Below are 57671 nucleotides of genomic sequence, written 5' to 3'. Positions count from 1 at the left end.
GCCATCATCTCCGACCTCCTGCGTGACAAGGCGTCGCCGGTCACCGTGGAGGTCCTCAGTTTCGTGACGTCGCACCTGCGGGGACGGCGCCTGGACCAGGCCGTGGACCAGATGGCCGACCTCGCCGCCGAACGGCGCGGAAAACTGGTCGCTGTCGTGCGCTGCGCGCGTCCCCTGGCCGACGACCAGGCCACTCGCCTTGCAGCCGTGCTGGAACGGATCTACAACCAGCAGGTGGCCATCAATTTCGAAATCGACCCCGCCCTTGTGGGGGGGATCACCGTGCAGATCGGCGATGAAGTCATCGATGGCAGCATCTCCGGACGTATCGAGACAGCCCGTCGCCGGGTCACCGGCTGAGGCAGCAGCAGAAGGAGCAGAATGACCGAGCTGACAATCCAGCCGGATGAGATCCGCAATGCGATCGAGCGCAATGTCTCGGCGTACGAGGCCGGCACCTCGCGCGACGAAGTCGGCCGCGTGCTGGAGACCGGCGACGGCATCGCCCGAGTCGAGGGTCTTCACTCCGCCATGACCAACGAGTTGCTCGAGTTCAAGGGCGGGCTTCTGGGTCTCGCACTGAACCTCGACGTCCGCGAGATCGGCACCGTGCTGCTCGGGGATGGCTCAGCGATCGAAGAGGGTCAAGAGGTGCGGCGCACCGGCGAGGTTCTCTCCGTGCCTGTCGGCGACAACTTCCTCGGCCGCGTCGTGAACCCGCTGGGGGAGCCGATCGACGGGCTCGGCGAGATCCAGACGGATCACAGGCGCGCCCTCGAACTCCAGGCGCCCACCGTCGTCCAACGGCAGCCGGTGAAGGAGCCGATGCTCACGGGCATCAAAGCCGTCGACGCCATGACAGCGATCGGGCGTGGACAGCGGCAGCTGATCATCGGCGACCGCCAGACCGGCAAGACCGCCTTGGCGATCGACACCATCATCAACCAGAAGTTGAACTGGGCCAGCGGCGACCCCACGAAGCAGGTTCGATGCATCTACGTCGCCATCGGCCAGAAGGGGTCCACCATCGCCGGCGTACGCGGTGCTCTCGAGGAGCAGGGGGCGATGGAGTACACGACCATCGTTGCCGCCCCCGCATCGGACCCTGCCGGCTTCAAGTACCTCGCTCCCTACACCGGTTCAGCGATCGGCCAGCATTGGATGTACGAGGGCAAGCATGTCCTCATCGTCTTCGACGACTTGTCCAAGCAGGCCGAGGCCTACCGGGCCGTGTCCCTGCTTCTGCGTCGTCCCCCGGGCCGCGAGGCCTACCCGGGTGACGTCTTCTACCTGCACTCGCGGCTGCTCGAACGCTGTGCGAAGCTCAGCGACGACCTCGGGGGCGGGTCGATGACCGGGCTGCCGATCATCGAGACCAAGGCCAACGACGTCTCGGCGTACATCCCGACCAACGTCATCTCCATCACCGACGGACAGTGCTTCTTGGAGTCCGACCTGTTCAACTCCGGTGTCCGTCCGGCTATCAACGTGGGCATCTCGGTGTCCCGCGTGGGTGGCGCTGCACAGCCCAAGGCCATGAAGAAGGTCGCGGGCAGCCTGCGTCTGAACCTCGCCCAATTCCGTGAACTGGAGGCGTTCGCGGCCTTCGGCTCGGACTTGGATGCAGCGTCGAAGGCGCAGTTGGAGCGTGGTTCGCGTCTGGTGGAGTTGCTCAAGCAGCCGCAATACCAGCCGTACCCCATGGAAGAGGCGGTGGTCTCGGTGTGGTCCGGCACGTCCGGTCAGTTGGACGAGGTTCCGCTGGGCGACATCCGTCGCTTCGACAAGGAGTTCCTGGACTATCTGCGTCGGGACAAGGCCGATCTGCTGGCTGCGATCCGTGATTCGGGCGACCTGTCCGACGACAGCATCGCCGCCCTTGACGGCGCCATCGGCGACTTCAAATCGCAGTTCCGCACCAGCGAGGGCACTCTGCTCGGCCATGAACCGGAAGTCGAGGCCATGGCCGAAGGCGACATCGAACACGCCAAGATCACCAAGAAGGTCCGAAAGGCCTGATCCACGATGGGTGCACAGCAGCGGGTCTACCGACGCAAGATCAGGTCGGTGCAGTCGACCAAGAAGATCACGAAGGCGATGGAGATGATCGCCTCATCTCGCATCGTGAAAGCCCAGAAGCAACTGCATGCGGCCATCCCCTACACGCGCGCGCTCTTCGACGCCATCAGTGCGGCCGCCACCCATGCCTCAGGTGTCGAAAAGCACCCGCTGACAGCCAAGGCTCGGCTCGAGCAACGGGCCATCTACCTGGTCATCACCGCAGACCGAGGGTTGGCCGGGGCCTACTCGGTGAATGCGATCCGCGAAGGCGAAGCGCTGACCAGACTGCTGAAGGACGAACGAGGATTCGAAGAGGTCATCCCCTTCGTCGTCGGGCGCAAGGGTGCGGGGTACTACAAGTTCCGCGAGCGCGAAGTGGGCGGAGAGTGGGTCGGCTTCAGCGACCAACCCGAATACGCACACGCCAAGGAAATCGCCGGTGCGCTGCTGGAGCGATTCCTGATGCGCACCGAAGATGGCGGCGCCGACGAGATCCACGTCGTATACACCCACTTCGTGAACATGGTCACCCAGGAACCGCGAGTGCGCCGCATGCTGCCCCTCGAGGTGGTCGAAGAGGAAGTCGACATCTCGGAGCAGCATCTGGGCCGCCCCACCAACGAGCCCGGTCAGGACAAGCCGGTCTTCCCGCTGTACGACTTCGAGCCGGGTGCAGACGCCGTGCTGGACGAACTGCTGCCTCGGTACGTCGAGGATGCCGTCTACGCGGCGCTCTTGATGTCCGCTGCCTCCGAGCACGCAGCTCGGCGCCGGGCCTGCAAGTCCGCCACGGACAACGCCGAGGAACTCATCAAGACCTACACCAGGCTGGCCAACCAGGCCCGTCAGTCCGAGATCACCCAGGAGATCAGCGAGATCGTCGGCGGAGCCGACGCGCTGGCCTCTGCAAATGCAGGAAGCTGAGGAGGGCATATGACCGCCACCGCCGAGGAGACCACCGCGACGACGCCCGGGGGCGTGGGCCGAGTGGCCCGCGTGACTGGTCCTGTCGTCGACGTGGAGTTCCCCGTCGAGGCCATGCCCGAGTTGTACAACGCACTCGAGGTCACCATCTCGTTCGGGGACGATGACGTGAAGATCGAGGGCGAGGAAACCCACACGCTCACGCTCGAAGTGGCGCAGCATCTGGGTGACAACCTGGTCCGGGCCATCTCGATGCAGCCCACCGACGGTCTGGTCCGTGGCTCGGAGGTCCGCGATACCGGCGGACCGATCACCGTCCCCGTCGGGGACGTGACCAAGGGGCACGTGTGGAATGCGTTGGGAGTCCCTCTCGACGTGCCGGCCTCTTCACTCGACATCAAGGACCGCTGGGGGATCCACCGCCAGGCGCCTCCGTTCGACCAGCTCGAGGCCAAGACCGAGGTGTTCGAGACTGGCATCAAGGTCATCGATCTGCTCACGCCGTACGTCAAGGGCGGCAAGATCGGACTGTTCGGCGGCGCCGGTGTCGGCAAGACGGTCCTGATCCAGGAAATGATCTACCGCGTCGCCGAGAACTTCGGTGGTGTCTCGGTGTTCGCAGGGGTCGGCGAACGCACTCGCGAGGGTAACGACCTGTTCCTCGAGATGACAGAGTCCGGAGTGATCTCCAAGACCGCTCTCGTCTTCGGTCAGATGGACGAACCGCCCGGTACGCGTCTGCGGGTCGCGCTGTCGGCGTTGACCATGGCCGAATACTTCCGCGACGTCCAGAAGCAGGACGTGCTGCTGTTCATCGACAACATCTTCCGCTTCACCCAGGCGGGGTCCGAGGTGTCCACCCTGCTCGGCCGGATGCCGTCGGCCGTCGGCTATCAGCCGACGCTCGCCGACGAGATGGGTCAGTTGCAGGAGCGAATCACCTCGACTCGGGGACACTCGATCACGTCACTGCAGGCCATCTATGTCCCGGCGGACGACTTGACCGACCCCGCCCCGGCGACCACGTTCGCCCACCTCGACGCCACCACCGTGCTGTCGCGGCCGATTTCCGAGCTCGGCATCTACCCCGCGGTGGATCCGCTCGACTCAAGCTCCCGCATCCTGGATGCGCGGTACATCGGGGATGAGCACTATGCCGTTGCGGCCCGCGTTCAGGAGATCCTGCAGCGTTACAAGGACCTGCAGGACATCATTGCCATTCTGGGTATCGATGAGTTGTCGGAAGAGGACAAGATCCTGGTCAACCGGGCCCGGCGGATCCAGCGGTTCCTCTCCCAGAACATGTTCGTCGCCGAAGCGTTCACCGGACAGCCCGGATCCTTCGTCCCGGTCACCGAGACCATCGCGTCGTTCAAGGCCCTGTGCGACGGCGACTACGACCACATCCCCGAGCAGGCGTTCTTCATGTGCGGCGGCATCGAGGACGTCGAGCGCAAGGCCGCCGAACTGAAGAAGTCCTGATCATGGGCGAGCTCAACGTCGAGATCGTCTCGGTGGGCCGCTTGGTGTGGCAGGGCACGGCGAAGTCCGTCGTGCTCAAGACCGTCGAGGGCACGATGGGTATCCTGCCGGGGCACGAACCGGTGCTCGCCCTGCTGGCCGACAGTGCCGTACGGGTCGAGTTGCCCGACGACGGGGAGCAGCTCTACGCGGTCCATGGGGGTTTCTTCTCACTGGACAGCGACACCATCAAGATCCTCGCCGAGACCGCCGAACTGGCCGAGGAGATCGACGTTGAGCGCGCCAAGGCGGCCAAAGCCCGGGCGGAAGCCGCCGGTGCCGACGATCCGGACGAGATCGCCGCGCTCAAGAGGGCCGAGACCCGCATCGACGTTGCCTTGCGCGGTCAGGCCGGCGGCCTGTCGCATTGATCCGGGCCGCTGGCGCCGGGGCTCTTGGCCCGTGCTCTTAGATCCGGCGTTACACCATCGCTTGGGATGACACGTCCGGGTGCGCGCGCACGAAGTCGATCATGTTGGGCGCGTAGTCCAGGAACGCCGGGCATCTCAGCCCGACGGTCTCCAAGTCCGTTGTGGCGTGAGTGGTGTCGTAGATGGTGGGGTGCGCGAAGTAGGCGAGTGCCTCCTCGGGGAATCCCAGCAACTGTTCCACGAATGGCATTCCCACCACGGTGCGCGACAGCCGGAGCGGAACACGCACCCAGTGGGGATCCCGGTCCAGGAGCCGGCAGAACTCGTCGACCATCCGGCGAACGGTCGGGGCCTGGGGATCGGTGAGCGCATATGTCTTGCCGACGGCCTCTGGCATGACGCTGAGCGCGTCGATCGCGGACACCACGAAGTCGCGCGGAACGATACTCATCTGGATCTTGTCCGGATCGGCGACCCGGGGGACGAGCGCATGTCCCGGGGGCTGCATCATCAGGAATTGGATGACGAAATAGGGGCCGTCGTACTTCTGGGTCTCGCCGGTCACTGAGTCGCCGACGACGATGCCCGGTCGGTAGATGGTCGCGGGCATGCCGTCATTCATGGCATCGCGCACCAGCATCTCCGCTTCGAACTTGGTCTGCTCGTAGTGGTTCTGGAAAGACTGCCCGGTGTCGAGGTCATCCTCGGTGTAGACCCCATGGTGCGAGCCACTCACGTAGCACGTGCTCACGTACTGCAGGCGGCGCAGGCCCGGCATCTCCCGGCACAGTGCGATCACATTGTTCGTGCCCTCGACGTTGACCCGATGGGCCAGATCCTCGGCGACTGCGAGGTCGTACACGGCTGCCAGGTGGAACACCTCGACGAAGTCCGTCACTCTGTCCGGATCGAGGCCCAACCCCGGTTCGGTGATGTCACCCACGACAAGTTCGACCCGGTCCTCCAAGACCGGATGCTCCTCGGTGAGAGCATCCAGCCTTTCCTGGGCCTGATCCCGAAAGTGCTCTTGCACGAGGCACACTGCCCCGTCGCCTGCGCGGCGTTCGAGGATGAGGGGGAGTAGGGCGGAACCCAGGAATCCCGGGAACCCGGTCATGAGAATGTCTGCCATGATCCCACCGAACCTCACTGAGGGGTGATGCGGCAAGTCGAGCGCGGGATTCAGTTTGTGGCGCCGGGCTCCCACAACACGTCGTCGCCGTTGTTGGCAGCCCGGGCGAGGATGAACAGCAGGTCAGACAGGCGGTTCAGATAGGTCGCAGTCAGAGGATTCATGGTGTCGCCGAATTCGCCAAGAGCTTGCCAGGCAGACCGTTCGGCTCGGCGGGCAACGGTGCGGGCGACATGGAGGAGTGCCGCGGCGGGCGTGCCTCCCGGCAGTACGAACGAACGAAGCGGCTCCAGCGGCGCGTTGAACGTGTCACAGTCAGTCTCGAGGCGATCCACGTAGGACTGGTTGATGCGAAGGCGGGAGTCATCGGGACCGATGGGGCTGCAGAGATCGGCACCGACATCGAACAACTCGTTTTGGATCCGGCGCACGACGGCTGCCATGGTGGCGTCCGGGGAACCCAGCGCCGCGAACACCCCGAGTGCAGCGTTGAGTTCGTCGACGTCGGCGTAGGCGATCAATCGGGAGTCGTTCTTGCCGGTCCGGCTGAAGTCGCCCAGCGCCGTGGTCCCATGATCGCCCGTGCGCGTGTAGATCTTGGTGAGATTGACCATCCCTCATCCTACGATCCTGACTCCCTCATCCCGCGACCCCGACGGCTCAGCGCATGTTCGTCAAGCCCACGTCGCACAGTGGCGGGAGGGTGCCCTGTGGTGGTGAGGGCCACGCCTGGCCACGGTGTGGGAGGCAGGTCACGACTGGCGGCAACTCTTGGTGTTTTCGGAAATGTCGCGGTTTGGGATCGGATGTCGGGGCGCGCCGAATCACTGATGCGTGATGGTCGGCCAGCAGGGCCTAGCATGCCTGCGTGGGTGCATTCCGGATTAGTGGCGGTCATCACCTGACCGGCGAAGTGTCCGTGCGGGGTGCGAAGAACTCCGTCCTGAAACTGATGGCGGTGGCGCTGCTCGCCGAGGGGCGGACGACTATCACCAATGTGCCCGACATCATGGATGTCACCATCATGGGGCAGTTGATCTCCCGACTCGGAGCGACCGTCGACTTCGACTCCGAACAGCGCCAGCTCATCATCGATGTTCCGGCCGAGTTGGAGCAGCGCGCCGACTACGACCTGGTGCGGCAGATGCGAGCGTCCATCTCAGTGCTCGGGCCCCTGATCGCCCGACTGGGAGTGGCGGACATTGCGCTGCCCGGTGGCGATGCCATCGGGTCGCGAGGGCTCGACATGCACATGGCGGGGCTGGAGCGGATGGGCGTCAAAGTGACGAGCGAGCATGGCTACCTGCTCGCATCCGCACCCGAACGGCTGCGGGCGGCGTCCATCTGGCTCGACTTCCCCAGCGTCGGTGCCACTGAGACCCTGCTGATGGCCTCGGTGACGGCTGACGGCACCACCGTCATCGACAACGCAGCCCGCGAGCCGGAGATCGTCGACATCTGCGAGATGCTCGCGGGAATGGGTGCGCGGATCGGTGGGGTCGGTACCTCCACCTTGGTCATCGACGGCGTCGATGCGCTGCATCCGACCACCCACGCGACTGTCCCTGATCGGATTGTGGCAGGTACATGGGCTGCCGCCGCGGCCATCGCGGGCGGTGATGTCACCGTCCACGGCGCCGATTACCACCACCTCGAGATCGCCTTGGACAAGCTGACATCCGCTGGAGCCGACGTCACCACGGCTTCGGACATGTTCCGCGTTCGGATGGAAGATCGGGCGACCGCGGTGGATATCGTCACATTGCCGTATCCCGGGTTCCCCACCGATCTCCAGCCGCAATTCATCACTTTGAATGCCGTGTCCCAGGGTGTGGCCATGGTGACGGAGAACCTCTTCGAGAGCCGGTTCAAGTTCGTCAACGAACTTGTCCGACTGGGTGCCGATGTGCGCATCGAGGGTCATCACGCATTGGTCCGTGGCCGAGAGCGGCTCTCGGGAGCCCCTGTCGTGGCGACCGACATTCGGGCGGGGGCCAGTCTCGTACTCGCGGGCTTGGTCGCCAACGGTGAGACGCTCGTGACCGAGGTGCACCACATCGATCGCGGCTACGACTCCTTCGTCACCGATCTGCAGTCTCTGGGGGCCGACATCGAACGGGTTCCCCTGCCCCTGGCCGCGTCGCTCTGAACTCGCCGGGCACCGAGCGGGATCCGGCCCCAACGATTCGGGAGCGACAGTCGGGCGGCCCGGCGGAAGTCCGAGGAGTCTGGAAGTCTGACGCGATGGTCAAATCATCGACAAGTGGTGGATAAGCGATCCCAGATCATTCGGTCCGCAGGCCTCGCCATGCGACGGTCGAGAGCAGGCGGCGCGCCCGGCGCTGCTCCGATCGAAAGGTGACCAACATGGACCAGGTCGAACCGCGACTACGCGGGACGTATTGGAAGGCGTCCGCTCTGGCACTCGCTGTCGCCACACTTCCTGTGATGACCGGAGGTTCCGCACTCGCGGCACCTCAGGGCATACCGGCGTTCGCCGGTGCGAAGAAGATTCAAGCCGCCAAAGGGCCCGGTGTGAAGTACGCGCGGTACCGCACGTCCGCCTTGCCCGCCGAGGTTGCCCAGTACTACGCGGGAAAGCTGACCGCGGCCGGGTACCGGGTCACCGGCCCTCGCAGCACCGGCTCGGAGTCGGTTGTCTTCGGGCGCAAAGGCAGATCCCATGCCGCGGTCCAAGCGGGGGGATCGAGTCCCACCTACTTCGAGGTCTGCACCGGTACTAACCGCTCGCAGGTCACCAGCTGTGACTCGCCGTCCGGAGCCAGTTGATTCGCTGCCGACCGGAAGCGGGCTCTGCGGTGCGCCTTCCACTTGGACCGGCCAGGACACTCATCATCCGCAGCCCAACCGATCCGAGCGTGGGGCCCCACCCGAGGTTGGGCCCCACCGAGAGGTCCTTCCGACCGAGAGGCAGGTGTTCAAGGACGTCCTACTAGGCTGATGTCACGAAGACACGAAGAGTCGCCCCGCGAGTGGGGATTCGGCGAGCAGGAGGTCCCCGTGAGCAAAGTTGCCGTGGTCGGAGCTGGTTTGATGGGTTCCGGAATCGCGCAGGTATCGGCCGTTGCCGGTCATGATGTGGTGATCCGAGATATCGACGATGCGTCCCTACAGCGCGGCGTTGCGGGGATCGAGAAGTCGCTCACGCGATTCGTGTCCAAGGGGAACCTGAGTCAGTCGGATGCTGAGGCTGCATTGGCCCGGATCCACACCACCACTTCGCTGGAGGAAGCGGTCGCGGGCTGCGACATCGTGGTGGAGGCGGTCTTCGAGAATCTGGACGTCAAGACCGAGCTGTTCGCGTCGATCGACAAGTTGGCGCCTGCTGACTGCGTTCTGGCAACCAACACATCGGCCATTCCCATCACTCGCATCGCCGCCGCCACCGGGCGACCCGAGAGCGTCGTGGGTACGCACTTCTTCTCGCCGGTGCCCATGATGCAGTTGTGTGAACTCGTGCGCGGCTACAAGACAAGTGACGAGACCCTGGAACGCGCCCGTGCCTTCGCCGAGAGCGTCGGCAAGACCTGCGTGGTGGTGAACCGCGATGTGGCCGGTTTCGTGACCACTCGGCTGATCTCGGCCTTGGCCATGGAGGCGGCCCGTCTGGTCGAAAGCGGGGTCGCCACCGCCGAGGACGTCGACGTGGCCTGCCGACTCGGCTTCGGTCATGCGATGGGGCCGCTTCAGACGGCCGACCTCACGGGGATCGATATTTTGACCAACGCGTCGACCAACATCTACATCGACACGCAGGACGAGAAGTTCGCTCCGCCGGAACTGCTGCAGCGGATGGTTGTGGCGGGAGACCTCGGACGCAAGACCGGCAAAGGGTTCTACGACTACCCCGCCTGAACACCTGCGACGACCGCGTCCTGTGCCAGCGCGAGAGCTCCCACGACACCCGCGTTGTCACCTAGCCCGGGTGGCACCACGTAGGAGTCGATGTGCTCGACGATCGTCGGGCTGGAAAGGTATCCGGCCAGGGATTCCACCAACAATGGCCGCACACGATCCTGCAGCGTTGGCGAGGAACCCACACCGCCGCCGAGGATGACACGCTCCGGCGAGAGCACACACACCAATGCGTGCAGCCCGACCGCGATGTAGGCGGCTTCCAGTTCCCACGCCGGGTGATCGGGGGCAAGGGTCTCGCCCGGCGCACCCCAGCGCGCAGAGATCGCCGGACCCGCAGCGACACCCTCCCAGCAGTCCCCGTGATAGGGGCAAACGCCGGCGAAACTCTCTACTTCTGACGCCGGACGGGGGATCCGGATGTGACCCATCTCCGGATGGACCAGACCGTGCAGCAGTCGGCCGTCAACCATCGCACCACCGCCGATGCCTGTGCCGACTGTCACGTACACGACACTCGATAACCCCTGCGCGGCGCCGAAGCGCTGCTCACCCAGGGCCGCGGCATTGACGTCGGTATCGAAACCGAATGGCACGCCTCCCATGCCTCGGTCGTGCAGCAGGGCGGCGAGGATGCCGATCACGTTGGTGTTCTGCCAGCCCGGTTTGGGGGTCGACGTGACGTATCCGTACGTGGCGCTGGTGGGATCGGGGTCGCAGGGTCCGAAGCTCCCTATACCGACCGCAGCGAGCGGTCCTCGCTCAGCCGACTGGGTGGCGATGAAGTCGGCAACCGCTGCCAGAGTCTCTCGTGGGTCCGCGGAGGTCGGTACCCGCACCCGAGCCATGATGGTGCTCGGATCGGTAGCGACGGCGCAGACCGTCTTGGTTCCGCCTGATTCGATGCCAGCCAGTAGCGCCATCGGTCACCTCCGCGCAGATTCCCGGGGCAGTCTGCGCCCCGGGCGAGTGTGTCGTCGCTGTCGATTCGCGAACAAGGGTCGATTCGCGAACAAGGGTCGATTCGCGAACAAGAACCGGCAGCATCGCCTTCCCGTGCATCGTCGCACTATTCGCTCGGCATCGCGCTCGGTCGTTCGGCATCCCACTCAGTCGTACGGCATTCACCTGGCATCGCGCCGACTGCGGCGTACGCCCACGGGTCCCAGGTCGTCCACTCCGGCGCCGACGGCCGCCTGGCGGGATCACCAGCCGCCTCTGGCCGATATTCTGGGGTGATTCGGCCACGGGAGGCAGTTGTGAACGAAGCGGCTCGAGCCAAGGACAAGCCCTGGATGATGCGCACCTACGCGGGGCACTCATCGGCCAAGGAGTCCAACGAGTTGTACCGGCGCAATCTGGCCAAGGGGCAGACCGGTCTGTCTGTTGCCTTCGACTTGCCCACCCAGACGGGCTACGACCCCGACAGCGAGTTGGCGCGTGGCGAGGTCGGCAAGGTCGGAGTCCCGGTGTCCCACATCGGTGACATGAGGGCGCTCTTCACGGACATCCCGCTCGGCGAGATGAACACGTCCATGACCATCAACGCAACCGCCATGTGGCTGTTGGCCTTGTACCAGGCAGTGGCGGAGGAGCAAGGGGCCGATCCTGCGGTCCTGCAGGGCACGACCCAGAACGACATCATCAAGGAGTATCTGTCGCGCGGCACCTACGTGTTCCCGCCCGGGCCCAGCCTGCGGCTGATCACCGACATGATCTCGTACACCGTCAACAACATCCCCAAGTGGAATCCGATCAATATCTGCAGTTACCACCTGCAGGAAGCGGGGGCGACCCCGGTGCAGGAGATCGCCTACGCCATGACCACCGCGATCGCTGTCCTGGACTCTGTCCGTGACTCGGGCCAGGTTCCCGAAGCCGAGTTCGGCAAAGTGGTGGCCCGGATCTCCTTCTTCGTCAATGCGGGCGTGCGCTTCGTCGAGGAGATGTGCAAGATGCGCGCATTCGTGCAGTTGTGGGATGAGATCACCGCCGAACGCTACGGCGTGACCGATGCCAAGCAGCGACGCTTCCGCTACGGGGTTCAGGTCAACTCCCTGGGCCTGACGGAGGCGCAGCCCGAAAACAACATCCAGCGGATCGTCCTCGAGATGTTGGCCGTGACCTTGAGCAAGGATGCTCGTGCCCGGGCAGTCCAACTACCCGCCTGGAACGAGGCGCTGGGGCTGCCTCGACCGTGGGATCAGCAATGGAGTCTGCGCATCCAGCAGGTGCTGGCCTTCGAGTCGGACTTGCTGGAGTACGACGACATCTTCAGCGGCAGTGCGGTCATCGAGGGCAAGGTGGCCGAGTTGGTCACAGCCGCCCGCGAGGAGATCGAGCGGGTCCAGGCGATGGGTGGAGCCGTCGCCGCCGTCGAATCCGGCTACATGAAACAGCAACTGGTCGCCTCGCACGCGGCCCGTAGAGCCCGGATCGAGGCTGGAGACGACATCGTCGTCGGAGTGAACCGGTTCGACACCACTGAGGAGAATCCGCTGCTCACCGACCTCGACTCGGCGATCCAGACCGTCGATGCTGAGGTCGAGAGTGCGGCTGTGGCCGCCATTCGACAGTGGCGCGCGCAGCGAGACCAGGAGGCCGTTTCGGCAGCGCTGGAGGAGTTGCAGCAGGTGGCCGGCACCGACCAAAATTTGATGGCGGCGACGCTGGCCTGTGCTCGCGTGGGAGTCACCACAGGGGAGTGGGCAGGTGCGCTGCGCGAGGTCTTCGGCGAGTACCGGGCTCCCACGGGGGTCAGCGGGGTGGTGGGAGTGGCCGAGGCCGGGCAGGCACTCACAGCGGTCCGCCACAGCGTCCGAACCACAGGCGAGGAACTGGGCGGCAGACTGCGGATGCTCGTCGGCAAGCCCGGACTGGACGGGCACAGCAACGGTGCCGAACAGATCGCTGTCCGCGCTCGGGACGCAGGGTTCGAGGTCATCTACCAAGGCATCCGTCTGACCCCGGCTCAGATCGTGGCAGCCGCGGTGGCGGAGGACGTCCACGTCGTCGGGCTGTCGATCCTGTCCGGATCACACATGGAACTGGTGCCCGATGTGGTCCGAGGTCTCGCGGAGGCAGGTCTCGACGACGTTCCCGTCGTCGTGGGGGGAATCATCCCCGATGCCGACGCGGACACCTTGCGCTCCGCCGGAGTCGCTGCGGTCTTCACTCCCAAGGACTACGACGCCACCGCGATCATGCAGCAGGTGGTTGCCACGATCCGGACCGCCCACGGACTGGACCCACAAGCAGCCTGATATGGAGGACGTCGCCGGGGATCTGCGCGTCTCCCGGACTGTCACCATCCCTGCCGCCGAACTGCAGTGGCAGTTCAGCCGCTCATCGGGGCCCGGAGGCCAGTCAGTCAACACTACGGACTCCCGCGTTCACTTGTCCTGGGCCCCCGACGGCACTCGGGCGATCCCCGAGGCCTTGCGCCACCGGGTTCGCGCCCGACTGTCAGAGCGACTCGTTGACGGTGTCGTCACGGTCACGGCGGCAGAACACCGCAGCCAATGGCAGAACCGGCGCACCGCGCGCAGGCGACTGGCCGATGTCGTGGCACAGGCACTCGCGCCGCCGCGCCGTCCCCGGCGTCGAACCCGGCCGAGCCGCGGGTCGGTCGAGCGACGCCTGGCCACGAAGCGCCGTCGCGGGGAGGTCAAGCGGGCTCGGGTTCGCCCCGCTGCGGACGACTGACCTGGATTGGTGTTCAGTCGAGTAGTCCGACCGGAGGGGTTTCCACGGATTCCGCATAGTCCGATCGTCGTTACCAGCCAGTAGGTGCCACGTTACTCGCGGGTAGGCCGTGACATCGTCCGCGGACTCGCACAAAGTGGTCAACGTCCCCCAGCGGAGGTATCCGAATGTCAGTCCCCATCCACCAGCCAGTCCACTTCGATCTCGGAGTTGACTCCCTCGTGTCCCGGGCCGATATCGCGGCCCTCTCCGGCTCCGGGCTCGTCGGCGGTCAACCTGCTCAACGTGCGCGGGCCTTCGAAGCGATCCCGGCCCTGCCCAATCTCGGCCCCTGGGCAGCAGCCCTTGAATTGCCCGGCCTCGACTGCAGCGCGCTACGTCACTGAGGCGGTCGGGGTCACCGCGGCGGTCGGAGTCACCGAGGCGGTCGGAGTCACCGCGGCAGTCGGCTTTCAGAACAGTTTCATGCCGTCGTCGATGCCGCGCATCGCGTCGTAGTCGAGCACGACACACCTGATTCCGCGGTCCTGTGCCAGTGTGCGGGCTTGTGGCTTGATCTCCTGGGCGGCGAACACGCCGCTTACGGGCGCCAGTAGTGGGTCCCGGTTGAGCAGGTCGAGATAGCGGGTCAGTTGTTCCACTCCGTCGATCTCGCCACGTCGCTTGATCTCCACGGCCACCGTTCTTCCTGAGGCATCGCGGCAGAGCAGGTCCACCGGTCCGATCGCGGTGGCGAACTCACGGCGGATCAGTGAGTAGCCCTCGCCGAGGGGGGCGAGTTGCCCGGCGAGCAGGGTCTGCAAGTGGGCCTCGACGCCATCCTTGACCAGCCCCGGGTCGATGCCCAGGTCGTGGGATGAATCGTGGTGCAGCTTTGTGACCGTGATGACCAACTTCTCGTCGCCCTTCTTGTTGGTCACGACCCATGCGCCGTTGCCCCCCGGTGGCTCGTTGATCGTGCACGGCGCCGTCATCCAGTTCAGCGGCTTGTAGGAGCCTCCGTCGCTGTGAATCAGCACAGACCCATCGCCCTTGAGCATGATCAGACGTGTGGCCGGCGGCAGATGCGCGGCCAGCCGACCGGCGTAGTCGACCGAGCAGTCGGCGATGAGCAGCCGCATCCCTACAACCGGCCGTGCACGAGCTTGAACGTCCGGCGCACCAGGTCCGCAGCCTGGGGGTGGCGCTGGAAGTTCGTCAAAGTGAGCGCTACCGGAAGCGGGAACCGCTCCCGGGTCGTCGACTTGGTCCGCGCGAACTCGCGCAGTCCCTCGTCACCGTGGATCCGGCCGAAGCCCGACTCCCCGTTACCCCCCAGGGCAGTGCGGGAACCCCGGCATTGATCACCCAGGCATTCATGGTGACCGAACCGGTCCGAAGTCGCTGGGCGGCCTCCTCCATCGCACGGCGGTCCTTGCCGAAGATCGCGGCGCTGAGCCCGTAGGAGGACGCGTTGGATCGATCCACTCCCTCGTTGAGATCACGAACGGGGTTGACCACGATGACTGGGCCGAAAGTCTCTTCGGTGACCGCTGACGAGTCCTCGGGGACGTTGGTGAGCAGCACAGGCCCGATCACGGCATCTCCGATGGACTCGGGCCCACCGACCACGGCCTCGCCACCGCGGGCCATCGCGTCCAGTACGTGGCGCCGTACGACGTCGATCTGCTTGGCCATGGTCATGGGGCCGTAGGTGGATGTCCGACTGGTGCCGGGAGTCAGTGCCCGGACCCGGCTCGCCACCCGATCGACGAACTCGTGGTACACGGCCTCGTGCACATACACGCGCTCGACGCCGGCACAGGTCTGACCGGCGTTGTGGTACGCGCCGAACGTGACGGCGTCCGCGGCACGGTCGAGATCTGCGCTGGCGTCGACAAGTACGGCATCCTTGCCGCCCAGTTCCAGGCTGACGGGCGTGAGCGTCTCGGCGCACTCGCGGAACACCTTGCGCCCAGTCGCACCGGAACCGGTGAACGCGATCTTGTCGACACCGCTGCGACACAGGTAGGCGCCAGTCTCGCCGGCGCCGGTGATCAACTGCGCCACCGGCTGTTCCGGGATTGCCTCGGCGAGCGCATCGACCACCCACTTGCCGACCGCCGGGGTGTGCTCCGAGGGCTTGTAGACAATCGCGTTGCCCGCCGCCAGTGCGTAGACGATCGACCCCATGGGAGTGAACACGGGGTAGTTCCATGGGCCGATGATTCCGACGACGCCCAAGGGCTGATAACTCAGACGGGCATCCTGGTTGGCCGACAACAGTCCGGTGCGGACTCGGCGCTGTCGCAGGACACGCTCGGCGTTCTTGGCAGCCCAGTTGATGTGCTCGATCGACAACAGGATCTCGAGCAGCGCGTCGTCGGTCGGCTTGCCGTTCTCTTGGTGCACCAGTTCCGCCAACTCGTCGGCCCGGCGCGCCATGATGCCCTTGAAGCGCATCAGGTAGCGGCGCCGTTCTGCGAACGACAATCCCCCCCACCAATGCGCTGCGATCCGGGCCCGGTCGACAGTTTCCGCCACCGCATCCGCGTCCATGACGGGGAACGTGGCGACCACGCGGCCGTCGGCCGGAGAGCGGGATTCGAAGGTCTGCTGTGTGCTGGGCATGGTGGAACTCCTCCGGCGACTGGTGGTGGGGACAGACTACGTCGGGATCGCGGCCAAGTGGGCGCTCGCGGCGGGGAAGACGCTGGGGCAGCGACGCCGCATGACATCGACCCACAGTTCGGCCACATCCGGGTCGTTGCCGGAACTGCCGAGCAACAGGCGATACCACGCGAGGTGGTCAGCGAGGATGGATTGTTGGTCCAGAAGCACTGTGGAGACGAGTGCGCGGACCAGCAGAGCGATATCGTCACGGGCCTGAGCCCTGCTGAGATCGCTCGCCAACAGCCCTGGGCGGAGGGCATCGCCGAGGTCCACGCAGTCAGCGACGAAACGAGTCGATGAAGCACTGAGCGCGCTGGCCTCGGCGGCATCACCGCTCGGAGTTGCCGCCGGCCGCTTGCCGGGTGAGCCGTGGGCAAGGAGCTGACGCAGGCGCTCGTCGGCAATCTGAGCATCCGCGCAGTGTGAATCCGCGCCCAGTGCGCGTGCGATCGACGATGTGGGGCCGGCGAAACCGCGACCTCCCACCACCACCCAGCAGCCCTGAGCTCGCAGTGCCGAGATCATGCGCCAGGCGCCGAACAGGTTGGCGGACATGGCGCACGACACTCCCGCCAGGAAGGCATCGGAGCCGCCCAGTAGTTCAGCGACATCCTGAGCGGGCGCCGACGGGATGATCAAGCGCACATCCCAGCCGAGATGACTCCAGGTGACCGCAACCATGCGGGTGGCGATGGAGTGCCACTCGTTCTCGGCTCCGCACAAGACCACTTTGCCTACGGTTTGGACCGACTCGGGAACCTGCGCGGATAGCAGGGCAGCCAGAGCGGATTCGGCGATCGCGGTGGCCTGGTGCTCCTCGGCGATGGACACCGCAGCCGTTTGCCAGCCGGTCCCGATGTCCTCCTGAGCCGGCGCGATGAGATCCGCGATGACCTCGTCGACGGAGAATCCGAGGTCATTCAGCGAGAGCACCGCACGGATAGCGCGCCGCGAGTCACCCGCGCGCAGTGCCGACATGTAGTCGGCGAACACAGAGCGGGGAACAAGGCGGGGGACGTGCCCCATCACGCGTCCTGAGTGGCTGCGAGGGTCGACGGCAGTGGTGATGTCCACCCTGTCAGGGCAGAGGGAGGCATGGGCCGGCCGATCAGGTATCCCTGGATCAGGTTGATCCCGGAGTCGAGCACAACCTCGAGGTGTCGCTCGTCCTCGACGCCCTCTGCCAGCACGCGGCACCCTAGTGACTCGCCGAGAGCACGCGCTGACTCGAGGAAGGCTAGACCGCGGGAATCGCCACCCGCGGCCTGCGAGATGAAGGACCTGTCGATCTTCAAGACCTCGGGTTCGAGTTGGCCCAGCGAACTCATATTCGAGAATCCGGTGCCATAGTCGTCCAGCCAGATTCGCGCACCCATGCTGCGCAGGAGACCGAGTGTCTGCATGCCGACGCTGCGGGGTTCCAATAGCAGATGCTCGGTGACCTCGATGATGAGATCTGGCACAAGGCCCAGCAACTCGGTCTGCCGCAGGAAAGTGGGAAGCGAAGGGTCGTTCAGTTCCGCGGGTGACATGTTCACGGCCAAAGGCGCAGGCGGTCGGTCGAAGCCGACCAGGTCGTTCCCCACGAGTTTGAGAACGAGTCTGCCGAGCTGCCGGATCTGTCCACTGTGCTCAGCGGTCTCGATGAACGCTCCAGCTTCCTGCAGTTGCCCATCGCTCAAACGGCGCCGCACCAGAGCCTCGGCGGCGAAGAGACGATTGTCGGCAAGGTCGAGGATCGGCTGGTAGCGCATCGTGAACGCCTCCGAGCGGATCGCTTCGGCGAGGTCGTGACGTTGGCGGGCCCGTTCCTCCGTCTGTGCCTGCATCCCCACAAGATGGAACTTGAATCGATCGCCGCCTTCGGCCTTGGCGGCGTACATCGCGGTGTCCGCGGCCAGGAGCAGATCCTCGACATTCGCTGCGTCACTCGGGTATAGCGCGATACCGATCGAGCCCGTGACGTGGCATGTGGCGGAACCGACGTCCAGCGGGCTGCGCAAGGAGTGCAGGAGTCGTTCGGCGACGAAGTCGAGCTGATCCAGTTGCCGGACATCATCGACCAAGAGGCAGAACTCGTCGCCTCCTACCCGTGCCAAGGTGTCGAAGCCGCGTACCGCATTGCGAAGTCGGGCCGACACCTCCGCGAGAGCCTCGTCACCGGCTGCATGGCCATAACGATCGTTGATGTCCTTGAATCCGTCGAGGTCGAGCCACAGGAGCGCCAGCCCGGTACTGTCACGTTTCGCCTGGTTGACCTTGGAGTTGAGGAGAGTGGTGAATGTCGACCGACTCGTCAGCCCCGTCAGGTTGTCGACGCTGTTGCGGCGACGTAGCACCTCGCGTTCGGCTCGTTCGGCGGTGACGTTGCGCATCGTCACGAGCAACTCGGTGCCATGGGACAGCGCCACTGGCGCCCCGTGCAGCGCCAACTTCCGAATCCGGCCGTCGCGGTCGACGCTTCCGATCTCGATGCTGTCTTCCGACTTCTCGGTGAGCCCCGCCAACCACCGTGACAGCGCTGATCGATCGCTGCTCACACACAGTTCCGTCAGACGGCGCCCGACGAGCAGTTCAGGCGGTACCCCGAGATACTCCTCGCACTCGGCACCGGTGCGCAGAACCTCGCCCGTGCGATCGACGAACACCGTCAGTTGGCCCGGAATGGCGAACGTGGCGGTGACCATGGCGTCCGAGTCAGTGGAGTGGCGCAGCATCCGGGCGGCCTCGGTGACATCCCTGATCGTCCCCACGAGTTCCGCCGTGACATCACCAGGGCTGTCGTGGAGGATGTCGACGATCGTTCGCATCTGCCCGTTGAACAGCGTGCGGTACTGCAACCTGATCGGGCGGTCCGGATCTGCGCATCGGCGCGCCGTGTCGAGGTCCTCGGCGAGTACATTGCGCACCCATGACTGGGGGTCCTTCACCAGTTCCGCGGGAGGCACCCCCAGGAGATTGGCGGCTTCGGAGCCGATCGAGACCAGCGCGCCATCCCCCCGACGTCGGGTCCATGCCGCCACCCCCAACTGGCTCGAGATCAGCACCAAGTCATCATCGGTCTGCTCCGCAGCCCGACGGCTCGCTCGGGTGCTGGTGATGTCGTTGATCGACAGGACCGCCCCACCGATCTCACCGGATTCGTTGCGCCAGGCGGAGATCACGATCTGGTAGTCGGTGTCCTCGCCGCTGGCGGTGATGATCTCGGTAGTGCCCGCGGTGATGACGTGACGCAACGTGTCACGCAGTTGGGGCAGGGGAACCGTCGTCCCGATGTGATCGAGTCGGGTCCCGATGTCGTCTTCGATGAGAGCGAACAGGCGGACCGCCAGCGGTGAGTAGCGGGTGACGCAGGCGTCCTTGTCGACCAGGATCAGGGCCTGGCTGATGGCCTCTTGGATGTTGCGCAAGTCGAGGTTGGCGTCAGCCAACTCACGGGTCCGGACCTGCAGTTCCTCGTTCAGGGTCCCGAGTTCCTCGTTGGACGCCTGCAGCTCCTCGTTGATGGTCTCCAGTTCCTCGTTGGACGCCTGGAGTTCCTCTGTCGAGGCCATCATCTCCTCGTTCATCGCCTGCAGCTCTTCGTTCGAGGTCTCCAGTTCCTCGATCGTGGACTGCAATGCCTCGCGGGTGCTGTCCAGTTCAGCCTGAAGGCCCACAGGGTCGGCGCCCGATCCCGGCGTGAGCGACGCCGCCGAATCATCGGGTTCCGCGGCGTCGGTGAAACTGACCAGGAGGAACGCACCGAGGCTGCTGGCGGCGGGTCGCACGACCACCTGGACGTCAGGACCACCGTCGTCGAACTTGATGGGGACACCGTGGGTGGACACGCCGGACGCCCGGACCTGTGCCATGAGCCTGCGCACTTCGGGGAGTAGTCCTCGCCGCACGAGAGAGGTCACCGACATATCGATGTCGCCTTCGGGGAACTGGCAGTAACGCGACACGTCCCCGAGTACCTGAACGAGGTTGCCGTTCTCGTTGACGACGAGCGACGGCGGTGCGAGCGCTCGAAGCAGGGAGTCGCGCAGTACTTGGTTCTCGTCGCTGCGTGCCGAGTGGTTGAGGGGCACCTGGGATCTGGGGCGCGGTGTGGACAATCCGCTGAGTCGTGGGGGATCCACGGGAGTTCGGCCCCGGCGATACAGGCGTTGCTTGGGATTGACGGCGGGGAACTCATCGCTGAGGTACCCGACCCCCTCGGACGTGCCGAGTTGCAGCAGACCACCCGGCTTGAGAGAGAAGTGCAAAGTGCGCAGCACTGAGTCCTGCAACTCCTGTTCGAAATAGATCAGGAGATTGCGGCACGACACGATGTCGACGCGGAGGAACGGGGGATCGACCGCGAGGTTGTGCCGGGCGAAGACGACACATTCCTTCAGTTGTGGCTTCATCACCATGTTGCTGCCGAGAACCTCGGTGTAGTGATCCCGTAGGTCTCGTGGCAGCCGATCGGCGGCCGAGGCCGGGTAGATGCCGCGGCGGGCGATCTCCAGTGCTGTGTCGTCGAGGTCGGTGGCGAAGACCTTCAATCGACCCGTGAGATCAGCGGGGAAGCCCAGGGCCCGTGCGGCGATCATCGCCAGCGTGTACGCCTCCTCACCTGTGGCACAACCCGGGACCCAGAGCCGCAGTGGTTCGGCTTCGGCGGCGCGGGTCAGATCGTTGCCCAGCACCTTGGACAGGTTGTCCCACGCGGCGGGGTCCCGGTAGAAAGACGTGACGGACACCAGCATGTTCTGGCCCAGCACGCGTGCCTCGGCTCGTTCGGACAGCAGATACGTCAGGTAGTCACTCTGGTCCGCGATCTGCAACACCGCCATCCGGCGCGCGATCTGGCGTCGGATGGTCGAATCCTTGTACGAGGAGTAGTCGACACCGGTCTGGGAGTGCAGCGACGACAAGATCCGCTTCACGAGGGATTCGGGGACAGCCGACTCGTCGGGAAGTTGGTCGAGGTCGCCCGCGATCAGTTGGGTGAGGAGTTCCCCGATCTCCGCAGGCGCGGCGATCCGGTCCACAATTCCCGCGTCGATGGCCGCTCGGGGCATGGATGCGTACTTCGCCGTGCTGGGGTCCTGGGCGATGGTCAGCCCTCCAGCCGCCTGGATGGCGCGCATCCCGTAAGCGCCGTCGGAACCTGTCCCGGACAAGATCACTCCGACCGACTGTTCCCCAAAGCCGGCGGCCAGTGACGCGAGCAGGGCATCCACGGACGGCCGGGGTCCGGGAGCATCAGCCGGCGGATGGAGTCGGATGACGCCGTCTTGAATCACGAGGTCGGCGTTGGGGGGACACACGTAGACAGTGCCGGCGCGGGGCTCTGCGCCGTCCTCGGCAACGTGAACGTTGAGCGCAGTCTGGCGCCCGAGAAGCTCAGCCAGAAGACTCTTGTGCTGGGGGGCCAGGTGTTGCGCGACCAAGATGGCCAAAGGAAGACCCACCGGGACATTGCGGACGAGTTCTTGGAGCGCCTCCAGCCCACCCGCACTCGATCCGACACCGACGATGTGGAAGGTGCCCGCGTGAGTCGATTCGGGCCGGGTGCCGAGTCGGACGTTGCCTTGCGATTCGCTGCTCACTCCCCGTCCTTGTCGGTCTGCTGCCCCAGTGGAGAGTCCGAAAACCAGGGTCACCTCGAGTCTATTGGTCGGCCGCCAGTCCGCGACTTGGAGCAGCGAATCAGTCGCCCCGAGTCGCAAGAAGGGGACCTTGGTCCTGTCGAGGACACCGGCGGCGTGGGGTAGTTTGGGCCGGGTTCGAGGGGCTGACCGGTCGAAGGACAGATCGGGGCGGACCGGGGATGGACCGGATGGCCGGGCGGCGGACCGAGAGCGGAGAGGACCAGTCATGCGGATCACGGGGACCGGCCACGCGAGCATGTTCATCGAAACCGAAAGGTCGGGGTCGATCCTGTGCGATCCGTGGGTGAATCCCGCGTATTTTGCATCGTGGTTCCCGTTCCCGGACAACTCAGGGCTGGATTGGGGTCGCCTCGGCGACTGTGACTACTTGTACGTGTCACATCTGCATCGCGATCACTTCGACGCCAAGAACCTCGCCGAGAATGTTCGTAAGGACACGGTGGTGCTCTACCCGGACTTTCCCACCGGCGACATGGAAACCGAGTTGCGCGATCTGGGCTTCACCGACCTGCGCAGGATGCCCAACGAGGAGGTCGTCGAGCTCGACGGCGGCGCCAAGGTGATGATCCAGGCGATGACGGCACCCACCGACGGGCCGCTCGGCGACTCCTCGATCTGGATCGAGGACACCGACGGCGTACGCCTGCTGAACCAGAACGACTCACGCCCGCATGAACTGTCGGCGTTCGCCCGCCTGGGTCATGTCCACGCGCATTTGCTGCAGTTCTCGGGCGCGATTTGGTACCCGATGGTCTACGACTTGCCCCCGGCCGCCAAGTCGGCGTTCGGCAAGCAGAAGCGGGAACGCCAGTTGGATCGATCCCTGCGCTACATCGAAGACATCAAAGCCAGTTGGGTGTTCCCGATCGCGGGACCGCCGTGTTTCCTCGATGACGACTTGTGGGGCCTGAACGACATCTTCGGCGACGAGGGCAACATCTTCCCCGATCAGCAGGTGTTCGTGGACTTCATGGCCGAACAGGGCTACGACAACGGAGTGATCCTGCTTCCCGGGACCCGGGCGGACGTCGCAGCCGAAACGATCGAGGTCAGCCACCCGGTCGATAATGTGCGGGAGTTCTTCAGCACGGAGAACAAGCGGCAGTACCTCGAGGCGTTCAAGGAACGGCAACGAATCGTGTTGGCAGAGGAGCGAGCCTCGTGGGCCCATCCCGAGATCGACGTACTCGCGGCGCTTCAGGCCAAGGTCGAGCCGATCATGGAGCAAGCCGACCAGATGTCACACGGCATCGGTGGTCCGGTGCTGTTCGAGTTGACCGCGGCCACACCCGAGGAGGGGGTTGACCCGCCAGTCGTCGAGGAGATTATCTTCGACTTCGTCAGCAGCAAGGTCAGGCGACCCCTGCCGGACGACAAGCCCCGGTACAAGTTCAAGACCCAGCGCCGTCTGATCGAGTACTTGATCGCCACCGATGAACCGGACTGGGTGAACAGTCTGTTCTTGTCCGCCCGGTTCCAGGCGAAACGGATCGGCCAGTACAACGAGTTCGTCTACACCTTCTTCAAGACCCTGACCGATGAGCGCGTCAACTACGTCGAGGGTTGGTACGCGGAGCAGCAACCCGACGCCGAGGACATCGAACTCGACGGCTGGGTGCTGCAGCGGCGCTGCCCCCACCTCAAGGCTGATCTCACCAGGTTCGGTCACATCGAGGACGACACTTTGCAGTGCATGCTCCACGGATGGAAGTTCGACCTCAAGACCGGCAAGTGCCTCACGAGCGCGGGTCACGAAATCCGCGCGTCCAAGGTTGCCGACGCCTGACTCTGGGCGTGTGCCCTCAGCCGAAGCCCCCTTCGGTCCTCACCCGAAGGAACTCCGATCGCAAGGCCTCCTCGAGGTTCTCAGTAGAGCTGGTAGCTCTCGCGGGACAGGAACCAGCCATGGCCGCCTTCGTTCCAGCAGCGCAGACCCTTGGACCGGCTACGGCACATGAACGGGCCGTATGTGATCGAGGAGCCGTACGGCACGACGACGCCCGGATCGATCGCGTCACTCACGCAGATGAAGCGGGCCTTCTTCTTGCGCTTCATCCCGACTGAGCTGCCGTAGTCGCCCTCGGTGCAACTCGGCTGAGGTGGCGCCGTCCAATAGTGGTCGTAGATGTCGCAGCGCATGCCCCAGCCGCCGGACTTGTACATCACGCAGCGGATGTTGCCCGAAGGGGTTTGGAAGAACTTGAGCTGCATGCTCGGAGCATCCGGGGCTGCGGGTGCGGCGGGCGCCTGGGCGACCGCCAATGGGGCGGTGAGTCCGGTCAGGGACAGGGCTGCGGCAGCAGCCAGGATTGACGTTCGGCGAGTACGCATTGTTCCTCCCTCGTCCGTTACTACTGACGCTACTCCTCGGTGGCGATGACTCGGCCGAGGTTCCACCCGATGGCCGACTGCGGCGAACCCCCGCCATCGCCGCCGTGAGTCGGGTGGGAAACTGGAAGATCACCCCGTGAGAAGAACCAGTGAGAAGGATCGGTATGTCCGAAGAGATCACCCGTGTCGCCATCGTCGGCGAAGGAACCGTCGGCACTGCGCTCGCCGCAATGGCCGCTGAAGCCGGCATCGAGGTCGTGACCGGCGCGCACAACCAGTTCCCCGATCTGTCCGGATGCCAGTTGGTCATCGAAGCTGCACCCGAAATCCGTGACGTCAAAGAGTCGGTGATCTCGGCTCTGGTGCAGGCAGCCCCCGCCGACGCGGTGATCGTGACGACCACGTCGACGCTCGGCCTCACCGATCTGGCGCTGGCCACCGGCGCCACCAGCCGATTGGTCGGATGGGCCCCGCCCCTGTCCGATGGATCCGCACTCGTCGAGATCGGGGAAACGGTGCTGGTCGCGGATTCGGCCGTGGCCGCTGTCGCCGCGTTCGCCGAAGCGACCGGTCGCACCGTGATCAACGTCGCGGATCGGTCCGGTTTCATCAACGCCCGCTTGCTGCTCGGGTACCTGAATCACGCCATCGGCATGGTGCAGAACGGCTACGCCAGCAAGGAAGATGTCGATGCTGCCATGAGGTTCGGCTGCGGCTACCCGGTGGGTCCCATCGCCATGGCCGACATGGTCGGACTCGACGTACTGCGCGACTCACTGACTGCGCTGTACGTCATCACGGGCGAACGAGTTCATGCCCCGGCCCCGATCCTCAAGCAGTACGTCGCCGCGGGCAGGTTGGGCCGAAAGAGCGGGTCCGGCTTCTACACGTATGCTGCGCCCGGATCGGCGGAGGTCGTGGCCGACGTCTCCGACAGCGGTGGCACCTCCCCTGCGGCTCCGCGTTCGGTTCAGTCGGTCGGAGTCATCGGCTCCGGCACCATGGCCACCGGAATCATCGAGGTGTTCGCCAAGTCCGGGTTCGATGTCACCTTTGTGGCTCGCGGCGACGAGAAGGTGGCACGGGTGACCGGCGCCTTGACCAAGTCGCTCGACAAGCAGGTCGACAAGGGTCGGCTGACCGGGGACGACCGGGACGCGGTGCTCGCCCGGGTGTCCGGGGTCACCTCCGTGGATGGGCTCGACCAGGTCGATCTTGTCGTGGAGGCGGTCGTCGAGGACTTGGCGGTCAAGCTCGACCTGTTTCGTAACCTGGATCGCGTGTGCAAGCCCGGAGCGATCCTGGCCACGACCACGTCGAGCCTGCCTGTCATCGAAATGGCCGCGGTCACCTCACGCCCCGGCGATGTCGTGGGACTGCACTTCTTCAACCCGGCCACGATCATGAAGCTGGTGGAGATCGTGCGCACGACGGAAACCGCGGCCGACGTCGTGGCGACGTCGTGGGACATCTGTGCCCGTACCAAGAAGGTGGGGGTCGAGTGCGGCGATCGCGGCGGTTTCATCGTGAACGCTTTGCTGTTCCCGTATCTGAATGACGCGGTTCGCCTCATGGATGCCCACTATGCGTCCAAGGCGCAGATCGACACGGCCATCAAGGCGGGGACAGGCTTCCCGATGGGGCCTTTCGCGCTCCTCGACGTTGTGGGCAACGACGTCTCCCTGGCCATTCAGGAGGTGTTGCTGGCGGAGTTCAACGATCCGGGATTCGAGCCTGCACAATCACTGCGTGATGTTGTGGCAGCGGGCTTCCTCGGGCGCAAGACCGGCCGCGGCTTCTACGACTACGCCCAGTGATGTCCGGTCCGGGCCGATGAGTCACGGCACCCCTGCGTTGGCGAGCGAATCCGCCCGTTCATTGCCGGGGTGACCGTCGTGACCCTTGACCCACTCCCACTCGACGTGATGGGCGGTTAATTCGGCGTCGAGCAGTTCCCACAGGTCGCGGTTCTTGACGGGCTTCTTGGCCTTGGTCATCCATCCGTTGCGTTTCCAGTTCGCCATCCACGACGTGACGCCGTCCTTGACGTACACGGAGTCGGTCACGATCCGGACATGGCAACTGCGGTTCAATGCCCGTAAGCCTTCGATCACCGCGGTCAGCTCCATACGGTTGTTCGTCGTGTTCGGTTCGCCCCCGAACAACTCGCGAGTGTGATCCCCCCACTCCAACAGAACGCCCCACCCACCTCGGCCCGGGTTGCCCTTGCAGGCTCCATCGGTGTACATCACCACGTTCTCGCCGCTCACCGACCCACTCGCATCCACCGTCCAGCTCCCATCCACCGCGCGCGACACCGACGATCGTTAGGGTCGCATGACCACGCTGCGGTATCCAGGACGCCGTGGTTGGATCGGGGGGTGGCACGTGGGCGAGCGCAGCGGCGAGGGACGCCCCGACCCCTCGGTGGGGTATCGCCTGACGCGACTCGACAGGACTGGGCCGGGCGGGATTTCTGGGTGCGGGTGGTGCCTGGAGCGATGGCGGCAAAGGTGTACATCTGTCCGCTGTGCGACGACCGGATCGCCAAAGCCGAGCCACATGTGGTCGTGTGGCCGACGGACGAACGCCAGGGACTTCAGCGTCGGCGACACTGGCACACCCGTTGTTGGCGACGCCGTGGGTGAGTTCCGCTCGGGGCATGGGACGATGAGCCCATGAACAGGTGGTCGGGGGCTGTGTTGGCTGCCGTCATGGCGACGACCACTGGGGTTGCCCACGCGGCTCCCGAGACCGACTACATCCCACCCACGAGCCAGGCCGATGTGCTCTCGCTACCGGGCACAGGGATCTCGGGTCAGGCCCGCAAGTCCACCCGCTACGCGTTGTCCTATGTGGTCATCCCGGTCAAGGGGCGACCGCAAGGGTTCGCCCGCAGCGGTGTGAAGAAGATGACGCGGCGCATAGCTGACCGTATGGAGTCCCAGACTGATGAGAGGTACGGGTACGGTTTCGCCGGCTGGAGCAAGGCGCCCAAAGCCAAGGACTCGGACCTGAGTTGCGACCTGGAGGTCATCCACCGCAAGTACCAGAAATACGTGAAGAACTGGTCCGATCCGCCGGACGGATACCGGGACACTGTTGCCGTCTATCTGACGCCCTTGCGGCGGGTCTGCTCCTACGCCGGAGTGGCCATGCTGCGGGGCCGGGCCGTGTACCTCAACGGTGTGGACCTGTCCGACCCCACCCGGCTGCAGGACTGGATCACAGCACACGAACTCGGTCACACCCTGGGGTTGGAACACGCGGCCTCCTTCTGGCCCCGCGACGCTGGGTGGACGTACGCGGACCCGGTACCGCGGGTGCCACGGCTGCAGGACTGGGCAGACTACGGTGACTACCTCGACTTGATGGGCCAACCAGCGCAACAGGGTGACCTGGACGGACTGGAGCTGTCTCGCTGGTCGTTCAGCGCGCTCAACCTGGAGCAGTTGCGCGTGATCGGTCGCCGCAATCTCACCGTGGTACGAAATTCCGGTCGCTACACCATCGACCTGGTCTCCGCCGACCCCGCCGGTGGTCGCATGATGCTCGCTGTCCCAGTTCTCGCTGATGGTGAGGAAACGGCGTGGACCTTGGAATACCGCCCGTCATGGCAGAACCAGAAGGGCCTGCGGTACCCGGAGCCCTATGTGACCCGGGGGTACGGCGTTCGGCTGACCTTGGCGGGAGCGGGCATGCAGTACCCCAACTACATGAACCGCACATTCCACGTCGATGGGCGCCAGACGGCTCAGGCGTCCTTGCCGGTCGGTCAAGTAGTACGGCTCGGCGGTGGGGGAACGGTCACCGTGGTGGAGCTCAGCCGTGAGACGGCGATCATCGACGTCATGGTGCCGTGACGGCGCTCAGCGCCAACAGCGTCCTGCCGGCGCAGCGGATTCCGCTGCAACTGCACGCGTCCGACGGTGTGACCCTGCGCGGGGAACTCGCGTTACCGGACTGGACCGCGCCAATCGCGACCCTCGTCTGCATCCATCCCCTCACCACCCATGGGGGTTCGATGGAGTCTCATTTGTTCCGCAAGATGTCGTGGCGGTTACCCGCTTTGACCGGTCTGGCCGTGCTGCGTTTCAACATGCGTGGAGCTGGTACGGGAGCACTTCGCAGCGAGGGAGAATTCGCTGAGAGTCGACTCGAGGGGCTGGATCTCGGTGCAGCACTGACAGAGGTCATGGCCCGGGATCTTCCCGACCCGTGGCTCGTTGGTTGGTCGTTCGGCACGGATATCGCTGTGAAGTTCGGTGACCGTGATCCGGTGGCCGGGGCCATTCTGTTGTCACCACCCCTTCGGTTCTGCGACGACACTGATCTGCGGCGCTGGGGCCAGTCCGGTCGTCCCCTGGTGGCGCTGGTGCCCGAACACGATGATTATCTGCAGCCGGCTGAGGCCGAGCGCCGGTTCGCGATCGTCCCGCAGGCGGATGTTCGTGGAATCGCCGAAGCCGGTCATCTGTGGGTGGGCGAACGTTTCGTCAGGATCGTGTTGAATGAGATCGTTCGAGTGGTCGCCCCGGCGGCCTACCCCTTGCCGACAGACTGGGTCGGCCCGATGCAGCGTTGGAGTGACTTGTGAGTTCGGCACTAAGTGGTCGCAAGGCGATTATCACCGGAGCGTCCCGCGGGATCGGCCGCGCGATCGCGGAACGGTTCGCGGTCGAAGGGGCCTCCGTCGCCATCATGTCCCGCAAGCAGGAGGCACTCGATGTCGTCGCCGCGGGAATTCCCGGATGTGTCGTCCGTGCCGTGGATGTCGGCGACAGCGAAGCCTTCCGAGCCGCGCTCGATTCCGCCGTGGATGAGTTGGGCGGTGCCGACATCCTCGTGAACAACGCGGGTGGCAACTCCTTCTCGATGCCGCTCGTGGCGACCCGCTTCTCCGGTTGGGAGAAGACCATGAGGCTCAACCTTGACTCGATCGTGCATGCGTGCCAGGTCGTGCTGCCGGGAATGCTGGCGCAGAAATCCGGCAGCATCATCAACATGTCCAGTGTGGTGGCGTTGCGCGGCGGACCCCTGATGGCTCATTACGCGGCCGCCAAGGCGGGTGTGGTCTCGTTGAGCCAGAGCCTGGCGATCGAGTGTGCATCAAGTGGCGTGCGGGTCAACGCCTTGTTGCCGGGATGGATCGACACCGACCTCACCGACTTCCTGCGCGCCGAGCAATCGACCGAGGAGGCAGTCTTGTCACGGGTCCCGATGCAGCGTTGGGGACGCAGCGAGGAGATCGCGTCGGCTGCGCTCTTCCTCGCCGGGGACGATTCCTCGTTCATGACCGGTCAGATGCTGATCGTCGACGGTGGACTGTCCGCGATGCCATGAGTGTGATCGACGAGGGCAGCGGCCCGATGGTGGTGCTGCTCCATGCTTTCCCCGTCAATCGTCACCTGTGGGACGGCGTCGTCCCGGGGCTCGTCGCGGCTGGTTTCCGAGTCATTGCCCCGGACTATGCCGGGCTGGGGGACTCGCCGCTTCCTGCTGAGCCCCCGTCGGTGGCGGCCATGGCGGCCCAGATTCGTCAGGTTCTGACAGAGCGGGGAGTTGATCGGTTCCGGCTGGCGGGCCTGTCCATGGGTGGCTACGCGGCGATGCAGTTGGTGCGGGAGATCGGTCCGCGGATTGAGGGTCTCGCTCTGATCGATACCAAGATGGCTGCGGACACGCCGCCGGCTCGCGACAACCGACTGGCCGTGGCGACGCGTGCCGAGGTCGAGGGATCGGCGGAGTTCTTGGTCGCTGCCATGCTGGACAACCTGCTGGGTCCGATCACGCGGGCCGAACGGCTGGATGTCGTCGTGCAGGTCGAACGCTGGATCGCGGACGCCCCACCGGCGGCGGTCGCCTGGGCCCAACGGGCGATGGCCTCGCGGCCCGACTCCACCGTGGACCTGGCCGGTTTCGAAGGCCCGGCGCTGGTGTTGGCCGGGGCCGACGACACAATCAGCCCCCCGGACGAGCAACGGCAGATCGCGGCGACGATCCCGCAGGCTCAACTGACTCTCATCCCCGGGGTCGGGCACCTGAGTGCTGTGGAGGATTCCGCCGCTGTGACGGACGCGCTGTTGTCCTGGCTCCGCTGACCGCTGACCGAAGCGTCGGCACCGTCAGATCAGGGCTCGGGTGCCGGAACGGGTTCCCCCGCGGGGGGTGCGGCCGCTTGCTGGGCCGTCGTCAATTGCAGCAGTGCCTGGTTGATGGTGTCGCTGTAGGCCGCCACTCCGCTTTCGGTGAGATGGATGCCGTCCTTGACGTGCACATCACCTTCGAGGTCAGCGCGGGCATGCCAGTCGGCGAGGACAGCGTTCGGCGTCTCAGCCACCAGCTCAGCGATCAGTTCGTTGTTCGGGTCTTGCCACTCGCGAGGTACGTCGACATTGACGACTACGATGCGCTGAGCGGGAGCCAGGGTCTGCAGGATCTGCTTGAGCTGGCCACGTTCCACGTAGCCGTTGCTGCCGGTGTGCAGAATGACGGTTTCCCGCAGAGCTCCGGCGTCGGCGAGTTGCTGTGTTCGGGTCACGATGTCGGCAGCCTGGCGGCCGACAGCGGCATCGATCGCGACCTTCTTGAACGTCTCGCGCAGTCCTGTCTGGGCGCCGAGCATGACCGATTCCCCAACGGCCAGGACACCCGGCTTCACAGTGGTGACACCCGGGGCGACGATCGTGTCCGACAGTTGTGGCTCGCCCACAGGGGCAGGTGCGGGTGCTGTGTCGGAGGCGCCGGGCTGGGCGTCCAGCGCCGACATGGAGGTCAGCCCATTGAGGTAGTCGGGCTGTTCCTCGGGGATGGTGACGACCCGGTAGGTCACGAACGTCAGGAACAGCGCTGACACGGCACCGATGATGGCGCCCTTCTTGAGCAGGGGAGCCTGCTGTTCGCGACTCAGTGCCCGGAACCGGCGCCAGGACGCGACCAGCGTTCCCCGGCGGATCGGCATCTCGATGTAGCGGTAGGACAACTCGGCGAGTGCGAATGTGACCGCGAAACGTAGCACGAGATTGGCGAATCCGGTCAGTGGTACGTCCAACTCGGGGCGCAGGACCAGGAACACGGGCCAATGCCACAGGTACAGGCCGTAGGACCGCTGGCCGATGTACTTCAGCGGTTGCGCCCCCAATGCCCGACCCAGCAGGGACGCCGGGTGCGCCGTGGCGGCGATGAGGACGGCCACGATGGCGGCGAAGATCAAGAAGCCGCCCCAGTACAGCCAAGAGGCGTTGGAGTGGCTGGTCATCATGATGACGATGGTCAGACCCAGTGCCGCGAAGCCGGCCGCATCGATCAGAACGCGGGCGCCGGCGGTGAGTCGGGTGGTGAGGTGCTGGGGGATCCACACGGTGGCCAGCGCGGCCCCGAGGAGCAGGCCCATGGCGTGGGCATCGGTGCCGAAGTACACCCGGCTGCCGTCATTGGGATCGGGGTAGCCGCCCAGCAGGGACAGCACGACCATGATCAGGGTTGACGCCAGCGCGCCGATGATGGCCCATTCGCGAACTCGGCCGCGACCCCCGCGGCGGAACGCGAACACGGCGATCGCGGGCCACAGCAGGTAGAACTGCTCCTCGACTGCCAGCGACCACAAGTGCTGCAGCAGGGGAGCACGACCGGTGAGCTCGAAGTACGACTGATCCGTGACGACGTACACCCAGTTGGTCGCGTAGAAGAACGCGGCCGGGATGTCCCGACGCAGGGCGGCGGCGGCATCCGGGGCGAAGATCGCCGCGAGGATCGCAGCGAACACAAGTACGGCGATGAGTGCCGGGAGCAGTCGTCGCGCGCGATGGATGTAGAAGCGCTTGAAGTCCAGTCGTCCGGTCTTCTCGATCTCGGTGAGCACGATGGACGTGATGAGGAAGCCACTCAGGACGAAGAACATGTCGACGCCGAGGAAACCGCCTGGCATCCACGGCACATCGGCGTGGTAGAGCAGCACCGCGAGCACCGCGATGGCGCGGATCCCATCGAGGCCGGGGATGTACCCGAAGCCGCGGACCCCGGCCCGCGCCGCTGGGGTCGGCTGCGTGTTCTCCGTTTGAGTGGTCGCTCCGGGCCCCGCAGCCCCCGGCCGGGACGCAGCGTCATGCGTCGTCAGGTCGATCGTGGCCACAGCGGCTCCCAGGCGGGCTCGAGTTCCAGGGTCGACGTCAATCTACGGCGGGGGTCCGTCAGGATCGGGACGACACGCTCGGCGGTTGTGTCGGGTTTTCGCAGCAACCCCAGATCTTGGGGTTGACAAACCCGGTAAGAGCCCCCGGCAGGAGCCCACCTCCGACCAGTCAGACGCCGCGGAAGCGGTTGATCTCGTCGAGGTACTTGTCGCGCTTGTCCGTGTCGCGCACACCGAATCCTTCGGCCTCCGCGAGCACGAGCACGCCGACCTTGCCTTGGTGCATGTTGCGATGCACCTGCAGCGCCGCTTCGCCGGTCTGTTCCAGCGGGAACACCTGCGACAGGGTCGGATGGATCATGCCCCTGTCGATCAGTCTGTTGGCCTCATACGCCTCGCGGTAGTTGGCGAAGTGTGAGCCGATGATGCGCTTGAGGTTCATCCACAGGTAGCGGTTGTCGTACTCGTGCATGTAGCCCGACGTCGATGCGCAGGTGACGATGGTGCCGCCTTTGCGGGTGACGAACGTCGAGGCCCCGAAGGTTTCCCGCCCAGGATGCTCGAAGACGATGTCGGGGTCCTCGCCACCGGTCAACTCCCGGATGCGCTTGCCGAACCGCAGCCACTCCTTGGGGTCCTGGGTGTCGTCGTCCTTCCAGAATCGGTAACCCTCGACCTTGCGATCGATGATCAGTTCCGCACCCATCTTCCGGCAGATCTCGGCCTTCTCCTCGCTCGACACGACGCAGACGGGGATGGCGCCGCCGTTGAGTGCGAACTGTGTCGCGTAGGAGCCCAGGCCACCGGAGGCGCCCCAGATCAAAACGATGTCGCCCTGTTTCATCCCGGCGCCGTTGCGTGACACCAACTGCCGGTAGGCCGTGGAGTTGACCAGGCCAGGGGAGGCGGCTTCCTCCCAGGTCAGGTGGCGCGGCTTGGGCAGCAACTGGTTGCTCTTGACCAAGGCGACCTCGGCCAAACCGCCGAAGTTGGTCTCGAATCCCCAGATGCGCTGCTCGGGGTCCAGCATGGTGTCGTTGTGGCCGGCGGCGTCTTCGAGTTCCACTGACAGGCAGTGCGCCACGACCTCGTCGCCGGGCTTCCACAAGTGGACGCCGGGCCCGGTGCGCAGCACGACCCCAGCAAGGTCCGACCCCAGGATGTGGTAGGGCAGATCGTGGCGCTTGGCCAACGGGCTCATCCGTCCGTAACGGCTCAGGAATGAGAAAGTCGACACAGGCTCGAAGATGCTGGACCACACGGTGTTGTAGTTGATCGCGGACGCCATGACCGCGACCAGCGCTTCACCGGGTCCGAGTTCGGGCAACGGGACGTCGTCGAGGTGCAGCGACTGGCGCGGGTCCTTCTCGCGGCTGGGGACACCCTCGAACATCCCCTCGTCTTCTTTGTGCAGCGTGATCGCCCGAATGGTGTCGGGGAGATCGATGGCGGCGAAGTCGGCCGTATCGAGGTCTCCGGCGTTGATGGCGTCGCGAATCTCTCGCACGTCTCCTCCTGAAATTTGCCCAACTGAAACTGCGCAAGCACGAAGTCTACTTCATGCATTGTGCTGTCCTTCTAACCTAACCGGATCGCCGCGCAGCAGGATCACCGGGTGGCGCTGACGGAGCACCCCTCGCTGGGCCACTGGGGTTGCCACTGTGGGTGGCCACGGGGAATCGGCTCCGTCGACCTGTCATGGAGCTGCGGCTGCGTGGCTCCGGCTCCGAGGCTCCGGGTTCGGAGGCTCCGGCTCCGAGGTTCCGGGTTCCGGGTTCCGGGTTCTGGGTTCTGGGTTCTGAAGAGCGTGCTACGAGGGCAGTTCCGTCAGTCGCTCGGCCAGCCACAGGTCGAGCAGCCAGTCCTGGTCGAGGGCCGAGCCGCGGCGATCGATGCGCACGCCCCCCGGCCCGGAGGTCACGGTCACCCCTGCCCACCTTCGGTCGGGGGCCAGCCGCGCGAGGTAGGCGGTGACGGCCGTCGGCACCGCGTCCCCGACCACCTGCAGGCGATCCGCGCGGCCCCGCAGTCGGTACGCGGGCCCCGGCGCTGTGACGAGTACCGCGGTCCTGCCGGAATACGCATCGACGATCACACGGTGACCATGGCGGACGCCGGAGAACGTTGTGGGTCCGACGACGTTGTGGCTGACTCCGTCCGTGCCGACCCGCGGGAGCAGCACCGATTGCCCAGTCCGCGTCACCTGGAGTCCCAAAGGAGCGTGGAAATCGTCACTGATCCGCTTGGCCCGACGCAGGGTCCGCGGCAGCAAGGCGACCAGGATCACCACCACGACCAACCCGGGTAGGGCCGCGACGGGAATGCCTGGCCCAGTGGGCCCCAACGGTTGCCAGATGCTCACCACAGTGCCCGTCACCCAGAGAAATCCTCCGAGGGGAAGCAAGATCGCCACCGCCGCGATGGGCAGCCACTGCGCCCAGGCGAAGCGGTGAGCATCTGCGGCGGCTGTCGCCTGCCGCCGTCCCCACCGGCCTGCGGCGTCGGGGAGAGCCAGAGCTGCCAGGAGATCCGCCGGGGTTTGCGGGGGGCGGGAGGGATCGACGGCGACGGGAGTTGTCGGGGCGGTGGTCGTTGGCCGCGACCGCGCGATCCCGACCGCTTGGAGAATCAGCACCCCCGCCAGCCAGACACCGATGACCACACCGAAGGTCGCGTACGGCGGAGGCTGACCCGGTCGATGGTTCACCCCGACGAACAGCACGACGGCGACGACCACTGCTAGTCCGCCGAACGCCCACAGGCGGTAGATCCAGCTCTTGAAGAAGCCGTACATCGCAGCGGTCCTCACGTCGGTGGGCCCATGCTGGCAGTCAGGATCGGATCAGGTCCATCAACCGGGGATCCTCGTCGAACCCGACCGGGGTCCCGTAGAGGCCCGGTTGTGAGACCGGTCCTGCCCAACCGTGAGCCAGTGCGGCCGAAGCGACCGACCGACCGGCCACCATGGTCTCGTCGGGCTCGGTGAAGTCGAGTTGCCCCCCGGAATCCGTGGACAACGTCACGATCGGGACCCGCTCGGCGACGCGGACCAGAGCATGCCCGAGCTGTCCTCGGATCTGGTGCCCGTAGGCCAGGCCCGCCACCTGCCACCAGCGCATCTGGGCCACGGCCTCGTCGGACACAGCCGAGGCGCCGGTATCGAACAGGACGATGGAGGCTGCTCCTGCGGCCAGTGCCTGGTCCAAGGGAGCAGCGGCAGTGAGACCGCCGTCGAGCAGCAACATTCCGTCGCGCTCGACGGGAGGGAAGATGACCGGGACGGTCGCGGCCGCCAGCAGCGCGTCGATCAGCGGCCCGGTGGTCAGGCAGACGGACGCGCCCGTGCGCAGATCGCTGGCGACCAAGGTCAACCCCGGTGGGATCGGAACATGGGGATCACCGGGCAGCACCCGGCTCAAGAACTCCCGATACTCGCGGACCGACCGTCCCGTGCGCCGAGGTGCGAAGGCGCGGACGGCCGCCGAACCTAGTGAGGCCAGCACGGATTCGGTGCCGATGAGCTGCCAGGCTTGCCGCAGGCCGCTCAGGGGAGGGCGGGGCTCGATCAAAGCCGCGGCGGTGAGCGCTCCGGTCGAGGACCCGACGAGCAGGTCCGGACGCAGCCCTTGCTCCAGGAGAACTTCGGCCATGCCCGTCTGGGCAGCCGCGCGCGCGCCACCGCCGGTGAAGACCCAGGCAACGGGTCCCGGCATTCGGCCCAGTGCGGCGACGCTCGCCGGTGTCATGACATCACCGGCCTGATGATGTCGCGCAGGGCCGAACTCACGCCACGTTGCTCCGGATCGGCGTACAGCCCCGGTTCGAGCGGGGCGTCGTAGTCGGATACGAGCCGTGCCAGGAACCCCCGGGCCATCGCGTAGGCCGCTGCCGCCGATTTCATCGTGTGCCGGAAGTCCAAGTTCCCTGCGAGTCCTCCGGGAGTCGGAAGCAGGATCACCGGCACATCGGCGGCGGCATTGCGCAACTGGTCGATTCGCTGGGCGTTCGCGAGGATCGCGCTCAGGCGGCTCAGTACCCGTCGGGAACTGCCGTTGATCTCACCGGGATCACGCCCCCCGGTGTCCAGGACGACTATGGCACCTGCGCCGCGCCGAACCGCGGGCATGGCCGGCAGATTGGCGCTCGCCAGACCGTCGAACAGCAGTCGATCGTCGATGGGAACCGGTGGCAGGGCACCCGGAATGGCCGACGACGCCAGCAAGGCCGGGATCAACGGGCCCGAATCGATGACGATCGCACGACCGGTGGCCACGTCGGTGGCCACCACCGCGAAAGGCAGCGCGAGATCGGCGAAGGTCTCGGCCGTGAGCAGGTCATCCAAGGTGCCGCGTTCGGTCGCATTGTCGACCAATGCGATCTGACGGGCGTTGGCCAGTCGGGACAGCCAGTTCTCGCTGATGATGAAGTGCGTGTCGAGTTGGCCCCAGATGTACGCGAGGCGGTTCAGGCCGGACACCGGATCCTCGGCGTAGATCACGCCGGAGAGGGCGCCTGCCGATGTCCCGATCAGGGCATCAGGGGTCAGATCGGTCTCTGACAGCGCTTGCAGCAGTCCCCATTGGACCGCGCCATGCGCGCCTCCCCCGGCCAGCGCGTAGTGCACCGGACCCGGCACGAGGTGAGCGAGTGGGAGCACGGGTCCCAGCGCCCGCTGAGCCGCGCTGCGGGCGGGGGGAGCGAATAACTCGGGGCCGGCCACAAGGCCACCGTAGTGGGGCTCTTCGCGCGAGGGACGTGACGAGGCTCAGAACGTCAGCTCGCCGACGCGGCTGCTGACGAACCACAATCCAAGTGCTCCGATGATGCCGACGACGATGACTGTGCGGGCCAGTTTACGCACCAGGGTCACCACTCCGACGACAGCGAGCGCGACGAGGACCAGGAACGAAGGGGTGCTCAGGTTCGAGACGAACCCGCTCACGTCCGAGATGACGTCACTCATCTCCGAGGCCAGGCCGTGAACGCGCACTCCGCCGACCGAAACCATGGGTGACGTCCGAACCATGGGTGACGTCCGAAACCATGGGTGACGTCCGAACCATGGGTCAAGTGTGCGGGGAACGGCGGGTTAAAGTTCGCACAACGCGCGGATCGGAGCCCTGACGTGCAGTTCAGAGCCTGAAGCGCAGTTCGGAGCCTGAAGCGCAGTTCGGAGCCTGACGCGCAGTTCGGAGCCTGAAGCGCAGATCGGAGATTGCCATGGACCCGTCCGACCTCGTCACCGTGGAGCGGGACGGTCACGTGTTGCTCATCGGCGTCAACCGGCCGCAGAAACGCAATGCGTTCAACCTGGCTGTGATCGACCGTTTCGCAGCCGCCTATGAGGAGTTCGCGGATGACCCGGATCTGCGCACGGCAGTCGTGTTCGGGCACGGAGACCATTTCAGTGCCGGACTCGACCTGGCCGAGGTCGGTCCCGTCGTCGCGGAGAAGGGGCCCGGCGCGCTGGGTGGCAACCGTCGCTTCGACCCCTTCGGCCTGTGGGCGCCGCAAGTACCCAAGCCCGTGGTCATGGCAGTCCAGGGCATCGCCTTCACTTTGTCCATCGAGCTCGCCCTAGCCAGCGACATTGTGGTGGCCGCATCGGATGTACGGTTCCGGCAACTCGAGATCGGACGCGGGATCATGCCCTTCGGAGGGGCCACAATCCGGGCGCCTCAGCGATTGGGCTGGGGCAACGCCATGCGTTTCCTGCTGACCGGTCAGGAGTTCGGGGCCGAGGAAGCCCATCACATCGGGCTGGTCCAGGACATCGTGTCGCCCGGGGAGCAACTGATCCGAGCCCGGGAGCTCGCTGAGGTGATCGCCGCGCAGGCCCCTCTGGGAGTGCAGGGGACCTTGGCCAATGCCCGCGTCGCCGAGCAGCACGGGATCGCCGCCGCCAAAGAGCACCTGATCGATCAACTGGGGCTGGTACTGCGCAGTGAGGATGCCCAGGAGGGCGTCATGAGCTTCATCGAGCGCCGCACCGCGAACTTCACAGGGCGCTGACTGCTGGGTGTGACATGCCGTGGCCGCCCGAGCGGAACAGGCGCGGGTCGCCGACCAAGTGGGTGCGATCACCGGCGAGAGCCGCGATGTTGAGGCGGCAGTCGCTGACCTCGTCGGTCCATGAGGAGTCGCGCAGGTCGTCCGGCAGATCGTGATAGCCGGACAGAGTCCTCTCGTACCGAGCGGCGGCAGCATCGAAGGAGCCGAGCCGACCGAGGAGCGCGGCGGCCTCGTGATCGCACCCGGTCGCTCGATCCACGTGATCACGCTCGGCATAGCCTCGGCGGCATTCGTCCAGGACCGCCAGAGCCTCGACCGCGTCGTCGGTACTGCTGTCTCCATTGGCGAGGACAACCGCCAGTCCGTGCTTGGCGTCCAGCGTGAGCAGGTCGTCGGCAGCCGCCTCCGCCGTGGCGACTGCCGCCGTCAGAGTCTGTTGGGCCAGCGCATCGTCGCCCGACTGGTCCTGGATCGACCCGAGGTCGATCAGCAGTTGGACCCGTGTCGCTGGCCCGGCTCTCCCGCCGAGTGCGTCCAGTGCATTGGTGAGCAACTCCACGGCGCTTTGTCGATCGTCGCGGTCGGCCAGTCGCCGGGCGACTGCGATAGCGATCGTCGCCGCTGCAGCGTGGTCCTCGGCGGTCACGTAGTCCGCGTAACTGTCGCGGAGCACGGCCAAGGCGTCGTCGGTCTGATCCATGGCATCCAAGGCCATGCCCAGCACCTGCCGGGCCTGCGCCCGGGTTCGCACCTGGTCCGGGGCGCAGGCCCCGATCGCGGCGAGGGCCACTCGGGCGGCCTCGTGGGGTCGCCCGGTGGCCAAGAGTTCATCGGCGGCCGCGACCTGCTCCGGGGGTTCGGGATCGACATCAGGCGCTTGCGGTCGCAACGGTGCCGGACCGCTGACGTTGTCCATTCGGCCCCGCACCGCTGCCAGCCGTTTGCGCAGAACACCGCGACCGAACCCACGGGTGCCCGGTGCGGCGCGATCCAGTTCGGTACGGGCTTCGTCGCGACGTCCCATCGAGAGCAGTGACTCCGCCAGCATGATGCGCGCGACTGTCTGAATGTTGCGCAGGTCCACGTCCTGTGCTCCCGGCGGCGGTGCCGCCGGGCTGATCATGCGCAGCTGGCGCTGTACCTCGCGCTCTTCATCGCCGGAAGCGAGATCAACGTAGGCGATCAAGGACTGGTACTGCGCGATCGCGCTGGGGTGTTCGCCCAGAGCCGCCAGCGTGGTGGCCAGATTGAGATGGGCGATGGCGATACTGCCCACCTCGCCTGAGCGGCGGGCCAGATCAAGCTGAGCCTGAGCGGTCGCGACCTGATCGGGATCTGGGTCGAGCCCTTCGGGGTCCGGATCGCGGGGTTCGTCGGCCACGGCTCCACTATGCCCGAACCTTTCCGAACACGCCCGAATCCTTCTCCCGAACGCGCCCGAATCCTTCTTCCGAACGCGCCCGCAATCCTTCTCCCGAACACGCCCGAATCCTTCTCCCGAACGCGCCCGCAATCCTTCTCCCGAACGCGCCCGCAATCCTTCTCCCGACCCGCGCGCAGTCCGGCTCCCGAGAGACAGCCGAGCCCGGCGCTGAGGCCGCTGAATCAGGGCATTGCAACGGATGTGTAAGGGCCGTGTCAGAAGGTCCTCAGGTGCGCCCAGGGGGGAAGACAGGCGAGCGTTGGTGTGTCTTCATGGAGGAGAGCCTTCACACAGAAGAGCGATGGAGGGAACACCGCCATGAACGATCGTCCCGCGAACCCGCAACCGCCCCGGGAGGACCCTCGGATGTCGTCGGATTCGGGTACTCGCACGTATGTCTTCGATGAACAGTGGTGGGCGCCCCCCACAGGTCAGCCGATCCACGACGACACGATCGGTTCCGGGCCCAATCAGTCGTCAGGTTCGGGCGTCGGACCTGACGCAGGGAGAGCCGTGGCGCAGGGGCGTCGGCGCGTATGGCCACTCGTGATCGGTGCGACCGCCATCGCACTGGTAGCCGGTGGCGCTGGGGGGCTCATGGGCGCCACCTACGCGCAGGACTCGACCAGCGTGAGTCGCGCCCCGGTGGTCACCGGAGCAGGAACGTCGGCACCGGCTGATGGAAGCATCGCGGCTGTGGCCGAGGCAGTGAGTCCGGCTGTCGTGAACATCGATGCCGGCGGCGGCAGTGGAACCGGATTCGTCATCCGATCGGATGGCTACATCCTCACCAACAACCATGTCGCCGGGGGTGGGGGAGATCTGACCGTGACGTTCGAGGACGGGTCCACCTCCGCTGCTGAACTGGTGGGGGCGAACCCGGGATACGACCTCGCCGTCATCAAGGTCGACCGCTCCGACTTGCCCGTGACCACTCTGGGAACCAGCTCTGACGTCAAGGTCGGGGACACGGTGATCGCGATCGGCTCACCGTTGGGACTGCAGGGCACGGTCACCTCCGGCATCGTGAGCGCACTGGATCGCCCGGTGACCGCTGGTGGGGGCGAAAGCGGAGAGACCTCCTTCATCAACGCGATTCAGACCGACGCTGCCATCAACCCGGGCAACTCGGGTGGCCCGCTGGTCGACGGCAACGGCCGTGTCATCGGAGTGAACTCCGCCATCGCGTCCATGGGCAGTGCCGGCGGTGGTCAGGCGGGATCGATCGGGCTCGGTTTCGCGATCCCTATCGATACCGCTCAGCGCATCGCATCAGAGATCATGGAGACGGGATCGTCTCAGACCCCGGTCGTGGGAATCCAGGTCGACCCGCAGTACACCGGCCCGGGTGCCCGGGTCGCTGAGGTCACTCCCGGGGGCCCTGCTGATCAGGCCGGGCTGCAGGCCGGCGACATGGTCACAGCAATCGACGGGGAACCGGTCGGGGACAGCACTTCTCTCGTGGTCGCGATCCGTGACAACGCGGTAGGCGATTCCGTCACGTTGACCGTTGAGCGCGCCGGGGACACGCAGGACATCCCCGTCACGTTGTCTGCGGCTGAGAACGGCTGACCGACTCGTTCGCCAGTGCGTCGAGCGCTGCACGCGTGAGGGTACGCACCCCGATCGCGATGCAGCGCTCGTCCACGTCGAAGCGGGAGTGGTGCAAATCCAGTCGCGCCGCTGACGCGGGATCGTGTGTGCCGAGCCGGACGAACGCCCCCGGAACCTCGCTGGTCATCCAGCCGAATGAGTCTCCACCCCACGAGTGTTCGGTCTCGATGACCGAGTCCGGGCCCAGGAATGAGCGTCCGGATCGCGCGAGGGTGCGCGCGGCCTCTTCGTTGTTGACCACCGGGGGGACTCCTCGGACATGCCGCAGGGTCCACTCGGCACCGGTGGGCGCAAGTACCTTCTCCAGGGTCTCGCGCAAGATGCCCGGCGCCTGCGCCCAGGCTTCGAGGTCCGGTGTCCGCAGGGATCCCGACACCACGCCCTGCGCGGGGATGACATTCGCAGCTGCTCCCGCGTGAATGGTCCCGAACACGAGACGGCAGTTGTCCGGGCCACCCATTCGCTGAGTCATGATCTGCGGCACTTCGGCCACCAACTGCGCCATCACCGATACCAGGTCCACAGTCAAACCGGGGCGGGCGGTGTGACCGCCGGGACCGGCCAATGTGATCTCCACCAGATCCGAAGCGCTGGTGATCGCACCGATGCGGGTACCCAAGGTGCCAACGTCGATCTTGGGATCACAGTGCACCGCGAACACCGATTCCACTTCCGCGAGCAGTCCTGCCTCAACCATCTCCACCGCCCCACCCGGGACCCGTTCCTCGCCGGGCTCGAACAGCAGTCGCACCCTTCCCGGGAGCAGTTCCTGGCGCGCCAGCTCGCTCAGCACCAGGCCCGACCCGAGCACGACGGTCGTGTGGACGTCGTGTCCGCAGGCGTGCGCGACCCCACTGTTCCGGGACCGATAAGGGACGTCCTTGACATCGTCCATGGCCAACGCGTCGAGTTCGGCGCGCAGCGCCACCACCGGCCCGTCGGCTCCGATCTCGCAGGACAACCCGGTCCCGGACGCCAATCGGTGCGGCCGAAGGCCGTCCACATTGAGACGCTCCATGACGGCATCAGTCGTCGAGACCTCGTCGAAACTCAGTTCGGGCTCGGCGTGCAGCCGGCGTCGGAAGGCGATCAACTCCGCCTGGTGGGTGTCCGTCCAATTGTCGATCACGGCCACTGCTCGGGGGTCGATCGCGGGGCCGCCGTGGTTGGGGCCTACTGACTCACCGTCGTGATCACTGCCTCGAGGTGCTGCCTGCGGATCCTGGTACATCACCGCTGCCCGTCGATCCGGTCATACATGAACTCGTCGACCAGAAGACTCACGACATCGCGCAGTGAGCCGCCGGATTCGATCACGGCACGCTGTCGCTGGTAGCTGGCGCCCTTGTCCAGGATGTCGCGGATCCAGCCCAGTTGGGTGGCGCAGTTCAGGGACACGGCAGTGGCTTGCAGATCGGTCAGTAGCCGCTCGACATCTTGGCGCAGCGGGCGGGTGGTGCCATCGGCTGCCACGAGCACCGCGTCCATGCCGAAGCGAGCGGCTCGCCACTTGTTCTCCCGGACGACCCAGCCCACCGGATCCGGGGGGATACGGCCGGATTCGATGGACGAGTGCAGGTACTCGACGAGGCACTGTGCCAACGCAGCCAGGGCGATCACTTCGCGCAGGGTGGCCATGCCATCGCACATCCGGAACTCCAACGTCCCGTACATGACGTGGGGGCGGATGTCCCACCAGATTTCACGGATGGATCCGATCGAGTTCGTTGCGATCATCGACTCGATGAACTGCTCGAAGGCAGCCCAATCGGCGAAGTAGGACGGCAATCCCGCCGTTGGCATGGCCTCGAAGATCTTGGTGCGCACAGACGCCAGTCCTGTGTCCTCGCCCTCCCAGAACGGAGACGATGCGCTCAGGGCCACGAAATGGGGGAGGTAGTTCAGTAGTTGGTTCATGACCTGGATGGCGACTTCGTGGCCCCCGACACCGACGTGGAAGTGCACGCCGTGGATCTGGAGTCGTCGGGCCGGCCACTGGATACGTTCCACGAGACGGTCGTAGCGTTCGCTCGGACTGCGTTGCAGCGACTTCGGGTCCGCGAACGGGTGGACACCCCCGCCCATCAGCGCCAGGCCCATGCCGTCGAGTTGGGTCCGCACCTCCGCCACAGTGGCGGACAAGTCGTCGTAGGCCTCGGCCGGGTTGTCGCACACGCCGGTGATCAACTCGATGGTCGAGAGGAACAACTCGTGTTTGACCTTGGGGTGTTCCTCCGCATCCGGATGGTTCGCCATCAGGGCCTGAATCACCTGCGACGAGGCGGGGACGAGTTCGCCGGTGACCCGGTTCACGATGCCGAGTTCGACCTCCACTCCCAGTGAGCGACTCGGCGATGGTGTGAACTCGACACCCATTTGGTCCTCCTGCGCCCCATGTCTACTGCCGGACAGCCTAGCGATCCCAGGTCGCCACGGCTGTTCTGATGGAGTGACATCGGTCTGATGGGTGACACCGGACCTGAGCGTTGACTTCATCTCCGGCGGTGGCGCGTAGTCGGCGGTTGATCGTGGCATCGGAACCAAGGAGGAGGGCGACTCAGTAGCCTTGTCGAGTGAGCGAGTCCGCCAGCAGTGCCATCGGGGGGCGTCCGGCTGTCGCGCAGGGGCCGCCCGGATGTGCAGCTGTCGCCGCGGGAAGCCGTGACACCGCACTGGCGGCAGCGGCGGTGCTACGTGCCGGCGGGAACGCAGTCGATGCCGCGCTGGGCGGCATGCTCGCCGCGTGTGTGTCCGAAGTTGTCTTCACATCATTGGGTGGTGGCGGGTTCCTGATGGTCCGCGACCCCGAAGGCGCGACCGAGGTGATGGACTTCTTCGCCAACACCCCGGGATTGGGAGCGTCTGGGCCGGAGCGCGATCCAGAGTTCACACCTGTGACGGTGCGCTACCCGGGAACCGAGCAGGTGTTCCACGTCGGTCCGGGCTCGGTCGCGGTCCCCGGAGCCCTTTCGGGATTCCTCGATGCCCACCGACGCCACGGTCGGGCGCGGTTGTCCGACGTGGTCGCACCTGCCGTGGCGCTGGGTCGTGACGGTGCGGTTCTGGAACCGCTGCAAGCCGTGGTGCTCGATCTCGTGCGGGAGATCATGGCACTGACCGAGGAATGCGCCAGACTCATCAGCACGCCACACGGTCATGCACTCGCGGGCGACATGCTGCACAACACGGACTTCGCCCGATTCCTGCGACGTATGGCCGACGGCGAGGTCACGTCAATGACCTCGTTGCCGTTCGCAGACCCGCTGCTGGACCTCATGCGCCACACCTCGGGACATGTCACCGAGGAGGACCTCGCCACCTATGAGGTGATCGTGCGCGAACCGCTTTTGGTGGAGCGTAACGGCAGCATGATCGCCATGAATCCGCCGCCCGCCTTCGGGGGATTGATCATCGGCGAGGCGCTCGGGGACCTCGAGTTGATCGATGGCAGTCCGCTGTCGTGGGTCGACGTCGTCAATGCCCTGGCCGAAGCGACCCGATCGAATCGGGTGGCGGACCTCGCGGAACAAACGCCCCAGGTCAAGCAGGGCACGACCCACATCAGTGTGGTCGATGCCGACGGTCTCATGGCCAGCATGACGACCTCCAACGGCGCCGGATCCGGGGTCGTACATCCGGGCACCGGCATCCACCTGAACAACATGCTCGGCGAGGAGGATCTGAATCCCGGGGGGTTCCACTCGCTGCCGCCGGGCCTGCGGATGGGTTCGATGATGGCGCCGGTCATCGTGGCGGGCCCGGACGGCTCGGTCACCGGCATGGGGACCGGCGGAAGCGAGCGCATCCGGTCGGCACTGTTGTTGACCCTGCTGCGCCTGGTCGACCTGGGTGTCGGCATCGATGACGCGGTGGCAGGACCGCGACTACATCCCAACGATGCGGAGGTCCAGTTGGAGCCGGGGTGGGACCCCCGCGTGCCCGACCTGCTGCGCAACCGTGGACCCGTCAACATCTGGCCGGCCCAGAACCTCTTCTTCGGTGGTGTCCATGCCGTGCGCCGGGAGGCCGACGGGAGTGTTGTCGCCGTTGGTGATTCCCGCCGTGCGGGTGCTGCCGTGGTCGTGCCGCTCTAAAGCCTGTCGACAAATAGTCGCAGCGCCCTTCTCGGGCGTCCCTGTCACGCTGCTGCGTGGCGGGTTCCCGCGTCGCTGGGGCTGGTTTCACGGGCGCGTGCGCGCCGGCCAGAGCCGTCCCCTCGGCAGGCGTTGGTGTCCGGGCCGGTCGCTTCTCGGTCCCGGGCCGCCTGGGCGTCAGCCCACGCGGCGAGGTTGATCGCTGCGTTGCGGTCGCGGTCCAGTTCCAGTCCGCACGCCGCGCACCGGTAGGTGCGCTGCGCGAGGGTGAGGTCCGGGTCGACCGCGCCGCAGCCGGAGCAGGTCTTCGACGATGGGAACCACCGGTCCACGGTGACCACCTGACCGCCGCGCCAGTCCTGCCGGTAGGTGATCAGCCGGGCCAGTTCGGTCCAGGCGGCGTCGGAGATGGCTGCTGCGAGGCGGTGGTTGGCGAGCATGCCTTTCACGTTGAGGTCTTCGACGGCGACCCTCCCCCGCAAGCGGGGGGACCCCCAGGTATTGGGCCAGCGTGTTGGCGGCGGCGTGCAAGACGTGGTGCCTTCGGTTCCTGGTCTGCTGGTGGTGCCGCCCGAGCCGGGCGGCGGCCTTCCTCCTGTTCCTCGATCCTGTCGGTTTGCGGGTGACGGCTCGGGCCAGCCGCCGCTGCTTGGCTTGGGCGTGTTGCAGGTGCCTCGGCGCGGGGATGCGCGCTGCCTCGGCGCCGTCGGCCGAGGCAGCCACGGCCAGGTCGTGCAGACCACGGTCCACACCCAGGAACCCGGCAGCTTCTACCAACTGCTGGTCGTGCCGCTGGGCCTGGTGCAGGTCGGCGGCTTCCACGTTGAGGCTGACGAACCAGCGGCCCGCGCGCCGGGACACGGTCGCGAACAAGATCCGGCCGCGGCCAGTGGCGATGAGGCGCCGCAGCCGGCGGGTGTCGTCGTGGACCTTCACCGCGCCGGCACCGGGCAGGGTCACCGACCGGGGTCGGTCGCCGTCACCGACGCGGATCGGCGGCTTGCCGCCCTTGGGGTGCTTGTTGCGCAGTCGGAACGACTCGACGGCCCTTCCCTTGCGCTTGAACCTGGGGAACCCGACCCGCCGCCCGGCCCGGTCGCCCTTGCGGGACGCGGTGAACGCCGCCAGCCCCTTGCCGAGATCGACGGCTGCTTCCTCGAAGACCTGCTGGCACACCTGCGTGCGCCACGCCAGGCCGGTCACCTGCACCTCGGCCGTCCCGGCGCCGTCAACCACGAACAACCGTCCCGCGTCCTCGGTCTTCTTCCACGCGTTGAACGCGTTGATCAGGTCGAACCCGGTCCAGGGCACCTTCACGCCGGGATCAGCCTGTTTGGCGGCGAGCGCGTGCTTGACCAGCCGCAGGCACGTGTTGCTCGCGAACCGGGACGCACCGGCATGGCGGGCCAGCGCCGTGTCCTGCTCGACCGTGGGGTCGAGGCAGAACCGGAACGTCGTGTGCCGCACGAGCACAGACAACCACATACCCCCGACAAGCCCGTGGAACGCGCGTGCTGAGGCCGGTATCAGTCCCGGTGTCGGAGGGTCCTGCTATCAACGGCGGTCATGTGACCGAAACCCGTACCCGTCCGACCTGACCGACTCGGCCTGGACCGCATTGGAGCCGCTGCTCACCCGCGACATCACTCTTCCCGGCCGCCGGATCGACCCCGACCGGCTGCGCGAGTACGTCGACGCGATCCTGTACGTACTGCGCACCGGCTGTCCGTGGCGGCACCTGCCCCACGACTTCGCCGTCGAGTGGCCAGCCGCCCATCAGCAGTTCATGCGTTGGACCAGGCGCGGCGTCTGGGACTCGGCATTGGTGAAGCTGCGTGAGCAGACCCGCCTGGCCGACGGCCGCAAAGCGGCTGCGACCGGCGCTGTGGTGGACTCGTCCTCAGTGAAGGCCAGCCCTGTGCCAGGCCAGCGCGGGTTCGACGGGGCCAAGAAGATCGACGGCATCAAGCGGCATATCTTGACCGACACCGCCGGGCTGCTGCTCGCCGTCGAGGTGACGGCCGCCAACGAGCAAGACCGGGCCGTGCTGCCCAGACTGCTCGACGTTGCGAAGTCCTCCTGCCCGGGGATGGCCAAGGTGTGGGCGGACAAGGGCTACACCGGTCCGGCAACGCGAGAGCTCGCCGCCAAGACCGGCATCGACATCGAGATCGTCTCCGGTCCGAAGCCGCCGCCCGGCACCGGGTTCCTCGTGCAACCACGCCGCTGGGTCGTCGAACGCACCCACGCCTGGATCAACCGCAACCGGCGCATGGTCCGACAATGGGAAGCCACCCTCGAAGCCCACACCGGCTTCCTCATCCTCAGCCAGATCGCACTCCTGCTGAACCGGCTCACGTGATTTGTCGACAGGCTTTACGCTTGCTCGCCATGGCCCACCGTATCGCCGGTAGTTATGGCACCGACGCTCCGTACGTTCCGATCATCAGCGCCGTCGCTGGCGCCGCGATGCTTGGTTATGGCCTGTTCGCGGGCGGCGGAGTGTTTGCCGTCGTGGTGGCCGTACTGCTGCTCGCGCAAGCCGCGTTGTACATGTACGTGACCAAGGACGGTAAGTTCACGGTCTGGCGGGAACTCATCGAGGGCCTGAACCTACGTGGTGACGAAACGGCACTGGACATCGGCTGCGGTCGCGGCATGGTGCTCATCACCTTGGCGCAGTACCTGCCGTCCGGTCGGGCCGTGGGGCTGGACCTGTGGCGGTCGAAGGACCAGAGCGGGAACAGCGAAGAGGCGACCATGGCCAACGCCGCCGCGAACGGCGTGGCCGAACGGATCGAACTGGTCACCGGCGACATGTCCGACTTGGGGCAGTTCCCCGACGACACGTTCGACGTCGTGACCGCCAGCGTGGCAATCCAGAACATCAAGGACGCTGCGCTGCGGGAGCGGACCGTTCGCGAGATGCTGCGGGTCACCAAGCCCGGCGGTCAGATCCTGATCGCGGACATCCAGTACTCGCAACAGTACGAGGAGGTGCTGGTTGCGGCGGGCGCCAAGGACGTCGAACGGCACAGCCTCGGCCTTCGCATGATGTACGGCAACCCGTTCTTCCTGTCCCGCATCGTGCGGGCGACGAAACCCTGATCGGTCAGGTGTCGGCGCGCAGCGCCCGCCACCAGCCGTCGACGCAGTCCCACGCGGTACCGAGGATGACCAGTACGGCGACTCCCTGCTGGATCGAGGTGGCGGAGTCGGCCGACACGTCCCACCCCATGGCTGCCGCGAACGCCGGATTGAGGACCGGCTGAGTCACGAGGAGCCACACCAGCGGGATCGCGAAGGCCGCGTTGACGATCGTGTTGCCGATGGCCAGGGGCATGGTCCAATGACCAACCGCGGCCTTGATCAGCTCGAACAGCACGGCGACCGACAGAACCACCACAAAGAACGGCAGCCAGAAGTCGGCGAGCGAGGGATCAAGGAACGGTGTCGCAGCCAAGTCGGATGCGGTGGTGTCCGCCAGTCCCATCTGCCAGGTCAGGAAGCAGATCCCCAACAACTGCACGAAGACCGCCGCAATGGTGTCGCCCATGCCGATGCTGCGATCGGCGGGCTCGGGCAGTTCGGCCACCGTCCATTCCTCGTGAGCCGCGGCCAGGGTCTGCGGCGATCCATACCGTTCCACCAGTGCGAAGGCCACAGTGGTCCAGAACGCGACCTGGATCGCCACCGCGACGAACAACCCCGCCGCGTTGAGTGGCTACCTGTCCGAGTGGGGTTCCGGTGAACGACTGCACCACGCTGACCACCACGGCGACGGTGCCGGGCACCACAGCCGAGCAGCAGTCGCATGAGCCGCCAATACCCGCCATACAACTGGGGGCCGATCAGGTAGGCGGGGCGTCCGCCGTACGTTCGACGGCCACCAGAAGTGGATCACCGAGTTCAGTCAGCGCAGCGGATTCGGCGGTAGTGATTTCGACTCGCCCGCAGCGGCATGCTGGGCCACGCTCGCTGGAAATGGAATCCCGTAGGTCGTGCTCCACGTCGGCTCGGTCAGCGGTAGGGAACCCGGTGGAGAACCTCCGACACATAGCGGTCAGTCAGCTGGGACATGGAGATCTCCTCTCCTACCTCAACTGTATGACCGCGCGGGTGGTTGCGGTTGCCACCCCGGTCGGGCAACGGGAATGATCACGACAACCCCTTCCCCACCTCCAGGAGTAGTCCATGTCAGACCTCGATGAGCGCTTCGAAGCCGCCGTCGCCGCCTCCAAGACACTGACCACAGCGCCCGACCAGGACACGATGCTCAGCATGTACGCCCTGTTCAAGCAGGCCAACGAAGGTGATGTCTCCGGCAAGCGCCCCGGCTTCACGAACCCGGTCGGCCGCGCCAAGTTCGACGCACGCGAGAAGATCTCCGGCATGTCCGCGGATCAGGCCAAGCAGGACTACATCGCACTGGTCGACTCGCTGAGCTGATCGCCGCTCACGGCTCGTGCAACTCGGGCTGGGTCGCCCAGGCGTCGGCGTCGTCCGGCAGCCTGAGCCCCAGCCCTCGCCAGGTCGTGAGGGAGTCGGCCACGAGGTTCTTGGCGCTCGCCAAGGCGTCGTCGTGGGATTTGCCCGACCCGCCCAGACCTGCCTCCAGGTACCACGACCGCACCCGCCCGGTCACGATCACGTCGGCCAGTTGGTGTGCCCGAGCTCCGATCGTCGTCGGCCAAAGCCGCCGTTTCACCGCAGGCGCGTAACCAGCCGTAGTCCATCGTGATGGTGAGCAGCCCGGGGTCGGTCTCGAACGTGCTGATCGCTGTGACGGTCGGGTCGATCATGGTGATCGACACCCCAGTTGGCAGTCGGGCCTGCAACATCACGCTGTTGCTGGGCGTAGAACGCGACCGTGGCCTCAGCTCGCATGCCGACCTCCAGCAGGTTCGCCGTCCGGTAATCGATGCGGGGCGGCGGGCAGTGAAGCGGGTCAGCCAACACCAAGAAGACATTTGTGGCGCCAAGAGCGACAGCTGGCTCCAGGGGAATGTTCTGCACGACGCCGCCATCGACGTAGACGTCAGAGCCGATCGGCCGTGGCGGAAACACCATCGGCACGCTCGATGACGCCAGCAGCCCGCTGATCACCCCTGGTTGGTCGTCACCCGTTCCGGCGGGTGTGACAGCGTCGGATTCGACGGCCGTTCCCGACTCCGTGATGTAGCGGGGACACCCGTCGTTGAGCGCGGTGATCGTCAAGCGCAGCCGCACCCCGTCCCGCGCAACGGCGCCCTCGTCGATCGGCGCGGGCCCCGTCCCGGGGGTGGTGCCGCGGAATGCCGCTTCGAGCGGATCCAGCAGCATGATCGACCGGCTATCCACGCCGAACTGCTTCATCGCCCGGTGCTGAGCGGGGAGATTCGCCACCAAGGACTTGAGGTCCTCCCACCCCTGCCGGAATGTCAGTGGTGCGGGTCCGGCCCCGGCCAGGACGTCGGTCCCCTGTGGTGCGGTCGGGTCCGGTGGGATCGGCGGGCGGGTCTTGCCGCGGATCAGGTGCTCGATGTCCTCGCCCGCGCTGGTGCCGTCCAAGGCGGCGAGCCAGGGTTGCTTGACGAATGCGCTGTCCTTGACACTCATCCGCAGGATGTCGTCGCGCAGAGTGCCGGCCACCGAGTCCCACTCCGCGGGGGTGCGGGCCTGCGCGATGACCGTGGCGCAGATGGCGCCGGCCGACGTGCCCGTGATGATCTGCGGCAGTCACGCTGTCCATGTCGGATCAGGTAGTCCAAGGCGCCTGCGGAGAACGCGCCCTTGGCGCCGCCCCCGGACAAGACGAATGCGGTGACGGGATCCGTTGTGGATGCACTCATGGGAAAGGCCTCACAGGGTGATCCTGCCAGGGTCCGCGCAGCGCTGACGCCGACCGGACCCGAAAGGCCAGTCGGCGCCGAGCGCTGCGGCGGCAGGTCGCTCACTGCTGACGCACCGGTCCAGTGCCGCAGGTCATAACCGACGTGGTCCTCGATCGGCAGGTCCGACTGGACGACGTGGGTGAAGTGCCGACCGGCGCTGTCCTGCACGAGCAGCCCGAGGCGGCTGGGAACGTCGATCCAACCGTCAGCCACCTTCTGGCGAGGTGTCTTGCTGATGGTCCAGTCGCGGTCCAACCCGACGTCCTTGGCGTCGATCGGCAGTCCCTCGACGAAGTCGCGCTGCACGGGGATGTAGCCGATGACTGAGACGCCGATCAGATCGTCGTAGTCGCCGCCGGACTTCCACACGTAGCTCCAGATGTGGTCCAGGTTCAGCAGGATGTCCCAGACGTTGACGGTGACCTTCTGCACCTTGGCGTTGATCGCGGCCATCGCTTGGGGGAGCTTGTCGAGGTCGACGGGAACGGCCGCCGCCTCGAACACCGGGGTGACCTTCTGGATCATCATGGTGCGCAGCGTGTTCATGAATGCCATGAGTGTCTTCTGGCCGCTGAAGTCACCGTCGAACGCGAAGCTCACGACCATGACGACATCGGCGGGCAACGGACTGCCCGTGTCGTAGGCCTTCTCCGCGTCAGCCGCGGACAGGTAGCGCACAGCCATGGTGCCGCCGCCGATGGCATGTTTCGCAGCGGTGAAGTGCGCGTCGCCCTGGTCGTTGGGGACGGGCACCCAGTCCCCGTTATCGACGCCTGAGTCGAGCTCCCGAGGTTGCTCCGACACCCACGCCGTACGGGTCGAGTCCTTGACGCCCAAAGTGGTTCGGATCATCAGGTTGACCACAATCGGTTCGTCACCGTTCTGGTTCCAGTCCTGCTCCTCTCCCTTCCAGACTTTGACGTCGTCGACGGTGATCATCGGTCCCTGTCGAGCGGGAGACCTGACTGGTGGGGGCGGCCGACGCCAACGGTGGCGCCAGCAGGGACAGGCCCAACAGGCTCGCCAGCAGGGCCAGGAGCCAGTGGCGGCCCCGACCGGCCTTGGTGGTGGGGTGAGTGGTGGTCATCGTGATTTCCTCTCGCTTCGGACGGGTTGGTGGTGGTGTCGCGATGCGACTCAGTGCGGTTCATAGGACCGATGTCCCCGCGAGTGCTGACCAGAAACGACGCCACCGTGCCGGAACGTTCCGGCCGACACCACACCCTGCGAGGATCGGGGGATGCGCTTCGGAGTCCTGCTCATCCCGACCGATCCCTGGCCGCAGGCAGTGCGAAGGGCCCGCTACCTGGAGTCGCTCGGCTTCGCTCACCTCTGGACGTACGACCACCTGTCGTGGCAGCGCTATCGCGACGATCCCTGGTTCGGCGCGATCCCCTGGCTCACCGGAATCGCCGCCGCCACCAGCACCATCCGACTGGGCACCATGGTGACGTCGCCCAACTTCCGTCACCCGGTCACGCTGGCCAAGGACGCGATGACTCTGGACCACATCAGTGCCGGCCGGGTGTCGCTGGGAATCGGCGCGGGTGGGATCGGGTTCGACGCCACCGTGTTCGACCAACCGATCCTGACGCCGGGGCAGCGGGCCGCCCGTATGCGCGACTTCGTCGAGGTGCTCGATGAGTTGCTGCGCAACCCCGTCGTTTCTGGTGACAACCCGACGTATCCGGTTCACGAGGCCCGCATGATCCCCGGCTGCGTCCAGCGGCCGCGGGTTCCGCTCGTCATCGCCGCGACCGGACCCAAGACGATCACGCTGGCTGCCGAACGCGGGGACGCCTGGCTGACCGAGGGCGATCCCACCGACCCGGAGCCGACCCGCGACAGTGCGGAGTCGGCGATCCGACGGCAGGTGCAACTCCTCGACGACAAGTGCGCCGAGGTCGGTCGGGATCCGGCATCGATCGACCGGGTACTGCTGGTGAGCAACCGCGCTGAGCGGCCGTTGACCGACATGGCAACGTTCGCGGACTTCGTGGCCCGCTACGAGGCGCTGGGATTCACCGACATCGTGCTGCACGACCCGAGGCCGGCCGACCCCTACTGGAACGACGACCCGGCCATGATCGAAGCGGTGGCCGCCGAATTCGTCAGTTGACCGTCTCGGGGCGAGGGCGAAGTCGAACCTGACGGACCGCTGCGGCGATGGCCAGGAACGCCGGGATCACTCCGACGAGTGCCGTGTACTCGGCGAACAGGCCCGACCCCACCCACAGCGAGCCGAGGACGAACCCGAGGACGAGGATCGCGGCCAGGTACGTGGTCCGGCTCAGCCCCCGCCATGTTCCCGATGCGGAGCGTGGGCCGAACAGGCCGGTCGCCGCACTGAGGAACTGTCCGGTGTTGGCCGTGATCCACATCGACACGCTGGGCAGAAACAGCATCGCGGCCGCCAGGCACGCCAAACTCGTGCTCGCGGTGGGGATCAGCAGAGTCGCCGGAAGGTCGGCGTACTCGATGATCAGGGTGAGGACCAACAGCACGGTGGCCAGCAGCAGCGGCGCCAGGACCCGCATGCGGTCGTGGGCGTCGAAGCGGAGGCCGAGTCGGTTGCCGAGCACGACACCCACGGCCGCCCCCAGCAAGGATTCCGCGGGCAGCAGTGCTGTCGGACGATCGCTGAACAGGCTCGTGGCGACGAGGACCAGGTTGCCCGCCTGATTGGACGTGAACACGCCGAAGCGTTCATACGTCGACGTGTCGACAACTCCGATGGTCCACGCTGACAGGAATGTCGCCGCCAAATCGAACCGGAAGGTCGTGCTGGCAACAGCCTCGCCGACTTGGCTCGGCGGACCGTGGGCTGCCGACTCCGGAGTGCTCATTCCCCCACGGTAGGGACTCGGGGCGGCTGGTGAGTGCGGGTTCCGCGTCGCCGCTGACAGCGCCATTTCGTCTGGTTCGTCCCGGGATGCGACGATGGTGCTGACGGGGGATCTGTGGACATTCGCCTGCGCGTCCTTCGTCAGCGAGTCAAGATGGCCAGACGAACCGACAGTGGATGTAGTGACCGGAGACCTGATGCTTCCCCCATGGCTTCGCCGCCCGACCGCGCTCGCATGCGCCGTCGTGTGCTGCGCGGTCGTGTTGCCCACCGCATCAGCAGGGGCCGCCGCCGAGCCGAGTCCCGCCGCCGCTGACCCCACCGACGACATGACCGCGGGCCTCGCCCCGCTGTTGGCCGAGGTCGACCAGGCCCGCGCGGACCGACTCGCCGCCGACCAGAAGTACACCGAGGCGGTTGCGGCGGTGACCCGGGCCGAGAAGCGCGTGACCAGCGAAAAGGGTGTCGTCGCCGAAGCCCGCGACATCGTGGGTGCCTACGCTCGGGCCGCGTACCAATCCGGCCCGACCGACCTCACCTTCATCGCCGGCCTGCTCGAGGCGGACTCCCCGATCGAACTCATGCGTCGCGCCGATACTGCAGAGCGAGTGGGCACCCGCAAGGACACTGCCTACGACGCGGCGCAACTCGTTCTGGCCAAGGCGCAACAGGCGGCGGTCCGGGCCTCGGAAAGCCGCGACCGCGCCTCCGAGGCAGCCGCACGAGCGGCCGCTGACGAGGCGGAAGCCCTGGCCCAGGTCAGCGAGTACACGAGTCGGATGGGCCGACCAGTTGGCCGCCGATCTGGACGCCGCGAACGATCAGGATGCCGCCAACAGCGCTGCGGCGCAGGCCTGGGCGGACTGGCTGAGCCGCCCCGAGGCGGCTGGCGCCCCCACCGTCACAACCGCCATGGTGCGCACCGGTCAACAACTTCCCGACGGGGTGACGGTCAGGAAGTCGGCCCCCGGGCTGGCCTTCTGGAACCCGGATGCCGGTGCGGGTAAGGCCAACCGGAACGCTCGCGGTGGTTCGGTGATTCTGCTGCCCGACCGTACGGTGCGCATGGCGACCTACGCCGTGTCCCGCATGGGTGCGGGGTACTCCTGGCGACAGAACACTCACGACACGATGGACTGTTCCGCGTTGGTTGACCGGGCCTGGAACATCCCGTCGGCGGGAGCAGATGCGGCCACGGCGGATCGTCCGACCGTGCCCGACGGTGTTCCGGGTCTGGCGCGCGACATGCGGCTGGTTGCGACTGACACGATCGCGCCGGGGGATGTCGTGTTCTACCTGGACGTTGATCACGGCGTGAACCACGCGGGAATCGCCGTGACTCCGGACACCATGATTGCCGCCGAACCACTTACCGGCGGAGTCAATGCCGTTGCCATCGACACCGAGCGGGTCTGGCGGGTGGGGCGCCCGGCCGCGAAGCCCAAGCCGCAGGCCAATCCCTGAGGCGGCGGGGCAGATGTTCCAGTGCGGCGTGGACCCGGACGACCTCGCGCACCTGTCACCCGCGGGCAAGTGGTTCTTCCCGACTGACGACCCTGATTGGCGCGAGGAACGCGTCAACCCCGGCACTGAACCGGGCATGCGTCTCCATCCCGTTCTGGGCTACGCGCGTTGCCATGATGGCTGGGACACCGGCGACGGTGCCGGCGAACCGATCCACGCAGTTGCCGACGGTGTGGTGGTGCTGTCGCCGAACAACGGCGGCGCCGGCAACATGGTCACCATCAGCCACGGCGGCGGCGTCGAATCGATCTACATGCACCTGTCGGAGTTCGCGCCCGGAATCAATGGCACCGTGGTCAAGCGGGGTCAGGTCATCGGCAAGGTCGGCACCACGGGATTGTCCTCCGGGCCCCACCTGCACTTCCAGACGACTGTCGATGGTCAACCAGTCGATCCGCGGCACTTCTTCTACGGCGACCCCCTGAAGCCCGCCTGCGGCTGAGGCGGGACATCCGCTGCCGCTGACCGGGGACGTTGCGTCAGGCGAGTTCCTGCGGTGCCTTGTTCCGGCCCCGGCCGGCGATGATGCCGGCGCCGGCGATCACGATGCCCACGACGATCAGGATGATGAACGCCCACTTCAAGCGGTCCAACAGCGTGGTGTAGAACACGTCCGCCGCCGCCGCGAGCGCCTGGTTGTCGAAGCGGTTCTCGATCGCGCCCTGACCCAGAGCGAGCGCGATGGCCAGCAGGAGACCGTTGATCAGCACCGCCGCCCCGACCAGCACCGTCATCCTGCGGCGCCGCGGCGAGATCAGGATCGCCGCCAGGTACAGCAGGATCGGCACCACGATCAGCCACGCGGACAAGGGGTCGGCGAAGCGGTAGATCGTCTGCGCCTGCTGCAGTTCCTCGCCGTTCATCAGCACGATCTGCCGGTCCGCGGCGGGAACCTCGAGGTTGGCCGCCTGCTCGATGCCTCGATCGACGAGGCCTTGCTTGACCTTGTCGATGATCGGCGCGGTGTCCAGCACCAGTTGGCCATTCTCGACCTGGGTCATGTCGCCTTCGAGCACCTTGATCAGGACGGTCTGAAGCGCCCGGTTGACCGTGACCCACAGTTCCTGGAACTGCTCGGTCTCCATGATCTTCAGCGTGACGTCGTTGATCAGCGCCGGAAGGCTCGACTCCAACGTGGTCTCGATCTTGGTGAGTGCCCGCGGGTTCTGGATGAACTCACCCACGGTTTCCTCGACGATCGCGTCGATGTCGAGGTTCTTGGTCACCGCAGCGCTGACCTGCTGGGCCACGGCCTTCTGGATCTGCGCGTCCGCCGCGAGTGGCCCCACAGTCTCGACGTAGGTGGCGGTGTCGAGGAAGGTCCGGTGACCCCAGAACGCCACCACCGACGGGATGGTCAACAGGAACGCCAAGAGCAGGCAGATCCACGCGATGACCCCACGACCCCGACTCGGTCGCTTCGGCTCGGTCGTGGGCGGAGGCTCGGCCATGATCTGATCCGTCAAACTCATGGTGGGTCGACCCTTCTGTACTGCCCGTGGCTGTCGGGAAGCCTAGCGACCAGGAACGTGTGGGATGTCGGCGATCGAGAGCGTGCCGAAACGATTCGGAGTGAGTCGGGAAGCCAGGGGATTGTCAGTGGTGGGTACGACGACTGTCTGGCGTGACGCCGCGCTGAACCGGCAACGCGGGGCAGTTCACCGGCCCGGGCCGTCGGGGATCGAGTACGGGGCGATCAGTGCGCTGCATGACGCGATGCCAGCCCACGACCATGGCCGCGATGAGGGCCAGCCAGGTCACGCCCACGGCCATCACGATGCTCATGTGAGATCCCGCCCCTCCTTCGGGTGCGCTCCGACGGTAGCCATCGCACCACCCGTGTAGGGGGACATCGACCGAATTTTCCGCAACCTTGAGGAGAAATTCGCCCTTTGGAGCTTCTCGGTGACGGGCTGGCCGCGGTGTGTGACGGATGC

The 57671-nt window shown here is 66.1% G+C and carries 54 protein-coding genes (1 of these 54 running past the window's edge); 28 read left to right on the top strand and 26 right to left on the bottom strand.

The window, feature by feature from the left end:
- The 5 genes in view from V9E98_10035 to V9E98_10015 are tightly spaced (at most 21 nt apart) and all read left to right on the top strand, a layout consistent with a single transcriptional unit that may run on beyond the window.
- Positions 1-360, top strand: partial view of a F0F1 ATP synthase subunit delta gene (locus V9E98_10035; protein MEI2717318.1) — the 3' end only. 450 nt of this gene lie to the left of the window's left edge; only the last 360 of its 810 coding nucleotides appear in the window; the start codon falls outside the window, past its left edge; its stop codon occupies positions 358-360.
- Between the two features lie 21 nt (positions 361-381).
- Positions 382-2019, top strand: a complete 1638-nt coding sequence (atpA, locus tag V9E98_10030) for a F0F1 ATP synthase subunit alpha (protein ID MEI2717317.1) — start codon at positions 382-384, stop codon at positions 2017-2019.
- A gap of 6 nt (positions 2020-2025) precedes the next feature.
- Complete coding sequence (locus tag V9E98_10025; GenBank protein ID MEI2717316.1) at positions 2026-2985, top strand: F0F1 ATP synthase subunit gamma; 960 nt, start codon at positions 2026-2028, stop codon at positions 2983-2985.
- Between the two features lie 9 nt (positions 2986-2994).
- Positions 2995-4467 (top strand): F0F1 ATP synthase subunit beta, encoded by a 1473-nt coding sequence (atpD, locus tag V9E98_10020; GenBank protein MEI2717315.1) that lies wholly within the window; start codon positions 2995-2997, stop codon positions 4465-4467.
- A 2-nt stretch (positions 4468-4469) separates the two neighbouring features.
- Positions 4470-4877, top strand: a complete 408-nt coding sequence (locus V9E98_10015; GenBank protein ID MEI2717314.1) for a F0F1 ATP synthase subunit epsilon — start codon at positions 4470-4472, stop codon at positions 4875-4877.
- 49 nt (positions 4878-4926) lie between these two features.
- Here the strand turns inward: V9E98_10015 and V9E98_10010 are convergent, their stop codons facing one another.
- Positions 4927-6009, bottom strand: coding sequence for an SDR family oxidoreductase (locus V9E98_10010; GenBank protein MEI2717313.1), 1083 nt, complete (start codon positions 6007-6009; stop codon positions 4927-4929).
- Positions 6010-6059: 50 nt separating this feature from the next.
- The gene (locus tag V9E98_10005) at positions 6060-6623 is read right to left on the bottom strand and encodes a cob(I)yrinic acid a,c-diamide adenosyltransferase (GenBank protein ID MEI2717312.1); all 564 of its coding nucleotides are present in this window, start codon (positions 6621-6623) and stop codon (positions 6060-6062) included.
- Positions 6624-6877: 254 nt separating this feature from the next.
- Here V9E98_10005 and murA point away from each other — a divergent pair, with 254 nt between their 5' ends.
- From murA to V9E98_09990, 3 genes are all read left to right on the top strand, one after another.
- Complete coding sequence (gene murA / locus V9E98_10000) at positions 6878-8158, top strand: UDP-N-acetylglucosamine 1-carboxyvinyltransferase (protein MEI2717311.1); 1281 nt, start codon at positions 6878-6880, stop codon at positions 8156-8158.
- A gap of 218 nt (positions 8159-8376) precedes the next feature.
- Positions 8377-8799, top strand: coding sequence for a hypothetical protein (locus tag V9E98_09995; GenBank protein ID MEI2717310.1), 423 nt, complete (start codon positions 8377-8379; stop codon positions 8797-8799).
- Positions 8800-8970: 171 nt separating this feature from the next.
- A complete protein-coding gene (locus V9E98_09990; protein MEI2717309.1) occupies positions 8971-9885 on the top strand; it encodes a 3-hydroxyacyl-CoA dehydrogenase family protein in 915 nt (304 codons plus the stop codon).
- On the opposite strand, the gene V9E98_09985 is transcribed toward V9E98_09990, so the two are convergent.
- Positions 9873-10808 carry an ROK family protein gene (locus V9E98_09985; GenBank protein MEI2717308.1) on the bottom strand — a complete coding sequence of 312 codons (936 nt, stop codon included), beginning with the start codon at positions 10806-10808 and terminating at the stop codon, positions 9873-9875. The two genes, V9E98_09990 and V9E98_09985, sit on opposite strands and share 13 nt — an antisense overlap.
- A gap of 336 nt (positions 10809-11144) precedes the next feature.
- Here V9E98_09985 and V9E98_09980 point away from each other — a divergent pair, with 336 nt between their 5' ends.
- The 3 genes from V9E98_09980 to V9E98_09970 all read left to right on the top strand — a co-directional run bounded on the left by V9E98_09980 (position 11145) and on the right by V9E98_09970 (position 13976).
- The gene (locus V9E98_09980) at positions 11145-13148 is read left to right on the top strand and encodes a protein meaA (protein ID MEI2717307.1); all 2004 of its coding nucleotides are present in this window, start codon (positions 11145-11147) and stop codon (positions 13146-13148) included.
- Positions 13102-13590: an alternative ribosome rescue aminoacyl-tRNA hydrolase ArfB gene (gene arfB / locus V9E98_09975; protein MEI2717306.1), complete on the top strand. Its 489-nt coding sequence runs from the start codon at positions 13102-13104 to the stop codon at positions 13588-13590. Before V9E98_09980 ends, arfB begins: the two co-directional genes overlap by 47 nt.
- A 167-nt stretch (positions 13591-13757) precedes the next feature.
- Positions 13758-13976: a hypothetical protein gene (locus tag V9E98_09970; GenBank protein ID MEI2717305.1), complete on the top strand. Its 219-nt coding sequence runs from the start codon at positions 13758-13760 to the stop codon at positions 13974-13976.
- Positions 13977-14042: 66 nt separating this feature from the next.
- Here the strand turns inward: V9E98_09970 and nucS are convergent, their stop codons facing one another.
- The 4 genes from nucS to V9E98_09950 form a co-directional block, all read right to left on the bottom strand.
- Positions 14043-14711: an endonuclease NucS gene (nucS, locus tag V9E98_09965; protein ID MEI2717304.1), complete on the bottom strand. Its 669-nt coding sequence runs from the start codon at positions 14709-14711 to the stop codon at positions 14043-14045.
- 88 nt (positions 14712-14799) lie between these two features.
- Positions 14800-16200 carry an aldehyde dehydrogenase family protein gene (locus V9E98_09960; GenBank protein MEI2717303.1) on the bottom strand — a complete coding sequence of 467 codons (1401 nt, stop codon included), beginning with the start codon at positions 16198-16200 and terminating at the stop codon, positions 14800-14802.
- Between the two features lie 36 nt (positions 16201-16236).
- Complete coding sequence (locus V9E98_09955; GenBank protein ID MEI2717302.1) at positions 16237-17268, bottom strand: B12-binding domain-containing protein; 1032 nt, start codon at positions 17266-17268, stop codon at positions 16237-16239.
- Entirely contained in the window at positions 17268-21824 is a 4557-nt protein-coding gene (locus V9E98_09950) for a chemotaxis protein CheB (protein ID MEI2717301.1), read from the bottom strand. The genes V9E98_09955 and V9E98_09950 overlap by 1 nt, the downstream gene beginning before the upstream one ends.
- A gap of 268 nt (positions 21825-22092) precedes the next feature.
- Between V9E98_09950 and V9E98_09945 the strand changes: the two genes are divergently transcribed.
- Complete coding sequence (locus V9E98_09945) at positions 22093-23673, top strand: Rieske 2Fe-2S domain-containing protein (GenBank protein MEI2717300.1); 1581 nt, start codon at positions 22093-22095, stop codon at positions 23671-23673.
- Positions 23674-23753: 80 nt separating this feature from the next.
- On the opposite strand, the gene V9E98_09940 is transcribed toward V9E98_09945, so the two are convergent.
- On the bottom strand, positions 23754-24218 hold the full coding sequence (locus V9E98_09940) for a DUF6636 domain-containing protein (protein ID MEI2717299.1): 465 nt from the start codon (positions 24216-24218) through the stop codon (positions 23754-23756).
- A gap of 164 nt (positions 24219-24382) precedes the next feature.
- On the opposite strand from V9E98_09940, the gene V9E98_09935 reads away from it, so the two are divergent.
- Positions 24383-26035 (top strand): 3-hydroxyacyl-CoA dehydrogenase NAD-binding domain-containing protein, encoded by a 1653-nt coding sequence (locus V9E98_09935; GenBank protein ID MEI2717298.1) that lies wholly within the window; start codon positions 24383-24385, stop codon positions 26033-26035.
- 21 nt (positions 26036-26056) lie between these two features.
- On the opposite strand, the gene rnhA is transcribed toward V9E98_09935, so the two are convergent.
- Positions 26057-26488 (bottom strand): ribonuclease HI, encoded by a 432-nt coding sequence (gene rnhA, locus V9E98_09930; protein ID MEI2717297.1) that lies wholly within the window; start codon positions 26486-26488, stop codon positions 26057-26059.
- A 408-nt stretch (positions 26489-26896) separates the two neighbouring features.
- Between rnhA and V9E98_09925 the strand changes: the two genes are divergently transcribed.
- From V9E98_09925 to V9E98_09910, 4 genes are read left to right on the top strand one after another with little or no spacing between them, the layout of a single operon-like run.
- Entirely contained in the window at positions 26897-28081 is a 1185-nt protein-coding gene (locus V9E98_09925) for a hypothetical protein (protein ID MEI2717296.1), read from the top strand.
- A complete protein-coding gene (locus tag V9E98_09920) occupies positions 28078-28815 on the top strand; it encodes a hypothetical protein (protein MEI2717295.1) in 738 nt (245 codons plus the stop codon). The genes V9E98_09925 and V9E98_09920 overlap by 4 nt, the downstream gene beginning before the upstream one ends.
- Positions 28812-29561, top strand: a complete 750-nt coding sequence (locus V9E98_09915) for an SDR family NAD(P)-dependent oxidoreductase (protein MEI2717294.1) — start codon at positions 28812-28814, stop codon at positions 29559-29561. Before V9E98_09920 ends, V9E98_09915 begins: the two co-directional genes overlap by 4 nt.
- Complete coding sequence (locus V9E98_09910; GenBank protein ID MEI2717293.1) at positions 29558-30319, top strand: alpha/beta hydrolase; 762 nt, start codon at positions 29558-29560, stop codon at positions 30317-30319. Before V9E98_09915 ends, V9E98_09910 begins: the two co-directional genes overlap by 4 nt.
- 29 nt (positions 30320-30348) lie before the next feature.
- Here V9E98_09910 and V9E98_09905 read toward each other — a convergent pair whose 3' ends face one another.
- The 6 genes from V9E98_09905 to V9E98_09880 form a co-directional block, all read right to left on the bottom strand.
- On the bottom strand, positions 30349-32349 hold the full coding sequence (locus V9E98_09905; GenBank protein ID MEI2717292.1) for an acyltransferase family protein: 2001 nt from the start codon (positions 32347-32349) through the stop codon (positions 30349-30351).
- A 169-nt stretch (positions 32350-32518) separates the two neighbouring features.
- Positions 32519-33856 (bottom strand): crotonyl-CoA carboxylase/reductase, encoded by a 1338-nt coding sequence (gene ccrA / locus V9E98_09900; protein ID MEI2717291.1) that lies wholly within the window; start codon positions 33854-33856, stop codon positions 32519-32521.
- A 303-nt stretch (positions 33857-34159) separates the two neighbouring features.
- Positions 34160-35158 carry a hypothetical protein gene (locus V9E98_09895; protein MEI2717290.1) on the bottom strand — a complete coding sequence of 333 codons (999 nt, stop codon included), beginning with the start codon at positions 35156-35158 and terminating at the stop codon, positions 34160-34162.
- 22 nt (positions 35159-35180) lie between these two features.
- Complete coding sequence (locus tag V9E98_09890) at positions 35181-36095, bottom strand: patatin-like phospholipase family protein (protein ID MEI2717289.1); 915 nt, start codon at positions 36093-36095, stop codon at positions 35181-35183.
- Complete coding sequence (locus tag V9E98_09885; protein ID MEI2717288.1) at positions 36092-37069, bottom strand: patatin-like phospholipase family protein; 978 nt, start codon at positions 37067-37069, stop codon at positions 36092-36094. The genes V9E98_09890 and V9E98_09885 overlap by 4 nt, the downstream gene beginning before the upstream one ends.
- Positions 37070-37114: 45 nt before the next feature.
- On the bottom strand, positions 37115-37357 hold the full coding sequence (locus V9E98_09880) for a hypothetical protein (GenBank protein MEI2717287.1): 243 nt from the start codon (positions 37355-37357) through the stop codon (positions 37115-37117).
- Between the two features lie 212 nt (positions 37358-37569).
- Between V9E98_09880 and V9E98_09875 the strand changes: the two genes are divergently transcribed.
- The gene (locus tag V9E98_09875) at positions 37570-38361 is read left to right on the top strand and encodes a crotonase/enoyl-CoA hydratase family protein (GenBank protein ID MEI2717286.1); all 792 of its coding nucleotides are present in this window, start codon (positions 37570-37572) and stop codon (positions 38359-38361) included.
- Here V9E98_09875 and V9E98_09870 read toward each other — a convergent pair.
- On the bottom strand, positions 38348-39742 hold the full coding sequence (locus V9E98_09870) for a hypothetical protein (protein ID MEI2717285.1): 1395 nt from the start codon (positions 39740-39742) through the stop codon (positions 38348-38350). The two genes, V9E98_09875 and V9E98_09870, sit on opposite strands and share 14 nt — an antisense overlap.
- 360 nt (positions 39743-40102) lie before the next feature.
- Between V9E98_09870 and V9E98_09865 the strand changes: the two genes are divergently transcribed.
- Positions 40103-41356 carry a trypsin-like peptidase domain-containing protein gene (locus tag V9E98_09865; protein MEI2717284.1) on the top strand — a complete coding sequence of 418 codons (1254 nt, stop codon included), beginning with the start codon at positions 40103-40105 and terminating at the stop codon, positions 41354-41356.
- Here V9E98_09865 and V9E98_09860 read toward each other — a convergent pair.
- A complete protein-coding gene (locus tag V9E98_09860) occupies positions 41328-42527 on the bottom strand; it encodes an amidohydrolase (protein ID MEI2717283.1) in 1200 nt (399 codons plus the stop codon). The genes V9E98_09865 and V9E98_09860 overlap by 29 nt on opposite strands.
- 101 nt (positions 42528-42628) lie before the next feature.
- Complete coding sequence (locus V9E98_09855; protein ID MEI2717282.1) at positions 42629-43774, bottom strand: glutamate--cysteine ligase; 1146 nt, start codon at positions 43772-43774, stop codon at positions 42629-42631.
- A gap of 197 nt (positions 43775-43971) precedes the next feature.
- On the opposite strand from V9E98_09855, the gene V9E98_09850 reads away from it, so the two are divergent.
- Positions 43972-45492, top strand: a complete 1521-nt coding sequence (locus tag V9E98_09850; GenBank protein MEI2717281.1) for a gamma-glutamyltransferase — start codon at positions 43972-43974, stop codon at positions 45490-45492.
- A gap of 177 nt (positions 45493-45669) precedes the next feature.
- Here V9E98_09850 and V9E98_09845 read toward each other — a convergent pair whose 3' ends face one another.
- On the bottom strand, positions 45670-46959 hold the full coding sequence (locus V9E98_09845) for a transposase (protein ID MEI2717280.1): 1290 nt from the start codon (positions 46957-46959) through the stop codon (positions 45670-45672).
- On the opposite strand from V9E98_09845, the gene V9E98_09840 reads away from it, so the two are divergent.
- Together V9E98_09840 and V9E98_09835 are read left to right on the top strand one after the other, a co-directional pair.
- Positions 46862-47854 carry an IS5 family transposase gene (locus V9E98_09840; GenBank protein ID MEI2717279.1) on the top strand — a complete coding sequence of 331 codons (993 nt, stop codon included), beginning with the start codon at positions 46862-46864 and terminating at the stop codon, positions 47852-47854. The genes V9E98_09845 and V9E98_09840 overlap by 98 nt on opposite strands.
- Positions 47855-47883: 29 nt before the next feature.
- Positions 47884-48600 carry a class I SAM-dependent methyltransferase gene (locus V9E98_09835; GenBank protein ID MEI2717278.1) on the top strand — a complete coding sequence of 239 codons (717 nt, stop codon included), beginning with the start codon at positions 47884-47886 and terminating at the stop codon, positions 48598-48600.
- A gap of 4 nt (positions 48601-48604) precedes the next feature.
- On the opposite strand, the gene V9E98_09830 is transcribed toward V9E98_09835, so the two are convergent.
- Positions 48605-49156 carry a hypothetical protein gene (locus V9E98_09830; protein ID MEI2717277.1) on the bottom strand — a complete coding sequence of 184 codons (552 nt, stop codon included), beginning with the start codon at positions 49154-49156 and terminating at the stop codon, positions 48605-48607.
- Between the two features lies 1 nt (position 49157).
- On the opposite strand from V9E98_09830, the gene V9E98_09825 reads away from it, so the two are divergent.
- Positions 49158-49310 (top strand): hypothetical protein, encoded by a 153-nt coding sequence (locus V9E98_09825; GenBank protein MEI2717276.1) that lies wholly within the window; start codon positions 49158-49160, stop codon positions 49308-49310.
- 376 nt (positions 49311-49686) lie between these two features.
- On the top strand, positions 49687-49941 hold the full coding sequence (locus V9E98_09820) for an acyl-CoA-binding protein (GenBank protein ID MEI2717275.1): 255 nt from the start codon (positions 49687-49689) through the stop codon (positions 49939-49941).
- 7 nt (positions 49942-49948) lie between these two features.
- On the opposite strand, the gene V9E98_09815 is transcribed toward V9E98_09820, so the two are convergent.
- From V9E98_09815 to V9E98_09805, 3 genes are read right to left on the bottom strand one after another with little or no spacing between them, the layout of a single operon-like run.
- Entirely contained in the window at positions 49949-50200 is a 252-nt protein-coding gene (locus tag V9E98_09815) for a hypothetical protein (GenBank protein MEI2717274.1), read from the bottom strand.
- Positions 50197-51159 carry a patatin-like phospholipase family protein gene (locus tag V9E98_09810; protein MEI2717273.1) on the bottom strand — a complete coding sequence of 321 codons (963 nt, stop codon included), beginning with the start codon at positions 51157-51159 and terminating at the stop codon, positions 50197-50199. Before V9E98_09810 ends, V9E98_09815 begins: the two co-directional genes overlap by 4 nt.
- The gene (locus V9E98_09805) at positions 51087-52304 is read right to left on the bottom strand and encodes a hypothetical protein (GenBank protein MEI2717272.1); all 1218 of its coding nucleotides are present in this window, start codon (positions 52302-52304) and stop codon (positions 51087-51089) included. The genes V9E98_09810 and V9E98_09805 overlap by 73 nt, the downstream gene beginning before the upstream one ends.
- A 301-nt stretch (positions 52305-52605) precedes the next feature.
- On the opposite strand from V9E98_09805, the gene V9E98_09800 reads away from it, so the two are divergent.
- On the top strand, positions 52606-53484 hold the full coding sequence (locus tag V9E98_09800; GenBank protein MEI2717271.1) for an LLM class flavin-dependent oxidoreductase: 879 nt from the start codon (positions 52606-52608) through the stop codon (positions 53482-53484).
- Here the strand turns inward: V9E98_09800 and V9E98_09795 are convergent.
- Positions 53477-54211, bottom strand: a complete 735-nt coding sequence (locus V9E98_09795) for a DUF1275 family protein (GenBank protein MEI2717270.1) — start codon at positions 54209-54211, stop codon at positions 53477-53479. The genes V9E98_09800 and V9E98_09795 overlap by 8 nt on opposite strands.
- A 94-nt stretch (positions 54212-54305) precedes the next feature.
- Here V9E98_09795 and V9E98_09790 point away from each other — a divergent pair, with 94 nt between their 5' ends.
- Genes V9E98_09790 through V9E98_09780 form a run of 3 tightly spaced genes read left to right on the top strand, consistent with a single transcriptional unit; the run spans position 54306 to position 56176 of the window.
- Positions 54306-55217 carry a hypothetical protein gene (locus V9E98_09790; GenBank protein ID MEI2717269.1) on the top strand — a complete coding sequence of 304 codons (912 nt, stop codon included), beginning with the start codon at positions 54306-54308 and terminating at the stop codon, positions 55215-55217.
- A 28-nt stretch (positions 55218-55245) separates the two neighbouring features.
- Positions 55246-55674, top strand: a complete 429-nt coding sequence (locus V9E98_09785) for an NlpC/P60 family protein (GenBank protein MEI2717268.1) — start codon at positions 55246-55248, stop codon at positions 55672-55674.
- Positions 55675-55702: 28 nt separating this feature from the next.
- Positions 55703-56176: a M23 family metallopeptidase gene (locus tag V9E98_09780; protein MEI2717267.1), complete on the top strand. Its 474-nt coding sequence runs from the start codon at positions 55703-55705 to the stop codon at positions 56174-56176.
- A 37-nt stretch (positions 56177-56213) separates the two neighbouring features.
- On the opposite strand, the gene V9E98_09775 is transcribed toward V9E98_09780, so the two are convergent.
- Together V9E98_09775 and V9E98_09770 are read right to left on the bottom strand one after the other, a co-directional pair.
- Positions 56214-57206 (bottom strand): hypothetical protein, encoded by a 993-nt coding sequence (locus tag V9E98_09775; GenBank protein MEI2717266.1) that lies wholly within the window; start codon positions 57204-57206, stop codon positions 56214-56216.
- A 124-nt stretch (positions 57207-57330) separates the two neighbouring features.
- Complete coding sequence (locus V9E98_09770) at positions 57331-57519, bottom strand: hypothetical protein (protein ID MEI2717265.1); 189 nt, start codon at positions 57517-57519, stop codon at positions 57331-57333.
- Between the last annotated feature and the right edge of the window lie 152 nt (positions 57520-57671).

The sequence above is a fragment of the Candidatus Nanopelagicales bacterium genome, assembly GCA_037045355.1.
Taxonomy (GTDB): domain Bacteria; phylum Actinomycetota; class Actinomycetes; order S36-B12.
The sequence above is the reverse complement of the archived record's forward strand: the minus strand, read 5'-3'. Positions and strand labels throughout refer to the sequence as shown.

Coding starts and splice junctions, on each gene's coding strand:
- V9E98_09865 (MEI2717284.1), top strand. CDS start 40,103: ATGAACGATCGTCCCGCGAACCCGCAACCGCCCCGGGAGGACCCTCGG.
- V9E98_09795 (MEI2717270.1), bottom strand. CDS start 54,211: ATGAGCACTCCGGAGTCGGCAGCCCACGGTCCGCCGAGCCAAGTCGGC.
- V9E98_09770 (MEI2717265.1), bottom strand. CDS start 57,519: ATGAGCATCGTGATGGCCGTGGGCGTGACCTGGCTGGCCCTCATCGCG.
- atpA (MEI2717317.1), top strand. CDS start 382: ATGACCGAGCTGACAATCCAGCCGGATGAGATCCGCAATGCGATCGAG.
- V9E98_09800 (MEI2717271.1), top strand. CDS start 52,606: ATGCGCTTCGGAGTCCTGCTCATCCCGACCGATCCCTGGCCGCAGGCA.
- nucS (MEI2717304.1), bottom strand. CDS start 14,711: ATGCGGCTGCTCATCGCCGACTGCTCGGTCGACTACGCCGGTCGGCTG.
- V9E98_09775 (MEI2717266.1), bottom strand. CDS start 57,206: ATGAGTTTGACGGATCAGATCATGGCCGAGCCTCCGCCCACGACCGAG.
- V9E98_09790 (MEI2717269.1), top strand. CDS start 54,306: ATGGTGCTGACGGGGGATCTGTGGACATTCGCCTGCGCGTCCTTCGTC.
- V9E98_09960 (MEI2717303.1), bottom strand. CDS start 16,200: ATGCCCAGCACACAGCAGACCTTCGAATCCCGCTCTCCGGCCGACGGC.
- V9E98_10025 (MEI2717316.1), top strand. CDS start 2,026: ATGGGTGCACAGCAGCGGGTCTACCGACGCAAGATCAGGTCGGTGCAG.
- V9E98_09875 (MEI2717286.1), top strand. CDS start 37,570: ATGGACCCGTCCGACCTCGTCACCGTGGAGCGGGACGGTCACGTGTTG.
- V9E98_09855 (MEI2717282.1), bottom strand. CDS start 43,774: ATGGGTGTCGAGTTCACACCATCGCCGAGTCGCTCACTGGGAGTGGAG.
- V9E98_09940 (MEI2717299.1), bottom strand. CDS start 24,218: ATGCGTACTCGCCGAACGTCAATCCTGGCTGCTGCCGCAGCCCTGTCC.
- V9E98_09880 (MEI2717287.1), bottom strand. CDS start 37,357: ATGGTTTCGGTCGGCGGAGTGCGCGTTCACGGCCTGGCCTCGGAGATG.
- V9E98_09925 (MEI2717296.1), top strand. CDS start 26,897: ATGAACAGGTGGTCGGGGGCTGTGTTGGCTGCCGTCATGGCGACGACC.
- V9E98_09985 (MEI2717308.1), bottom strand. CDS start 10,808: ATGGCGCTACTGGCTGGCATCGAATCAGGCGGAACCAAGACGGTCTGC.
- V9E98_09935 (MEI2717298.1), top strand. CDS start 24,383: ATGTCCGAAGAGATCACCCGTGTCGCCATCGTCGGCGAAGGAACCGTC.
- V9E98_09970 (MEI2717305.1), top strand. CDS start 13,758: ATGTCAGTCCCCATCCACCAGCCAGTCCACTTCGATCTCGGAGTTGAC.
- V9E98_09945 (MEI2717300.1), top strand. CDS start 22,093: ATGCGGATCACGGGGACCGGCCACGCGAGCATGTTCATCGAAACCGAA.
- V9E98_10010 (MEI2717313.1), bottom strand. CDS start 6,009: ATGGCAGACATTCTCATGACCGGGTTCCCGGGATTCCTGGGTTCCGCC.
- V9E98_10005 (MEI2717312.1), bottom strand. CDS start 6,623: ATGGTCAATCTCACCAAGATCTACACGCGCACGGGCGATCATGGGACC.
- V9E98_10015 (MEI2717314.1), top strand. CDS start 4,470: ATGGGCGAGCTCAACGTCGAGATCGTCTCGGTGGGCCGCTTGGTGTGG.
- V9E98_09835 (MEI2717278.1), top strand. CDS start 47,884: ATGGCCCACCGTATCGCCGGTAGTTATGGCACCGACGCTCCGTACGTT.
- atpD (MEI2717315.1), top strand. CDS start 2,995: ATGACCGCCACCGCCGAGGAGACCACCGCGACGACGCCCGGGGGCGTG.
- V9E98_09805 (MEI2717272.1), bottom strand. CDS start 52,304: ATGATCACCGTCGACGACGTCAAAGTCTGGAAGGGAGAGGAGCAGGAC.
- V9E98_09820 (MEI2717275.1), top strand. CDS start 49,687: ATGTCAGACCTCGATGAGCGCTTCGAAGCCGCCGTCGCCGCCTCCAAG.
- V9E98_09990 (MEI2717309.1), top strand. CDS start 8,971: ATGTCACGAAGACACGAAGAGTCGCCCCGCGAGTGGGGATTCGGCGAG.
- V9E98_09910 (MEI2717293.1), top strand. CDS start 29,558: ATGAGTGTGATCGACGAGGGCAGCGGCCCGATGGTGGTGCTGCTCCAT.
- V9E98_09890 (MEI2717289.1), bottom strand. CDS start 36,095: ATGACACCGGCGAGCGTCGCCGCACTGGGCCGAATGCCGGGACCCGTT.
- V9E98_09995 (MEI2717310.1), top strand. CDS start 8,377: ATGGACCAGGTCGAACCGCGACTACGCGGGACGTATTGGAAGGCGTCC.
- V9E98_09955 (MEI2717302.1), bottom strand. CDS start 17,268: ATGGGGCACGTCCCCCGCCTTGTTCCCCGCTCTGTGTTCGCCGACTAC.